Here is a 57485-nt window from a genome sequence, read left to right as displayed (position 1 = left end):
TGTCGTGCGCTTTCGCCGCGTGAGCCGGGCCGAGTACGACGCCATCACAGCCCAGGTCGATGCCGGTACGCTCGATTGGGCGACGCTGGAGGTGCGGCCATGACCGCGCATCTCCTGATCGAGCGGGCGGGGTTGTTCGACACCTTGCAGGATCGCGGCCGGATCGGCTTCCAGGCCTTGGGCATGCCGGTGGCCGGCGCCATGGATCGCATCGCGCTGCGCCTGGCCAATGCATTGGTCGGCAACAAGGACGATCTGGGCGCGGTCGAGATCGGCGTCATGGGACCGACCGTGCGGGTCGAGGCCGACAGCGTACGGCTGGCGGTCGTCGGGCCGGTGACGCTCGATCTGGTGGTTGCACCCGATGCGCCGTCCAAACCGCTGGAAGCCAATCGTTCGCACCTGCTGCTGCGCGGGCAGCGCCTGCGCATCGGCATGATCGACGGCGTCAGCACCGCCTATCTCGCGGTCGAGGGTGGCCTGGCGCTGGCGCCGTTCATGGGCAGCCTGTCGACGTATACCCGCGCCGGCATCGGTGGCCTGGATGGCCGCAAGCTGCGGGACGGTGACGTGCTGCCCCTGGCGCTGGCAGAAGCCCGTCCGCGGAGCGAGCGCAAGCTGGCGGCGGCGTTCGATTACGGCAGCGGCCCGATTCGCGTCGTGACCGGTCCGCAGGCCGACCACTTCACGGAGGCGGGACACGCGACGTTCCTGGGCAGCGAGTATGTGGTGTCCAAGGAAGCCGATCGCATGGGCATTCGCTTCGAAGGACCCGTGATTGCGCATTCCGACAAGGGACCGGACATCGCATCGGATGGGATTGCGCCGGGCGCCATCCAGGTGCCTGGTGCCGGATTGCCTATCGTGCTGCTGGCCGACCGGCAGACGGTGGGCGGCTATTCCAAGATAGCGACCATGATCTCAGCCGATCTGCCAAGGCTGGGTCGCATGCTGCCGGGCCAGAAAGTCACGTTCGCCGCCGTGACAGTCGAGGAAGCGGAGACATTGCGGCGCGACCAGGAGAAGCGCCTGGCGCAGGCGGTGGCGGGGCTGCAAGAGGCGTTGCCGGAGGGGGGTATCGACCTGACGGCGCTGTACGAGCGCAACCTGATCGACGGGGTGGTGTGGGCCTGACGCAGGGGTGTGCAAGAGGTTTTGATGGCGTCAGCTTGACGTCAGAAAAAGCATGAGATATCGAGTGCGATATTGAGTCACTTTGGTTTTAACTAACTCAACTTTAACGAATGTTACATCCTCCAGTTATACAAGCTGCTGTCGAAGCGGCTCAGTTGAGTTCCACGCCCATCAATCCGGACTGGATCATCGACGGCTCGCCGGCGGCGCGCACGGCATCGTTGTCGCGCAGCGCCGATGGCAGTGTATGGACGGACCTCTGGGAATGCACCGCCGGTTCCTTCCATTGGCACTATTCCATCAATGAGACCATCCACATCGTGGACGGCGCTGCCGTCATCACCGACCGCGATGGTACCGTCTGGCATGTGAAGGCCGGCGATGTGATCCAGTTCCTCGTCGGAACCAAGGCGCACTGGCACATTCCGCAATACGTGCGCAAAGTCGCCTTCTGCAGCAAGCCGTTGTACGGGCCCGCGGCAACGTTGCTGCGCGTTCAGGAGCGCATCGGCAACGTCGCGGGGCGGGTCATACGCCGTATCCGTGCTGAGCACATGACGGCGCTGTCTCTCGTGCTCATTCCGCTGTAGTCGACGCGCTCGCTTCCCGCTCCGTTCTTCCTTCCCACTCGGCGGCCTGAAGCGATCGCCAATCGATCTTGTTGCTGCCCGACCGCGGCAGGCGATCGACGAAAGCAACGATCCGCGGCACCTTGTATGCGGCCATGGCGCTGCGCGCCCAGGCGATCAGCCCATCCCCGGTGAGATCGGCACCGGCGCGCTTGACGATGAAGACCTTCACCGTCTCGCCGCGATAGGAATCCGGCGACGACACCACGCAGCACTCCTGGATGGCCGGATGCTGATACAGCGTCGCTTCGCACTCCGAGGGCCACACCTTGAAGCCGGAGACGTTGATCATGCGCTTGAGTCGGTCGACGATGTGGAAATAGCCGTCCTCGTCGATCCATCCAAGGTCCCCGGTGCGCAGGAAGCGCACGCCGTCGCGCTCGAAGAAGACCGTGGCATCGGCTTCCGGTCGCCGCCAGTAACCGCGCATCACCTGCGGTCCGGCAACAGCGATTTCGCCAGTTTCGCCGCGGGGCACTTCCGCCAGCGTCTGCGGATCGATCACGCATGAGACGGTTCCCTGGATCGGGATTCCAAGGCACTGCGGCTTGGGATGGTCCACCGGATTGAGGTGTGTGGGCGACATGGTTTCGGTAAGCCCGTAGCCTTCGATGAAGCGAAGCCCCCAACGGCGGTCCAGTTCCGCCGCAATGGCGCTGGGCATGGCAGCGCCACCGCCTGTCACGATCCGCAATCTGTCGAAGGCGCGGGCGTCGAAGTCCGGCGCCGACAGGACATCCACCACCATGGTGGGTGCGGCACTCCAAACCGTCACGCCATAGCGCTTGAAGAGAGGCGCTACGAGGTCGCGGTCCCAGCGCGTCATGATGACGACGGTGATGCCCATCGCGATGCCGCCGTTCAGTGACATCTGCATGCCCGCAGCATGGAACAGCGGCATGAACCCGGTCAGAACGGTCTGGTCATCAAGGCCATACCAGCGCGCCTGGGCGAGGGCCGTGTGGAGCACGCTGCTATGTGTGTGCAGGCAGGCCTTGGGCTTGCCTGTGGTACCCGAGGTGTAGGGCAACACGCAGAGATCGTCAGGGCCCGCTGCATCGGGCAAGGGTGCCCGCGTTTCGGACAGCGCCGTCTGCCAGGAAACCGCGCCGCGAGGCAACGTGGCTGGCATCGCGCTCTCGCGCATCACCGGTGGCAGGCGGAAGGGCGACGGTCGCGGTATCTCGTCGGCGTACTGCGCGACGATCACATGGTGCAGTGGCGCCGGCATCAGTTCGGCGAAACGGTCGAGCAGCTCGACGCCGATCAAAGCCACGCGCGCTTCACTGTCGCCACAGAGGAACGCCAACTCGCTTGCCGTGTTCATCGGATTCACCGGCACGACCACGGCGCCGGCGCGTACGATGGCATGATAGGCGATGACGAAATGCGGCGAGTTCTGCATGTCCAGCAGCACGCGGTCGCCGATCTGCACGCGGCAGCCGTTCTGGAGGAACGCGGCCAGCCTCTCGATGCGATCCAACAGCGTGCTGAAACTGATCTCCAGCCCGTAGAAGATGATGGCCGTGGCATCGCCGCGTCGGTGGGCGGCGTCCTGAAGTGCCTGCCCGAGGCTTCGCGGCAGCGGCCCCAGGTCACGCGCGACGCCGGCCGGCCATACCACGCTCATGCCGTAACGCCTCTCACCCTGGGCAGGTTATGCCGCCGTTTTGTCGTACGCCCAGGCTTTGCAGACGATCTTCCAGCCGTCAGCGAACTTCACGAGCAGCAGTTCATCGACGAAACGATTGGGTAGGAGGGCATCGCGCACGCGCACATGGGCGGTGGACGGGCTGGCAATGGTTACGCTGACGATTTCATCGTGCCGCGGATCGTTGCGCGACGCGGGCGCTGCCCGATTGGCGACCCTGTTCATGTAGCTGTCGAGATCGAGCGCATCGCTATTGCCGCCCTCGGCGGAGAAGAGCTGTGCCTGCGGATGGAACACTTTGCGGAATGTTTCGACGCTTCCCTCGTAGAGGGCGTCGAAGTAGCCCTGCACGGTGGCGCGAATCTGCTGCTGGTCGTCCATCAGTGAACCCCTTCCATCATCGAATTGTGCTCCCGGTCGGCGAGCTCCAGGCTGTGATCAAGAATGTCGAGCAGTCGTTCCGACTCGTCATCCGAGATGATCAGCGGCGGCGCCAGGAAGAGCGAGGTTTGCTCGCCGCTGGTGCCGATCACGGCACCTGCGTCGAGTGCCTTGCCGGCGACGCGCGAGGCGATCGGTGCGTCAGGCGTATCGGCCAGCCATTGACGCCAGTCGGGTCCGTGCAGCTCGATGGTCCAGTGCAGGCCCTGGCCCGCGACCCGCGAGACGCTGGGGTGGCGCCGGGCGATCTCGATCAGCCGGCGGGCGTACAGGCCCTCCAATGCGCTGACGCGCTGCAGCAGGCCGTCGTCCCGCACGATGCGCAGATAGGCGCTCACGGCGGCCATGCTGACGGGATGCCCGCGCAGCGTTCCGTAGTTCTGCCAACTCTTGCCCTTCAGTTCATGGGCCAGGTCCTTGGACAGGATGATCGCCGCGACGGGCGTCATGCCACCGCCCAGCCCCTTGCCAAGAGTGACGAGATCCGGCCGAGACGTGCCGCCCTGGAAAGCGAAGGCACGGCCGGCACGGCCGATGGCGGTCACCACTTCGTCGGCGATCCAGAAGGCGCCCTCCTGCCGTGCGATCGCCGCGACAGCGTCTTGATAGGCCCCGTCGTGGTAGAAGCCGCCTTGCGTGTAGTCGAGGATGACGGCTGCCGATTGCCGCAGCATGTCGGCCGCGCCGGACAGTCGCTGTTCCAGTGGCGCGATCGGGCGGGCCGCCGTCTCCACGCGGCTGCGATAGACGGCCCCCTCCGGTGCCGGCAGGACGTGGACCGGTGCACAGGCGGGCGGTCGCCGGGTGCCGCCGTCCGGTGCCGCCAGGCCGCCGTGCCAATGCGGCTGCACGGTCACGTCCCGGCTGAGGCCGACCAGGCCGTGATAGGCCCGTTCACGGGTCGCGATGGCGTGCCGTCCCGTAAGCGCCTGCGACAGCGACAAGGCGATGTCGTTGGCTTCGCTTCCGCTGAGGCAGAAGCGCACGGCGCCGGCCCACCTGTCCTCGCCGGCGAGCGCGATGTCGAACACGTCTTCGGCAGCCTGGTCACGGCCTTCCCAGTTCCATCCTTCGCTGACCATGGGGAGATCGGCCGCCTTGCGCAGCGCCTCGGTCATGCCGGGATGTCCGTGACCCAGCGGACCGCCGGTATTGCTGCCGTCCAGCACGCGCCGGCCATCACTCAGGTGGAAGTACACACCTTTGCCACCCACCACGCGTGGCGCCTCCGTGCCCGCGTTCAAGCCCGTCCGCAATAGTCTGCCCATCGCCCGTTCCCTGAATCTGTCTGCGGGCGGGACAGTAGGTGGCACCACTGGTTTCTGACAGCGCCAGTTGTGGCCGGGTTTCGTGAGCCAGATGGTGATGGCGAGAGTCACGCTTCATTGAAGCGGGCCCACTGTCAGCGCTATCGGTACTGATGATCACCATTGCCGGCACTCATTGAGCGATCTACCGCAAGGTCCTTCGCTGCGCTCAGATTCTATGTGGCGACGAGAGGTCGGGAGGTAGGTTTGGAGTGTGAAAAGCCGAACCTACGGAGGAAGAGATGAAGTCTTCGCAACATACCGACACCCCCGTCGCCGTGGAAGAGTGTGGCACGCTGTACGTAGCGTTTGAACTGGGCAAAGCGAGTTGGCAGGTGGGTATTGTGCTGTCCGGCAGCCGCAAGCTGAGCCGGTATGTGGTGGATGGCGGCGATATCGAGGCGGCCTGGAAAGTGATCCGCAAGGCGCAGGAGAAAGCGCAGAAGCGCCTGGGTTTGCCGGTGCGGATCGTGAGCTGCTACGAGGCCGGTTACGACGGGTTCTGGCTGCACCGCGAACTGCTGGCTCGCGGCGTCGAGAGCTTGGTGCTGGATGCGGCCAGCATCCAAGTGAATCGTCGGTCGCGGCGGGCCAAGACCGACCGTCTGGACCTGGAGCATCTGATCCGAGTGCTGATGCGCCATGATGGCGGCGAGCCCCGGGTGTGCAGCGTTGTGCGGGCGCCGTCGGTGGAGCAGGAGGATGCGCGCCGCCCGTGGCGTGAGCGCGATCGGCTGGTCGAGGAGCGCAACGCACACGTCAACCGCATCAAGGGCCTCTTGCATGGCCAAGGGGTGCGCGATGTGCAGCCACGGGCCAAGGGGTTCCTGGAGCAGCTGAAGACGGCGCGCACCGGCGACGGCCGTGCCGTGCCGGCAAACCTGGTGGTCGAGATCCGTGACGAACATGAGCGTCTGGCGCTGGTCGACAAGCAGATCACCCGGATCGAGGCCGAAGCCAAGGCGGCGCGCACCGAGGCCAAAGCAGGCAGCATGGCGGCCAGGATCAATCAGCTGATCGAGTTGAAAGGCCTGGGCCCGGTCAGTGCCCAGCTGCTGGTCGGCGAGGTGTTCTGGCGCGACTTCCAGAACCGGCGCCAGGTTGGCGCCTACTTCGGGCTGACCGGCACGCCCTACGACAGCGGCCAATCGGCCCGCGAGCAAGGGATCAGCAAGGCCGGCAATGGCCGGGCCCGCGAGATGGCCGTCGAACTGGCCTGGCTGTGGCGACGCAACCAGCCAGGCAGCGCCTTGAGCCGCTGGTTCAATGAGCGCGTCGGCACCCAGAAGGGGCGCATCCGGCGCATCACCATCGTCGCCGTGGCGCGCAAGCTCATGGTCGCCCTGTGGCGCTTTCTGGAGCATGGCGTTGTGCCTGAGGGCGCCGTCCTGCGCGCCGCCCCGCAGCGTTGAGCCCGCGGCAACAGAGCGTCTTCGAACGGGGGCGGATGATGACCGTAGTCGTCCATGGACTGGGCTTATCCAGCGCCGACGTCTCAGAGGGGTCTCATCGTCTCCTGGGCCATGCCGGCCGCGGCCACTGCCGCGTGCATGCGGAATTAGGGTACCAGTGCTGCGACACTGGACCGGATATAAGGTGATGCCGTCCGTGCGACGCGCAATCTGCCAATGCCCAGCGTCCCATATCGTTACGCTCGACAACGTTGCCGCATCACGCTCACTCATCTTCGCCAACCGCCATCAGCTTCGGCGAAGGAAGATCTATCCGATCCAACTAAGGGACCATCCTTGGCGCTTACCTCTTGACTCTCTAACGCCCATATAAGGACGACGGCTGGCAGATTCCATCAACCTATGAACCGCTCTATGAATTCCCTGCCGCACATCTTCGACGCAAAGAGACGATCGTTCTCATGAATGCTCGCGCAACAGCGCCGCGATCGTGGCCAGGCGCGGGTACGCTTCCTCCGCCGGCAGTCGTCCATAGCCGACCAGCAGTCCCTGTCGCTCAGGCTCGCCGAGGTAGCATTGCGACAGGGGTTGTATGAAGTTGCCGGTCGCGCGACTGCGGCGCGAGATATCGCGGTCGCTGACGCGCGCGGCCAGTCGTGGCGTGAACAGCGCGGTGAGATGCAGTCCGGCCGGTGTCGGCGGTACTTCCAGATCATCCTGCATCAGCGTCGTGAGGGCGTCGAGGACGGCCCGCTGGCGATCGGCATAGACTTTGCGCATGCGTCGCAGATAGCGCAGCAGGTGCCCTTGGCGCAGAAATTCGACCAGCGCCGGTTGGGCGGTTCCCGCGGTGTGGACGTCGATGCGGCCGCGGCCGCGGCCGAAGGCCTCGACGAAGCGCGGGCTGGCGACGAGATAGCCGATTCTCAGGCTCGGCAGCATGACCTTGGAGAAGGTGCCGAGGTAGATGACGCGACCGGAGCGATCAAGCGACTTCAGTGAGGCCGGCATGTTGTCGCGATGGCGGAATTCGGAGTTGTAATCGTCCTCGATGATCCAGCTGCCTTGGCGGTTGGCCCATTCCAGCAATTCCTGGCGCCGTTCGAGTCGCATCGCGACGCCGAGCGGGAACTGGTGCGAGGGCGTGACCACGGCGAGCTTAGCATTGGGCGCCCGGCGAATGCCTTCGGCAACGCACAGACCCTTGTCGTCGACCGGCACGGGCACCAGCCTGGCACCGGCGGCTTTCAACGCCCAGCGCGCTTCGATGAAGCCCGGTTCCTCGACCCAGACTTCATCGCCGGGGTCGAGCAGCATGCGGCAGCAGAGGTCGAGCGCGCCCGAGCTTGCGGCGGTAATCGCCACTTCCTCGGAACGGCAGAGCAGGCCGCGCACGGCGCCCAGGAACTCCGCCGTAGCCTCGCGCAGCGGCGGCCAGCCCAGCGGCGACATGTTGATGCAGGTCGACCGCGTCGGGTTGTGCCAGGTCTGTCGCAGCAGCCGCGACCAGACGTCGAACGGGAAATCGGCGATATCAGGCGTACCGGTGCTGAATGGCGATCCGAGGTCGAACTCGTATCGGGTATCCAGCACCGATCGCCAGCGCTCGGACAGCCATGAATCAACCGATCCTGCATCGGGCGGCGGTGCGATCGTGCCGGAGGGCCGGGCGACCGACGCGACCACCACGCCGCCGCGCGGCACCGACTGCAGATAGCCTTCGGAGTAGAGCAGGTCGAACGCGGTCAGCACGATGGCGCGCGAACAGTCGAGTTCGGCGGCGAGCGTGCGCGATCCCAGAAGCCGCGCCCCGGCCGGCAGACGGCCATCGAGGATCTGGTTGCGCAAATGCGCCGCGACCTGCTGGTAGAGCGGCATGTCCGACTGACGGTCCAGATGCATGCCGGCCATCGACATGCGCCGCCGCGCGCGGTCTGGTCGTGCAGTGAGCGGTTCCGTCGCGGTCACCCTGACGCCCGGGATTTCTGCCGCAACGCAACGGTCATGCGCCGGGGGCGCGCCACTCCGAGGCGCGTCATGCGCTGACCCGGAAGAAGACGCGCGACAGAGTCACGCGTCCCCAGCGTCCGTTCGGAGCGCTGTGCGCCGTGTCTTCTACCGCGCCCGTTCATCCGGCTGTCCATAACCGCCGCCGCCGCAGCTTTCCAACGTCACAACGTCATCCTGCTTCAGGAGCAGGTTCGCTTTGCCGGAGAGTTGTTCCGTTGTGCCATTGCGTTGCAGGGTGATGACATAAGGTTTTCCCGCTTCGCCGCCTTTCAGCCCGAAGGGCGAGATCCGCGTTCGTTCCACGCAGGTGGTAAGCCACATGCTGGGGGCCAGCACACGGTAACTGCGGATCACGCCGTCGCCGCCTTTGAACTGACCGCCCCCGCCGGCGCCGCGGCGGATCGCCTGCCGCTCGATGCGTATCGCATAGTTGGCTTCGATGACCTCGGCCGGCGTATTGGACGTGTTGGTGAGATGCACGCGTGTCGCCGGCACGCCATCGCGGTCATGACGGGCGCCTTCACCGCCGCCGTGCACTTCGTAGAGCATGCGCCAGGACTGGTCCGGGCGTGGTTCGGCGAAGGCCAGCAGCCCGGAGGTTGCCGGGCCGCCTGCCGACAGGCGTTCGGGGATGACGTGTTCCATGGCGCGGAAGACGGCGTCGACCACGCGCATCGATGTCTCGTGGTTGCCGGCGGCCACGGCGGCATTCCAACCGGGCTCGAGGATCGAGCCCGGCCGGGTGATGATGGTGAGTGGCCGCAGTGCCCCGGCATTCTGCTGCATGTCCCGTCCGCTCATGATGCGGGCTGCGTAAGCGACCGCGGAACGGGCGATGAAAGGTGTGGTGTTGCAGAAGTTGGGCACACGATCGCTGCTGCCCGACAGATCGAAGGTGGCTTCGTCGCCCTGGATCTCGATGCGCACGTGGATGCGCGCGGGCGCGCCGTCCGGTCCGCCGTCATCAAGGAAATCTTCACCTTCGTAGACGCCGTCCGGCAGCTCCTGGATGGCGGCCCGCATCTCGGCTTCGGAGAGATCATGCAGCCGCGCCAGCGTGTCGACGAAAATCTGCGTTCCGTGTTGCGCACAGAGCTCGTGAATGCGCCGTTCGGCCGCTCGCGTCGCGGCGAGCTGCGCCATGAGATCGCCTTCGCAAGCCACCGGATCGCGCACATTGGCGAGGATGAAGTCGAGCACCGGCCGGTTCACGCCCTTGGCGCTGGCGATCGGCACCGGCGGAATGCGCATCGCCTCCTGGAATGTGTCCACGGCCTGAGCCAGGTAGCTGCCGGGCCACGTGCCGCCGATGTCCGGCCAGTGGGCCAGGCTCAGCGCGAAGGCAATGAGCCGGCCATCGACATAGACGGGGCGCACCACCTTCGCGTCATTGAGGTGGTTTCCGCCGAGCGCGCCGACATTGTAGATGATCGCATCGCCCTCGCGCATGTCGGCAGCCGAGCAAGCTTTCAGCAGTTCGCGCACTGTGAAAGCCATGGCGCCGAGATGGATCGGGATGTCACGGCCCTGGCCGACCAGGCCGCCGTCTGCATCGGTGATCGCCGATGACAGGTCGCCACCCTCGCGCAGCAGCGGCGACCGTGCCGAGCGGGTCATGACCAGGCTCATTTCCTCCGCGGCAGCCGACAGGCCGTGGCGGATAACCTCAACGACGAAGGGGTCAAGCGAACTCATGCCGCGCTCCTGGTGAGGTAAAGGTTGCCCGTGGCATCCGACCGCGCCTGCCATCCCGGGGACACGACGACAGTGGACCAGGCATCCTCGATGATGGCCGGGCCTTCAACGACTCCCGATAGCGTTTCACGCGGCAGGATCGCGGTCGGTACCGCCGTTGCCCCTACGAAGATGCAATCGCGGCTGCGGGCCTTGACGGGTGGGCGGCCGACATCGGGCCGCGAAAACGGCGTGGACGAGGCCTTCACAGCCTGAATCCGCAGCGATTCGATGACGCAGGGCTCGGCCGTCGCATAGCCGAACAGGTCCTGGTGCCGGCTATGGAAATCGGCCTTCAGCACATGAATGTCGAGCGGCATGGCAAACGGCACGGGCAGGCTGTCGCTTTGAGCGGCATAGCGCATCAGTGCGACATACTCGACGGCGATATCCTTGGCCGCGACGCCGTTGGCGATGAGCGGTGTCGTCGCCTCCCGCACCAGGTCGGCGATACGCTCCGAGAAGGCGCTGGCCGGAAAGTCGTCGAGCGGCATGCGCACGGTGCGTTGCTGCAGGAAGCTGAAGTCGGCCGTGAGGCAGCCCAACGCGGAGAAGGCGCTCGACGCTGCCGGAACGATGATCTCGTTCAGTCCGTATATCTCGGCCAGTCCGGTCGCATGCATCGGCCCGCCGCCGCCGAAGGCCAGCAGCGTGCAGTCGCGCCCATCGACGCCGCGCTCGACCGTCACGCGTCGCAGCGCACGGGCCATGGCGGCGTTGGCGACCCGGAGGATCCCCAATGCGGTCTCGGCGATGCCCAGGTCGAGTGCCTGGGCGATCGGTGCGATGGCGCGGCGTGCCGCCGCGACATCGAGCTGGATCGAGTCGCCCAGCCGCGCCTCGGGGTCGAGATAGCCCAGCACGGCGTTGGCATCGGTGATGGTGGGCTGCGCGCCGCCACGGCCGTAGCAGGCCGGTCCGGGTACGGAGCCGGCGCTTTGCGGACCGACCGTAAGCCCACCGGGGCCCAGCCGCACGATCGAGCCGCCGCCCGCGCCGATCGAATGCACGGCCAGCATCGGTTGGCGCAGCGGCCGACCGCCGATCATGCGCGTATCGGTCATTTCGGCAGCGCCATCGACGATCAGGCAGACATCGGTGGTCGTACCGCCCATGTCGAAGGTCAGCACGCGGGCGCGATTGAGGTCACGCGCGATGCGGGCGGAGGCCGAAACGCCGGCAGCCGGACCCGACATGGCCATGACCAGTGGTCGACGCTTCACGACCGGCACGGGCACCATGGCGCCGGCCGAATGAAATACCTGGAGGCTGGGCCCCAGCGGCAGCTTCTCTTCCAGCTCCGTCAGATATTCGACCGCGATGGGCATGGCTGCCGCGTTGAAGACGGTCGACGACGCGCGCTCGTACTCGCGCGCCTCGGGGTTGATCTCGTGCGATGTGCAGACATGCGGCACGATGCCGGCCAGCCGTTCGGCCAGCATCTTTTCGTGAACCGGGTTGGCGTACGAATGCAGCAGGCTGATCGCGACGCTCTGGATCTCGTTCGCGCGCAGCCAGCCGAGGAGGCGCCGGATCTCGTCCTCGCCCAGCGGCTCGAGCACGACACCCGTGTGATCCAGCCGTTCCTTCAGGCCGAAGCAATAGGCCGGCGGCACCAGCGGCGGCATCTTGGGTGGAACGTCGAGCCGGTAGAGTTCCTGGCGGCGGTAGCGGCCGATCTCCAGGACATCCTCGAAGCCAGCCGTGGCGACCAGCGCCACCTTAGGCAGCCGTTCCTCGACGAGCGCGTTGGTGACCCGCGTGGTGCCGTGCACGAAGCGGCGCACGTCATTGGCGGACAGTCCGACCGCGGCCAAGGCTTCCAGCATGGCGCGCACCGGCGCATCGGGGCGGGACGGCACCTTGGCGATGCGGGTCTCGTTGGTGCCGGTGCGAACGGCGATGATATCGGTGAACGTGCCGCCGATGTCGGTGCCGATGTCCCAGATCCTCTGTTGCAACTGCGTCATCTCCTCGATGTGTGCTCGTCCGTCAGGCTTCGGCTGCCAGGACAGGTTCGGGCTCGAAGTGTGGAATGGCCGCCAGCAGATCGCGCGTGTACGCGGCTTTGGGGGCGGCGAAAAGGCCCTTGCTGGCGCCACTCTCGACGATCTGGCCCTGGCGCATGACGATGATGTGCTCGCACATCATGCGCACCACGTTCAGGTCGTGGCTGACGAACAGAAAGGCCAGCCCTTCATCCCGGCGCAGATCGTCCAGCAGCTTGAGGACGATCGCCTGGACGGAAACGTCGAGTGCGGCGGTCGGCTCGTCGAGCACGAGCAGGCGCGGCTCCACGGCGATCGCACGCGCGATACCGATGCGTGCCTTTTGCCCGCCGGAGAGCTGATGCGGGAAACGCGGCAGGAGGTCAGGCGACAGTCCGCAGCGCTCGGCGCTTTCCGCAACGCGTCGCTGGAGCGCGGTGCCCGTCAGCTTCAGCAGGCGCCGGACGGGATGCGCAATGCAGTCGAAGGCGCTGAACCGCGGGTTGAGGCTGTCGTGCGGATCCTGAAAGACGATCTGGATGTCGCGTCGCAGCGGCGATGCGTGAAAGTCGCGGGCTGGTATGGTCCCAATATCGCTGCCGTTGAACACGATCCGCCCGCCGTCCTGGTCGATCAGCCGGCAGACCATGCGCGAGATCGTGCTCTTGCCGGAGCCGGATTCGCCCACAACGCCCAGGCTCTCGCCCCGCTTCAGGCTGAAGGAGACGTCGCCGACGGCCGTTGCGTTGGCGTAACGTTTGATCAGATTGTGCGCTTCCAGCAGCGGCGCCGTGCTGCCTTCCCGGCGCTCCACGCTTCGTTCAGGCCGGCAACCAGGCCTGTCGGTGGCCGGCATGGCACTCACCAGATCCGCCACGGTGGAGTTGAACGTCGGCGAGGCGGCCACCAGTTTCCGGGTGTATTCATGCTGCGGGTTACGGAACAGCGCTGCCGCCGGCGCCTGTTCCACCATCTTGCCCTGCTGCATCACGGCCACGTCGGCGCAGTATTGCGCGGCAAGGCCAAGATCGTGGGTGATGAGGATCAGCGACATGTTGCGCTCGACGATCAAGCGTGCGAGCAGGTCCATCACCGCTTTCTGCGTCGTGACGTCCAGGCCAGTGGTCGGCTCGTCGGCAATCAGCAGCGCGGGGCTACCGGCGATCGCCATGGCGATCAGAACGCGTTGGCACATGCCGCCGGAGAGCTCACCGGGATAAGCATCGAAGCGATCTTCCGGGATACGCACCGCCTGGAGCAACTCGAGCGCGCGTGCCCGTTGCGCCGCTTTGGGCAGGGCGTGGTGCGCGCCCACTGCGTCCATGATCTGCCGGCCGATGCTTCGGATCGGATTGAGCGCCGAGCGTGGACTTTGGAACACCATCGATACGGCGGCGCCACGCAGGGCCTGCATCTGCGCGGCGTCGGCGCGGGTGATGTCTTGGCCGCGGAACCGGATCTGTCCGCGCGCAATGCGGGCCGATGTGTCGAGCAGCTGCGTTACGGCATAGGCCGTTACCGATTTGCCCGATCCGCTTTCGCCCACGATAGCCAGGGTCTTGCCCGGCGCGACGCTGAACGAAATACCGCGCACGGCCTCAACGATGCCGCCGCGCGTGCTGAACGACACATGCAGATCCTCGACCTGGAGCAGGGGGCCGCTCACGTGCGCATCCTCGGATCGAGGATGTCACGCAGGCCATCGCCCAGCAGATTGAAGCAGAGAACCGCCAGCATCAGCGCCAGACCGGGGAAAGTGACCAGCCACCACTGGCCGGTGCTGATGAAGCGCGCACCCTCGGCCACCATGATGCCCCATTCGGGAGTCGGCGCCTGTACGCCAAGGCCGAGGAAGGAGAGACCTGCTGCATTGAGGATCGCCCAGCCCAGGTTGAGCGAGATCTGCACAGCCATCGTCGGCAGGATATTCGGCAGCAGGAAGTGCAGCACGATCGACATGTGACTGTCGCCGCCGGCGCGCGCCGCCTCGACCCAGCCGGCATTGCGGCGCACATTCACCTCGGCACGCGCGAAGCGGATATAGAAGGGCAGGTTGATGATCGCGGTCGCGATGATGATGTTCTCGACCCGATTGCCCAAGGCCGCGACGAGCGCCATGGCCAGCACGAACAGCGGGAAGGCCATGAGCACGTCGACGATCCGGCCGACCGCGCGATCGAGTCGTCCGCCGCGATAGCCGCAGAAGCTGCCGATCACCGCACCGACCGCAAACGACAGTCCGACGGCGGATGCCGCGATGGCGAGATCAAGCTTTGCCGCGGCAATGAGCCGGCTGAAGATATCGCGCCCCAACTGGTCGGTCCCGGCCCAGTGGGTCAGCGACGGCGGCTGCAGGGCATTGGGCACGTTCGATGCGACTGGATCGAAGGGCGCGATCCAGGGCGACAGGATGGCGACAATCACCATCGCCAGGGCGCCGCCGGCGGCGAAGGTCGTGACCGGGTTGCTGCGCAGCACCCAGCCGGTATGGCGGAGGGTGGCGTTCATTCGATCGATACGCGTGGGTCGGCAATGCCGTAGAGAATGTCGATGGTGAGGTTCACGATCACGAAGAGCACGGCGATCAGCAGCACGAAGCCCTGCACGGGCGCATAGTCGGAGGCGACCAGCGCATCGAGCGCGTAAGATCCGATGCCCGGCCAGGAGAACACTTTCTCGACCAGCACGTTGGCGCCCAGCATGGTCGAGAAGACGATGCCCACGATGGTCAGTACCGGCAGCAGCGCGTTGCGCAGCGCGTAGACCATGATCACGCGCCAGGGCGTCATGCCGATCGACCGCGCGGTGCGGATGAAGTCGCTGCCCAGCACCGTCATGAGGGACGCGCGTGTCATGCGGGCGAGCGGCGCCAGGACGAACAGGGCCATGGTGATCGCCGGCAACAGCAGCTGCGCGGCCGCGGCGCGCAAGCCGGCCAGGTCGCCCACCAGCACGAAATCGATCATCAGGAATCCGGTGATGTCTGGCGGCGCTGCCGCGAAGATGTCCAGGCGGCCGGTCGGATCCGGTGCGATGCCCAGCAGGACGTAGAAGGCATAGATCAGCAGCAGGCCGGACACGAACGTGGGCACGCAGACGCCCAGCGTACAGAGGAAGCGCACGCCATGGTCGATCGGCGAGCCCGGTCTCAGTGCTGCGATGATCCCCAGCGGAAGCGCCAAAGCCAACGCCAGCACCAGGCCACAGAGGCTGAGCTCGAGCGATGCCGGCAGCCGCTCCGCGAGATCGCGCACCACGGGTTGGCCGGTGGTGATCGAGCGTCCGAGATGGCCGGTTGCGATGTCGTAGAGATAGCGAACGAGCTGTTCCGGGATGGGGCGGTCGAGGCCGAGCTGGCGTCGCAGTTCGTCGATCTCCTCCTGCCCGGCGTTGGGGCCCGACGCGAAAAACGCGGCCGGATCGCCCGGCAGTACGCGCATCAGCAGGAACGTGAAGACGACCACGCCCAGCAACGCGGGCAGGGAGGCCACGAACCGCCTCCCGACCCGCCGGCCGATGCTCCGGAACACAGCCATGCTCACGCTCGCCGCAGATCTCGATAATCCACTTGGCGGTGGAACCAATAGGTGAAGCCCTCCATGTTCGGCGCCATCACCGCGTCCTGATTGGGCTGCCACAGCATCAGGGTCGGCTTTTCCTGGGCCACGATCGTGATCATCCGCCTGCAGGCGGCATCGTACTTGGCGGCGTCGGTCTCGAACCGTGCCGCCTGGACCAGCGAGTCGAGCTCGGCATTCTTGTAGCCGCTGAAGTTCCAGCGCTGATCGCCGCTGAAATAGGTGCGAATGAAGTAATCCGGCGCCGGCAGCCAGGCCGTACCCGACTCGATGAAGAACGCCAGGCGCCGCTCGACCGCCATGGTTGTCATCTGCGCATCCGGCATCTTCTGGATCGAGACGTCGATTCCGATCTTGGCAAGCGCTTCCTTGATCAGTGCTGCTGCTGGTTCCGCGGTGGCGGCAGCGCCCGCCGCGAAGGCGAAGGTGGTGGAAAAGCCGCTGGCCATGTCGGCTTCCGCCAGCAGCGCTTTGGCCTGGGCGAGGTCCGTGCGCAGCGGCAGCTTCTGCGGGAATGCAGAACTCGGCGCTTCGCTCCAGTCGGCGCCGAACAATGTCCGGCCGCGACCGAACAATGCCGCCTTGTACATGTCGTCGTAAGGCAGGGCTGCGGCGATGGCCTGGCGTACCTTGACGTTGTCGAACGGTGCCACGCGCGTGTTGAACACGATGCCGGTAAAGCCGTTGGTCTGCGGTATGGCAACCAGCTTCACCTTGCCGCGTGCCTGCAGGGCAGAAATGTCGCTCGCCTGCAAGTCGATCGACAGATCGGCATCGCCACGCTCCAGCAGGTTGGCGCGTGTCGCGGCTTCCGGCACCGTCTGGACGATGATGCGCCGGAAGAACGATGGTTTGCCGTCGGCGCCGCCTTTCCAGGCGTCGTGGCGCCGCAAGATCGTTTGCTGGCCCGGCCGATGGCTTTCGACCATGTAGGCGCCGCCCGCCGCCGTGTTCTCCTTCAGCCAGGCTTGCGCCCACGGATCGTCGGCCGTCGCATGCTTCTTGGCCAGCGTGCTGTTGATCATGGGCGAGAGCGCCGTGCACAGATTGGCCAGGGCGAGGCGGTCCGGTTTGTCCAGCATGACCTCGACCGCGTGGTCCCCCGCGATGCGGAACTGGTCGGGCTTGGTGAGCGAGCCGGTCGCGACCTGCGCGGCGGAGAGCGACTTTGCCGATACGGCGCGATCAAGCGACCATTTGACGTCGGCCGCCGTGACAGGCGTGCCGTCATGCCAGGTCGCGCCCTGGCGAAGGTGGAATGTGAACGCGCGGCCATCCGCCGAGCGGTCGATCTTGTCCGCCAGTTCGCCGCGGATGTTGTCGAAGTCGAAAGTCCAGACCCCGTCAGCCTGTTTGCGCCCGAACGAGGCCAGCCGGTCGTAAATGGCCATGCCGGCGCCGAAGGCCTCGCGGGTCGCGCCCGGTGTGGTCGCATCCAGCGTGTTGATGGTGCCGCCCATGACCTGGCGCAGGGTTTCGGCGCGCGACTGCGCACCGGCGGTGCCCGGCAGCGCCGTGTTGATGACACCGCCAAAGGCAGTTCCCAGGGCGGCTTTCAGGCCGCCGCGACGCGTCAATCCCATGTTTCAGCACCCCCGCGCATGCATATCGTTCTGGCTCATCGGACAGCACAAAGTAAGGGCTATGAAAGGTCCAGATTCGAAGTAAAGGACTGAGCCAGAAGGCGCGAGTGGGGCAAATCAAGCAGAAGACATGCCGGGAAATGCGGTGGAGCGTGCCACGGCAGCCCTGCGACATTCTGCGTCAGCGCTGCTGGCAACAGGAGAAAGGCCCGGAAAGCAGGTGGATCTCGGGCATTGATGGAACAATCGGATCATTTAGTCACTTGATGAAACATATGTTGCAACACTGGCTCGGTGGCGCTACCGTCATTGTCATGCCCGCGGCGCCCCTGCAGGACCGATTGCTGGATACGCTCGACACGTTGCCACCGCAGCTGCGCTCGGCGGCGCGATGGATGCTCGACCACCCTGACGACGTGGCGCTGCTCAGCATGCGGAGCCAGGCCGAGCGCGCCGGCGTGCCGCCCGTCACCATGACGCGGCTGGCCCAGCGCCTGGGTTTCGAGGGCTATGAAAGCGTTCGCGATCTCTACGCCCAAGCCGTGCGACGTCGCGCCATCGGGTTCGCCGACAAGGGCGGTGCGCTGGTGGCGCGCGGCAAGGCCAGCGAGAGCCGGCTGGTGGCCGACATGCTGGCGGCGGCCGCCGGCAACGTGCAGCGCCTGGCCGATGCCGATGTCCTGGCGCAGGTGCATGCGGCCGCCGGTGTGCTGGGCGGCGCGCGCCGCATCTTCGCTCTGGGGCTGCGGTCGAGCTTCAGCGTGGCCTTCCACTTTCAATACGTGGCGTCGTTCGCCGGCGCCGACTGCCATCTGATCGAAGGCGCCGGCGGCACCGGCGCCGATGCCTTGCGCGGCGCCGCCAACGGCGATGCGCTGTTCGCCGTCAGCGTGAAGCCCTATGTGCGTACCACACTCGACCTGGCGCGGCATGCCGCGGCGCGCGGCATGCGCGTCGTGGCGTTGACCGACAGCACGGCCTCGCCGCTGGCGCGGCAGGCGGATGCGGCGATCGTCGTACCCACCGAGTCGCCATCGTTCTTCCACACGATGGTGCCGGCCTTCGCGGTCGCGGAGCTGCTGGTCGCGCTGCTGGCGACGCGTCGCGGCGAGGGTGCGTTGGAGGCGATCGCTGCCACCGAGGCCGAGCTGGCCGCGCTCGATATCTATGCGCTCGGCAGCGAGCGCCGACGGAGCCCGACATGACCCACATCCTGCATCGCCAGATCCGGCAAGACTATCCGCGCGCCGCCACCGCGCGCGGCCTCTATATCCACGACAAGGACGGCAAGGCCTACCTCGACGCCAGCGGCGGCGCGGCCGTCTCGTGCCTGGGCCACGGCCATCCCGACGTGGTGGCGGCGATGCATGCGCAGATCGATACGCTGGCCTATGCCCACACCAGCTTCTTCACGACCGATGCCGCCGAGGAACTGGCCGACGATCTGATCGCGCACGCGCCGGCCGGCATGTCGCATGTCTATCTCGTATCGGGCGGCTCGGAGGCCATCGAAGCGTCGCTGAAGCTGGCGCGACAGTACTTCGTCGAGAAAGGCCAGCCGCAGCGGCGCCACTTCATCGCGCGCCGCCAGAGCTATCACGGCAACACGCTGGGCGCGCTGGCGGTCGGCGGCAACGAATGGCGGCGCAAGCAGTTCCAGCCGCTGCTGATCGAGACCCATCATGTCTCGCCCTGCTACGAATATCGCGGCAGGCGCGACGACGAGACGGCCGAGCAGTATGGCCAGCGCCTGGCCGACGAGCTCGATGCCCAGATCCGCACGCTCGGGCCCGACACGGTGATCGCTTTCGTCGCCGAAACCGTGGTTGGCGCCACATCGGGCGCGGTGCCGCCGGTGCCCGGCTATTTCCGCAAGGTGCGCGAGGTCTGCGACCGTCACGGCGTCCTCTTGATCCTCGATGAGGTGATGAGCGGCATGGGCCGCACCGGCACCCTGCATGCGTGCCAGCAGGAAGGTATTGCACCCGACCTGATGACCATCGCCAAGGGACTGGGCGGCGGCTATGCCGCCATCGGCGCCGTGCTGGTGGGCGGCAAGATCATGGACGCCATCAGCGCCGGCTCCGGGCTGTTCCAGCATGGCCACACCTATATCGGCCATCCCGTGTCATGCGCGGCGGCGCTGGCGGTGCAGCGCGTGATTCGCCGCGACAAGCTGCTGGACAATGTGGTGCGCCAGGGCGACCTGTTGCAGCGTCGCCTGCGCGAGCGTTTCGGCAATCACCACCATGTCGGCGACATCCGCGGCCGCGGCCTGTTCCAGGGGATCGAGCTGGTCGAGGATCGCGGCGAGAAGAAACCGTTCGATCCGGCCGTGAAGCTGAACGCCCGCATCAAGGCCGAAGCGATGGCACGCGGACTGCTGGTATATCCCATGGGCGGCACCATCGATGGCGCGCGGGGCGATCATGTGCTACTGGCGCCTCCCTTTATCGTGCAGCCGCAGGATATCGAGACCATCGTCGAGCGGCTGGGGGGCGCCATCGATGCCGCGATCGCCGGTGTCCGCGGGTAGATTGGGTAACGCAGCCGGCGACACATGCCGGTGCTGATTGCGGAGGAGGGGTGAAATGATCAGGGTATTGGGTGCAACGTCATTGATCGCTGGCCTTATTGCGGCCGGCATGATGATCCCGGGTGCGGCGCAGGCGCAGCAGAAGTTCGTGACCATCGGGACCGGCGGTGTCACCGGCGTCTACTACGCCGCCGGTGGCGCGATCTGCCGCCTGCTGAACAAGGATCGCAAGGCGCACGGCATCCGTTGCTCGGTCGAATCGACCGGCGGGTCGGCCTTCAACATCAACACCATCAAGGCCGGTGAACTCGACTTCGGCCTGGCTCAATCCGACGTGCACTTCAATGCGCTGAAGGGCGAGGGGCCGTTCAAGTCGGGTGGCGCCTATGGCGATCTGCGCTCGGTGTTCTCGGTGCATCCCGAGCCGTTCACGGTCGTGGCGCGCAAGGAAGCCAATATCGGCAAGTTCGAGGACTTCAAGGGCAAGCGCTTCAATGTCGGCAACCCGGGGTCGGGCACGCGCCAGTCGCTCGAGGAGCTGATCGGCGCCCTGGGCTGGAAGCTGTCGGATTTCTCGCTCGCCTCCGAGCTGAAAGCCGACGAGCACGGCCCGGCGTTGTGCGACAACAAGATCGACGGCTTCTTCTACGGGGTCGGCCATCCGTCGGCCAACATCCAGGATCCGACCACGAGCTGCGGCGCCAAGCTGGTGTCGCTGACCGGCCCGGCCGTCGACAAGCTGGTGAAGGACCACAGCTACTACGCCAAGGTGACGATCCCCGCCGGCATGTATGCCAACAATCCGAACCCGACGGAAACCTATGGCGTGCTCGCCACCATGGTGACGTCGGCCAAGACGCCAGACGACGTTGTCTACGCCCTGGTCAAGGCGGTGTTCGAGAACTTCGACGAGTTCAAGAAACTGCACCCTGCGTTCGCCAACCTCGACCCCAAGAACATGGTCAAGGATGGCCTGTCGGCGCCGATGCATCCCGGCGCGGCCAAATACTACAAGGAACGCGGCTGGCTGTAGTCCTGCAAAGCCCTTCTCCCCGCGCTTGCGGGGAGAAGGGAAAATCAACAAGAGAGCGGGGGAAGGTCCATGGTCGCGGAGACGAAAAACGGCACGGGCAATGTGCCGACCGGCGTCGACGTGCACGCGCTCGTCGTCGAGGCCGACATGGGCGGCCGCAAGCCGGGCATCGCCGTTACACGGCTGATCTCGGCGGTCGCCATCGTCTGGTCGCTGTTCCAGCTCTGGTATGCATCGCCCATACCGTTTGAACTGGGCTTCGGCATCTTCAACGATACCGAAGCGCGCTGCTTCCATCTCTCCTTCGCGCTGTTTCTTGCGTTCGCAGCCTATCCCGCCTTCAAGTCCTCGCCGCGCGATCGCGTACCGGTGATCGACTGGATCCTGGCAGCACTGGCCATCGCGGCTGTTCTTTACCTCGTCGTCTTCTACAACGACCTCGCCAGCCGCCCAGGCCTGATCAAGCCGCTGGATATCGTTGCAGCCACAGTGGGAATCGTGTTGCTGCTCGAGGCGTCACGCCGCGCAGAGGGTCCGTGGATGCCGATCGTGTGCATCCTGATGCTGCTCTACGTTTTCGCGGGGCCGTTGCTGCCCGAACTGCTGTCGCACAAGGGCGCGTCCATTGGCCGTGCGGCGTCGCAATTCTGGCTGACGTCGGAGGGCGTGTACGGCGTGGCGCTGGGCGTGTCGACCAGCTTTATCTTCCTGTTCGTGCTCTTTGGTGCCCTGCTCGACAAGGCCGGTGCTGGCAACTACTTCATCCAGCTCGCCTTCTCGCTGCTGGGCCACTACCGCGGCGGTCCGGCCAAGGCTGGCGTCGTATCGTCGGGCATGACCGGCATGATCTCAGGCTCGTCGGTCGCCAACGTGGTCACTACCGGCACCTTCACCATCCCGCTGATGAAGCGCGTCGGCTATAAGCCGACGCAGGCCGCCGCGATCGAGTGCGCTGCCGGCGTCAACGGCCAGATCATGCCGCCGGTCATGGGCGCGGCGGCCTTCATCATGGCCGAGTATGTCGGTATCACCTACGCCGACGTGGTGAAGCACGCCTTCCTGCCGGCGATCATGATCTACGGCGCGCTGTTCTACATCGTCGATATCGAGGCGGTGAAAGCCGGCATGCGCGGCATCCCGCGCACGCACCGCCAGGCCTGGGTGCAGGGCGGCCTGAAAGCGCTGCTGACCTTGGCCGGGTTCGTCATCCTGGCGAGCGTGATCTATTACGGCTTCGGCTGGACCAAACAGGCCTTCGGTGATGCGTCTGGCTGGATCATGGGTGTTGTGTTGATCGCGGGTTACATCGGGCTAGTGGCCTTGCGCGCCAAGAATCCCGACCTGCCAATCGATGATCCGACCAAGGAACTGGTCACTGTACCTGACTTCTATGAAACGGCACGCACGGGCCTGCATTATCTTATACCCGTCTCGGTGCTGATCTGGTGCCTGATGGTCGAGGAACTGTCTCCCGGCCTATCCGCCTTCTGGGGCACCGTCTTTATGGGCGGCCTGGTGCTGACGCAGCGACCCCTGACCGCCTTCTTCCGCAGCGAACGGGATCTGCTGGGACACTGGCGCCAGGGTGCCCGGGAATTCGTGCAGGGCCTCGACGCCGGCGGACGCAACATGGCCGCCGTAGGCATCGCGACGGCGGCGGCCGGCATCATCGTCGGCACCGTGACCCTGACCGGCATCGGCCTGGTGATGGCCGAAATCGTCGAGTTTCTCTCGGCCGGCAACTTCATCGCCATGCTGGTGCTGGTGGCGCTGATCTGCATCGTGCTGGGTACCGGCCTGCCGACGACGGCGAGCTACGTCGTCGTGGCGACGCTGATGGCGCCCGTCGTGGTCGAGGTCGCTTCGCTGAACGACCTCGTGGTGCCGCTGATCGCGGTGCACATGTTTGTCTTCTACTTCGGGCTGATGGCCGACGTATCGCCCCCCGTGGGATTGGCAGCCTATGCCGGTGGTGCCATCGCCGGCGCCGATCCCATGGCCGTGGGCTGGCAGGCGACGATCTATGAAGCGCGCACGGCGCTGCTGCCGTTCATCTTCATCTTCAACAACGAAGTGCTGATGATCGATATCCGCGGGCCGTTGCATTTCCTCATGGTGATCGGCTGCTCGGTGATCGCCATGGGGGCCTTCGTCGCCGCCACGCAACGATGGCTGCTGACCCGCAACCGCTGGTACGAGACGGTGCTGTTGCTGGTGGTGTGCTTCACCCTGTTCCGGCCGTCGTTCTGGCTCGACCGGTTCGTCGATCCCTACGTCACCAAGGGGCCTGAGACGATCCGCACCTTGGCCGACGCCACGCCGGCGGAAGGTGCCTTGCGCCTGCGCTTCGAGACCCAGGATCGCGCCGGTGACGATGTCGAGCGTGTCGTGCGGCTGACGCTGGGGCAGGGGGCGACCGGGCTCGATCGCATCCGGGCCACCGGCGTGACGTTGGCCGATCAGGGCGGCACGTGGGTCGCGCAGACGGTTCGGCTGGGCAGCCAGGCGGCACGGCTGGGCGTCAAGCAGGGCGACGAGGTGAAGGCGGTCATGGTACCGGCCGATCGCATGTCGCCCTACTGGTTCGCGGTGCCGGGGCTGCTCGTGTATGCGTTGATCGTGCTGAACCAGCGCCGCCGGCGACGAGTGGCGGTCGCGTAGGTCTATCCTGACGACGGCGGGGCGCCCGGCGTTCCGTCGCCCACCGCGAGGCGTGCTTCCAGCAGATGCGGATCGGCCAGCAGGGCGGCGCTGGATCCGTCATACACGGCAGTACCGCGGTTGAGTATGACGGCGCGGTCGGTCACGGCCAGCACTTGGCGTGCCTTCTGCTCGACCACGATGGCGGACAGGCCTTCCTCGCGCAGGATGCGGCGCAGGGCTTGCAGCACCTCCTCGACGATGATCGGCGCCAGTCCTTCCAGCGGTTCGTCGAGCAGCACCAGGCGCGGGTTGAGCACCAGGGCCCGCGCGATCGCCAGCATCTGCTGCTCGCCGCCCGAGAGCTGATCGCCGAGGTTGCGCCGCCGCTCGGCCAGCCGCGGAAAGAGGCCGAACACGCGCGTCACGTCCCACGGGCCCGGCCGCCGGATCGCCGTCAGGTTCTCCTCGACCGACAGCGAGCGGAAGATGCTGCGCTCCTGCGGCACCCAGCCGATGCCGGCGCGTGCGCGCCGTTCCGGCGACAGGCGCGTGATGTCGCGACCGGCCAGTCGGATCGTGCCGGCACGCCACCGGGTGAGTCCCAGCAGGCTGGTGATCAAGGTTGTCTTGCCGGCGCCGTTGCGGCCCAGCAGCGCCACCGCCTCGCCTTCGGCCAGCGACAGCGAAATGTCGTCGAGCACGACAGCCTCGGCGTAGCCGGTGCGCAGGCGATCGACGCTCAGCAGCTCAGCCATGCGCCGCCTCGCCGAGATAGACCTCGCGCACGCGTGGGTCGCGGGCCACGTCCTGCGGTGTGCCCTCGACGAACAGCGCGCCGTCGACCAGCACCGAGATGCGCCGCGCGAAACTGAACACCAGGTCCATGTCGTGCTCGATCAGCAGCACGGCGACATCCTCGGGCAGCGCCGCGACGATCGCCAGGATCTCGTGCCGCTCGTCCTCGGGCACGCCGGCAGCCGGCTCGTCGAGCAGCAGCACGCGCGGACCGCCGGCGATCGCGATGGCGATCTCCAGCAGGCGCTGCTTGCCGTAGGGCAGGGTGCCGGCGCGGGTGCGCAGGGAGTCGCCCAGGCCGAAGCGCTGCAGCAGGGCCGTCGCCTCGTCGAGAACGTCGGTGTGCGCGGCGAGCGGGTGCCACCAGCGCCGGCCCAGGCCGCGGCGCTCCGATACCGCCAGCGCCACGGTTTCCAGCGGTGTCATATCGGCAAACAGCTGATTGATCTGGAAGGTGCGCGTGATGCCGCGACGGGCGCGGCCCTGCGGCGGCAGGCCGGTGACGTCGGCGCCGTCGAGAAGGACACGCCCGCCATCCGGCCGCAGCACGCCCGTCAGCAGATTGATCAGCGTGGTCTTGCCGGCGCCGTTGGGACCGATCAGGGCGTGCCGAGCGCCAGCCTCGACACGCAGCGACACGTCGCGCGTGGCCGCCAGCGCACCGAAGCTCTTGCGCAGGCCGACCGTCTCCAGCGCCGCGGTCATGACGGCTGCTCGCCGGCATGTTGGCGCGCGAGCCGGGCCCAGATGCGTCGGGCGCCGGCCGACAGCCGTTCGCGGCCGATCATGACGATGAGCACCAGCACCAGGCCAATCCAGAACTGCCAGTACTGCGGCGTCCACGCCGCCAGTCCATCCTGCATCAGCTTGAAGATCGCGGCCCCGATCAGGCCGCCGTAGAGATAGCCGGAGCCGCCCAGCACCAGGACCAGCAGCACATCGGCCGAGCGATGGAAGTCGAGTACGTCGAGCGACACGAACTGCGTCGTCTGGGCGAGCAGCGCCCCGGCGGCACCGGCGTAAGCGGCGGCGATGGTGTAGACGGTGACCAGCCGCGCGTCGGCGGGGACGCCGACCGCCGTGGCACGCAGCCGGTTGCCCTTGATGGCGCGCAGCGACAGGCCGAACGGCGATCGCACGATGCGGCGCGCGACCAGGAACAGCACCAGCAGTGTCGTGAGGCTGTAGGCGCAGGCGGTGCGGCCGTAGAGGTCGAAGCGGAACAGGCCCAGGAGCGGGCCCATGGTGACGCCCTGCAGGCCGTCGGCGCCGCCGGTGATGGTGTCGAAGCGATTGGCGACCTCCAGCAGCATCAGCGCCACGCCCATGGTCACCATCAGGCGCGTGAGGTCCGAGCCGCGCAGCACCAGGAAGCTGCTGAGAAAGCCGATGACGGCAGCGGCGGCAGAGGCCAGCAGCAGGCCGCTCACCGGCTCGGTCAGGCCATGCTTGGCCAGCAGGCCGGCGGCGTAGGCGCCGACACCGAAAAACGCGGCATGGCCCAGCGACACGATGCCGGCATAGCCCAGCAGCAGATCGAGCGAGAGGGCGAACAGCGCCAGGATCGCGATCTCGTTGATCAGCAGCAGCTTGCTGGGGAACAGCAGTGGTATGGCGATCGCCGCGATCCAGAATACCCACTCCCAGTGACGGCTCGTCATCGCGGCCTCAGCGTGCGCCGCGGCGGGTGAAGAGGCCGTGCGGGCGCCACAGCAGCACGCCGACCATCAGGGCGTAGATCACGAAGGCCCCGAGCTTGGGCATGTAGTACTTGCCGGCGACATCGGCGACGCCGAGCAGGATCGAGGCGAGGAACGGACCGGTGATGCTGGTGGTGCCGCCGACGGTGACCACGATCAGGAAGTAGATCATGAACTTCAACGGGAAGGTCGGATCCAGGCCGAGGATCTCGGCGCCCAGCGCACCGCCCAGTCCCGCCAGCCCTGAGCCGACGGCGAAGGTGAGCGCGAAGATGGCGTTGACGTCGATGCCCAGGCCACGCGCCACCCGCGCATCGTCGACGGCGGCGCGCAGTCGGCTGCCGAAGCGGGTGAAGGCGAGGATCGACTGCAGGATCACCACCAGTGCGCCGCAGACGCCGATGACGAACAGACGGTAGATGCCGACGCTGATGCCGAACACCTCGATGCGCCCCTGCAGGGCCTGCGGCAAGCGGATGATCTGCTGCTGCGCGCCCAGGAAATAGTCGATGGCGGCCACCGCCATGAACACCAGCCCGATGGTGAACAGCACGTGGTCCAGATGCGGGCGGCTGTAGAGATGGACATAGAGCGTTCGCTCGAGCACGGCGCCAACCAGGGCCGTGGCGATGAACGCGATCGGCAGGCACCACAGGAACGGCACGCCCAGCCGGCCCATCAGCAGCACGGTGATGTAGCCGCCGGCCATGGCGAAAGCGCCGTGCGCCAGGTTGACGAAGTTCATCAACCCCAAGGTCACCGCCAGCCCGCACGCCAGCACGAACAGGATCATCCCGTAGGCGAGGCCGTCGAAAAGAATGGTGAGCATGGGGAGTTCCCTTCCCCGCTTGCGCGGAAGGTGGCCGTTTCGGTGCTTCGACGCTTTGCGTCGAAGCACCTGAGCCGGATGGGGAGCCGACGAGGTCTTTGTTGCCAAGACCACGTGGAGGTCCCCTCCGGCCTTCCGGGCCACCTCCCCACTGCGTGGGGAGGATTTCGCTACTTCGCCGCCTTGGCCGGATCCTTCACGGCCTCGAAGGTGGCGAACTCGACGTTGAACAGCTGGCCGTCGACCCTCTCGACTTTGCGCACATAGACGTTCTGCACGATTTCGCGCGTGGCGGGGTCGATCGAGATCGGTCCGCGCGGGCTGGTCCAGGCCATGCCTTTCATCGCCGCCACCAGGGCCTCGCCGTCGGTCTTGCCGGCGGTCTTGGTGAGCGCCTGGTAGATCAGGTGCATGCCGTCCCAGCCGCCCACCGCCATGAAGTTGGGCCGCATGCCGCCCGCGGCCTTGCGGAAGGCCTCGACGAAGGCCTTGTTCTCCGGCGAATTGTGCGCCGTCGAGTAGTGATGGCTGGTGATGGCGCCCAACGCCACGTCACCCATGTCGTTGAGGATGTCGTCATCGGTGACGTCGCCGGTGCCGATCAGCTTGATGCCGGCCTTGTCCAGGCCGCGCTCGGCGAACTGCTTCATCACTGCCGAGCCGGCACCGGACGGCACGAACACGAACAGGGCGTCGGGCTTGGCGTCGGCGGCGCGCTGCAGGAAGGGCGCGAAGTCGGGGTTGCGCAGCGGCACGCGCAGCTTCTCCGGCACGGTGCCGCCGGCTTTGGTGAACAGCTCTTCGAACGTCTTCTCGGCGTCCAGGCCCGGGCCGAAATCGGTGACCAGGGTCACGACTTTCTTGAGTCCGTTCTTGGCGGCCCAGTCGGCGATCGGCAGCGTGTTCTGCGGCAGGGTGAAGCTGGTGCGCACGATGAAGGGCGAGCGCTCGGTGATGATCGACGTGCCGGCCGCCATGATGATCTGCGGCACCTTGGCCTCGGTGGCGATCGGCGCTGTCGCCAGCGCCAGCGGCGTCAGCCCGAAGCCGGCCAGGAAGGCGACCTTGTCGTTGACCACCAGTTCTTGCGCCAGCCGCTTGGTGACGTCGGCGACACCGGTATCGTCCTTGACGATCAGCTCGATCTTCTTGCCCGCCACCGTGGTGCCGTGCTGCGCCATGTAGAGCTTGACCGCGGCTTCGATCTGCCGGCCGGTCGACGCGAACGGACCGGTCATCGGCAGGATGAGGCCGACCTTCACCGTGTCCTGGGCGAAGGCGCCACCGGAGGCCAGTGCCAGTGCGACACTGCCGATGGCACCAAGGACGGCGCGCCTGCGCATGGGTATCCCCCTCACTGATTTGAGTCGTCGGACGCAGCGTAGTCTGAGGCGTGTCGCGAGGGAAGACCGGCACGCAACCATCGCACGGCAGCACTGCACCTGGCGGTGCGCCGGCCGCGTACCAGGCGGGCTAGGCTGGCGGCGCATGTCATCGGGACGTGCGGAGGATAGGCAGACACAATGAAAAGACGGGGTTTGATGAAGACGGCCGGCGCCGGATCGGCAGCGGTCGCCGCGCATGCCGTCGCCGCGCCGGCGATCGCGCAGGAACACCCGGAGGTGCGCTGGCGGCTGACGTCCAGCTTCCCCAAGAACCTGGATATTCCGACCACGGTCATGGACGAGCTCGCGAAGCGGGTCGGCGAACTGACCGGCGGTAAGTTCCAGATCAAGTGGTTCGCGCCGGGCGAGGTCGTCCCCGCCCTGCAGGTGATCGACGCCGTCCAGAACGGCACCGTCGAGGGCGGCTACACCGCCGGTTACTATTATGTCGGCAAGGATCCGGCGTTCTCCTTCGCGACGACGTTGCCGTTCGGCATGAATACCCGCCAGCACAATGCCTGGATCATCGCCGGCGGTGGGCTGGATCTGATCAACGACTTCCTGAAGGACTACAACTGCGTCTATGTGCCGATTGCCCACACCGGCGCGCAGATGGGCGGCTGGTTCCGCCGCGAAATCAAATCGCTGGAAGACCTCAAGGGTCTGAAGTTCCGGATCGCCGGCTTTGCCGGCCAGGTCCTGAGCCGGCTGGGCGTGGTGCCGCAGCAGATCGCCGGCGGCGACATCTATCCGGCGCTGGAAAAGGGCACCATCGACGCCGCCGAGTGGGTCGGCCCCTATGACGACGAGAAGCTCGGCTTCGCCAAGGTCGCCAAGTACTACTACTACCCCGGCTGGTGGGAGGGTTGCACCCAGACCGGCCTGTATCTCAGCCTGAAGGAATGGGAGAAGCTGCCGTCGAGCTATCGAACCGCCATTCAGGCGGTGGCCAGCGAGCAGATGAACTGGGTGTTGGCCAAGTATGATTCCGGCAGCCCGGGCGCGCTGCGCCGCCTGGTTGCGTCCGGCGCCGAATTGCGGCCCTTCCCGCGCGAGGTGATGTCGGCCGCCTACGACATTGCGTTCGATCTCTACGACGAGATCGGGGCCAAGAATCCCAAGTTCAAGAAGATCTTCGAGTCGTGGAAGCCGTTCCGCGACGAGCAGTACCTGTGGTTCCGCGTCGCCGAGAACACGTTCGACAACTTCGTGTTCTCCCAGCAGGCCAGCAAGAAGCGCTGACGGGCGATGGACTATTCACCTCTCCCCGCTCTCGCGGGGAGAGGTGCCAGAGTGCATGACAGACCTGGGAGAGAAGCAGCGATGCAGGCGGATTACGTGATCATCGGTGCCGGCTCGGCCGGATGCGTGCTGGCCAACCGGCTGAGCGAGGATGGCGCCCGCGTCGTGCTGCTGGAGGCCGGCCCGCGCGACCGGAACCCCTGGATCCACGTGCCGGCCGGCGTGCTGAAGCTGCTGCGCAATCCCGCCGTGAACTGGAACTACGGCACCGAACCCGAGGCCGGCACCGCCGACCGCTCGATCCACTGGCCACGCGGGCGCGTGCTGGGCGGCAGCAGCTCGATCAACGGCATGCTCTACATCCGCGGCAATGCAGCGGACTATGACAGTTGGGCGCAGCGCGGTTGCCGTGGGTGGGGCTGGGACGATGTGCTGCCTTATTTCATGAAGTCGGAGAACTATGTGTCGGGCGACGGTCCCAACCGCGCCAAGGGCGGCCCGCTGCAGGTCGAGGATTACCGCACCACCCTGCCGTTGACGCATCGCTTTGTCGAAGCCGCCCAGCAGGCCGGCTTTGCACTCACGCCCGACCTCAACGGGCCGCAGCAGGAGGGCGTCGGCTACTCCCAGATGTCGCGCAACGGCCGCTTCCGCGGCTCGACGGCCACGACGTTCCTGCGGGCAGCGCGGGGGCGGACCAACCTGCACGTCGAGACCAATGCCGTTGCGACGCGGTTGCTGTTCGATGGCAAGCGGTGCACCGGCGTCGCCATTCGCCAGGACGGTGCCGAGCGCCAGATTCACGCGGCGCGCGAGGTGATCCTCTCGGGTGGCACGGTGAACTCGCCGCACCTGCTGCAGATATCGGGCGTCGGACCGGGATCACACCTGCAATCGATCGGCGTTGCCGTCGCGCACGACGTGCCCGGTGTCGGCGCCAATCTCTCCGATCACTACTGCGCGCGGGTTTCGCAGCGCGTCAAAGGTGCCGTGTCGATCAACGAGCTGTCGCGCGGCTTGCGGCTGGCCGGCGAGGTGGCGCGCTGGCTGACCGTGGGGCGCGGCGCGCTCACCTTCGGCGTCAGCAGTGCCATGGTCCTGTGCCGCAGCCGCGAGGGACTGGCCAGTCCCGACATCCAGCTCCTGTTCTCGCCGGCCAGCTACGATCAGCAGCGCTTCGGTGATCTGGAACGCACGCCCGGCATGACCATCGCCTGCTCGATCGCGCGGCCGGAAAGCCGCGGTACGATCATGGCTGCCTCGGCCGACCCGCTGGCGCGCCCCGTCATCCGGCCGAACTACCTCTCGGTGCCGGCCGATATGCAGGTGCTGATCGCCGGCATCCGCCATGCGCGGCGTATCTTCGCCGCACCGGCGTTCGCACCGCACCGCGTCGAGGAAACGGTGCCCGGACGGCAGGTCGAGTCGGATGACGCCCTGGCCGACTTCGCGCGCCGCACGGGCAACACCGTCTATCATCCGGTCGGCACCTGTCGCATGGGCGAGGATCCCATGGCGGTCGTCGATTCCCGCCTGCGGGTTCGCGGCATCGAGCGACTGCGTGTGATCGATGCGTCGATCATGCCCAGCGTCACGACCACCAACACCAACGCGCCCACCATCATGATCGCCGAGAAGGGGGCCGCCATGATCCGCGAGGATGCCAAGGCGGCGTAGTGCGTCCTGGGAGCACGGTCGCCCCGCCGGCATTTTTTCAGGCGAGAGCGTCGCGTTCGTCGCTGCGCGTGGTGCGCTGGCATGAGCAGGCCAGAGGCCCGCGCTTTCAGGCCTTCGATCTGGTGGGTCACTCAAGCTGCGGTTCGGATGAGACCCGGCGTCGACATGTGGCCGATGTCGTAGGCCTGCAGGCCGTCGCGGGCCGCGACCGCGCGGACCTCGCCCCACAGCCGCAGGCGCACGCGGGTCCAGGTCGCGGGCTCGAAAGCGGTCACCGATCCCAGGACGCCATCGCGCTCGACATCGGCGACGGCGTCATCGCTCTCACGCCGGCGCAGGTCGGCGAGCGCGGCATGGGGCGCGATGGGGGCGACCTCGCGTGTGGCGAACACAGCGCGATGGATCTCGGGCGACAGTTGTGCCTGCCACACCGACCACGTTCTGACCACGGGCCAGCCGAAGGACTGCGTCACGCCGACGAAGCCGGGACCGCACAGAAACGCGTTCATTCCGGCGGTGCTGTTCCACACGTAGAAGGGCGCGTAGAGATTCTCGACGCTCTGCAGTTGCCCCTTGCGGCGGCTGGCGAACAGATAGGCCTTGAACCGCAGATCGGGAAAGTCATCCAGCAGGTGACCTTTCTCGGCCACCCGTCGTTCGATGATCGACATATCGTAGTCGGCGGGGAGCACGAAGCTGTACTGCATCGCGATCATGATCGGCTCCGTTCGTAACAAGCATCTCGGGGCAAACCTGGTGATTGCCGATATATTTGAAAAATTTATATTTCAAAACAAACATATTTCTAATATTAATCTATTTCGCAGCCCGCGAATCGGTAGGGGCCCGTGAACACCGCTGCCAGATCCATCGAGGCGACACGTGTGAATCTCGACATGGCGCTGTTGCGCACGTTCGTCGCCGTCGTCGACCTGGGCGGCGTGGCGCGCGCGGCGCAGCGCGTGGGACGCTCGCAGCCCGCCGTGAGCCTGCAGCTCAGGCGGCTCGAGGAGGTCACCGGCGCGCCGCTGTTCCAGAAGAACGGCCGCGGCCTGGCCCTGACCGAGGGCGGCGACGTGCTGCTGGCCTATGCGCGCCGCTTGCTGGAGCTGAACGACGAAACGGTGGCGGCGGTCACGACGTTGCGGCTGGCCGGTTCCGTGCGCCTGGGAATTTCGCAGGACTTCGCCGATGGTTGGCTGACGAAAATCCTTGCCCGCTTCGCGCGCGCCCATCCGTCGATCGTCATCGAAGTGAAAGCCGACCGCAACGCGGTTCTCCTCGACGCGCTGGCGCGCCAGCAGCTCGATTTCGCCCTGACGTTCGGCGACAAGAACGCACGCGGCGCCATCGCTCTCGGCCGCGTTCCCATGGTCTGGATCGGTTCGAGCGACCGGTCCTGGCAGGGCGCCGATCACATCCCGCTGGTGCTGTTCGAGCCCCCGTGCGAGTTCCGGCGCGTGGCGGTGCAGACTCTTGAAGCGAAAAGGCTGCCGTGGCGTCTCGCCTTTTCGAGCCCCAGTCTTTCCAGCCAATGGTCGGCGGTCGAAGCGGGGTTGGGCGTTTCGGTGCGTACGCCGATCGGGTTGCGATCGCCGCTGATCATCCTGGGAGACCAGGACGGCCTGCCGCCGCTGTCGTCCGGCAGTCTCCGCCTGCTGCTGCACCACGCCGAGGGAAAGCAGAGTACGGCAGCGCGCAAGCTGCAGGACATTCTGATCACCACGATCCGCGAAAAACTCGAAGCTGACATCGGCCGTGCTTGAAATAGTCGTTGTCGTTCAGTCGCATCATCGACTCGCTCGATGATGCGCACGACACTGGACATGGAAATGACACGGCTATCCACGGCCGCCATGACTAAGGTCCGCACACCCAACGCCGGTCCGCAGCGTGGAGTGTGGTGTGCGAGATCTTCCCAAGCGGTGGCGCCACTGGTACCACCCGCATCGTCTGATCGGCCGGTTCCCGGTCATGCGGCGCGCCTACAGCTGGCTTGCAGCGCACGCGGCCAAGCCACAGCTGCTGCCCGGGGTAGGTGAGTCGGACACCCTCTTTCCCGCTCTCGCGTCCCGTGTGTCCGCCGCCGCGTTGCGCCAGCGCGGCCTGTACGCGGGACTGCGTCTGCCGGCCGACATGGTGGCGGCGATCGTCGGCTTTGCCGAGCAGGCGTCCTGTACGCGCCCCGGCATCGATGAGCAATTTCGTTATGTCGACATCCGCCATGGCAGGCTGGCCGACGGCCAGCCCGTGCCGGTAGCGGATATGCGGCAGCCGACGGATTGCACCGCCGTGACGATCATCCGCGGTGATCCGGGATTGCGCGAGGCCGCGTCGGCGTTTCTGGGATATCAGCCGCCGCCACCGCGCGTACGCCTGTTCTGGAGTTTCGCCGGTGCGCTTTCCGATGATGCGCGCCGTGCCTTGGGCCAGACGATCGACTTCCACTACGATGTGCCGTGGTTCAACGGGCTCTATGCCTATTTCTATCTGACACCCAGTGATCGGCACTCCGGTGCGCACGTCATGGTTCCCGGCTCCGCCCGTGACAAACCGCTCCGGTTCGTGCTCGCCTCCGCCTTTCGCGATGAGGCCGCGTTGGCGGCGTACTATGGCGCGGATCGCCAGATCGTCGTCGAAGGTCCCGCCGGCTTCGGTTTCCTCGAGGATCCCTTCGGTTTTCACAAGGCGTTGCCGCCGGAACGGCACGATCGGTTGGTGCTGCAGCTGCGCTATGGCTGATATCGGAATAGTCATTCACGGGATGTGGCAATACGGAAGCTGTTTCCCTCCGCATGCCAGCCGCTATAGTCCGCGACCTTTTTCCATAGATGTTTCGCGGAGCGAGCCATGGCGGCGTTTGGTAAGGCGCAGTACATCAGTCGTGTTGAGGACCAGCGTTTGCTGACGGGCAAGGGTGGTTTCGCCGACAACCTGTCGCGGCCCGAGCAAGTCGAGATGGTGCTGGTGCGCTCGCCGCATGCGCACGCGACGATCACGTCGATCGACACGTCGGCGGCGAAGGCCGCGCCCGGCGTCGTGGCGGTCTATACCTGGGCCGACATGGCAGCCGAGGGCGTCGGCACGTTCGCCTTTCCGGCCATGTTTCCGCGGGCCGACGGCCAGAAGCCGGAAATGACGCCGCGCCGCTCGCTGGCGCACGAGGTGGTACGCCACGTCGGTGAGCCGGTGGTGGCGGTGATCGCCCAGACGCGGGCGCAGGCGCAGGACGCCGCCGACCTGGTCGCGATCGACTACGACATGCAGCCGTCGGTGACCGACACCAAGGCGGCGCTGGCCGACGGTGCGCCGCTGGTGTGGCATGACGCACCGGGCAACATCATCGGGGTCAACCGGTTCGGTGACCAGGCCAAGACGGATGCGGCCTTCAAGGCCGCCGCTCACGTCGTCTCGCTGGAGATCGAGCACCAGCGGCTGATCGTCAACGCCATGGAGCCGCGCGCCATCCTGGCGGAGTGGGACGAGGATCGTATCGTCGTTCATATCGGCAGCCAGAACCCGTCGGTGACCCGCGACACGCTGTGCGAGACGATCCTGAAGATGCCGAAGGACAAGGTCCGCGTGCTGGTGCGCGACATCGGCGGCGGCTTCGGCATGAAGGTCGGCATCCAGCCCGACGAGTCGGTGGCGGTGTGGGCCTGCAAGGTGCTGAAGCGGCCGGTGAAGTGGCGGGCCGAGCGCGGCGAGGAGTTCGCCGGCACCACGGCCGGTCGCGACCAGCTGCACAAGGCCTCGCTGGCACTGGACAAGGACGGCCGCATCCTGGGGCTGCGCCTGGAGGCGTGGGCCAATATCGGCGCCTACCCGGCGCGCGCCGGCGTGGTGATCCCGCTGTTCGTCGGCCCCAAGGTGGTGACCGGCACCTACGACATCCCGACGCTCGACCTGCGGCTGGCCTGCGTGCTGACCAACACGGCGACCATCGGGGCCTACCGCGGCGCCGGACGTCCGGAATGCATCCTCGACCTCGAACGGCTGATGGACACGGCGGCGCGCCAGACCGGCATCGATCCGGCCGAACTGCGCCGGCGCAATTTCGTCCAGCCGTCGCAGATGCCGTACACGACGGCGATGGGCGAGAAGTACGATTCGGGCGACTTCGACCTGTTCCTCACCAAGGTGCTGACCGCGGCGGACTGGGACGGCTTCGCCGCGCGCAAGGCGGCGGCCGAGACCCGGGGCAAGCTCTACGGGCGTGGTCTCGCGACGTACGTCGAATGGACGTCGGCCAACGTCCTGAATGAAATGGCCCATTACGAGGTGCTGGGCGACGGCAAGTTGCGCATCTGGATGGGCACGCAGGGCATGGGGCAGGGGCTGCAGACCAGCTTCACCCAGCTTGCCGCCGAACTGCTGGGCATCGATGCCGGCAAGATCGAGATCGCCATGGGCGATTCCGACCGGGTCGGCGGCGTCGGCTCCATGGGCTCGCGCTCGGCCTATATCGGCGGCTCCGCCGTGGCGTCGGGGACCCAGAAACTGCTCGACCAGGGCAAGGAGCTGGCCGCCGACGCGCTGGAGGCCGCCGCCGGCGACATCCAGTACGACGCCGGCACCTTCCGCATCGTCGGCACCGACCGGTCGATCGACCTCTTCGCGCTGGCCGCCCGCCAGCCGGACCAGCGGATCTTCATCGAGAACGTCAACACCGTCGACGGGATTGCCTGGCCCAATGGCGCCCATGTGGCCGAGGTCGAGATCGATCCCGATACCGGCAAGGTCCAGATCGCCCGCTATACGACGGTCGACGATGTCGGCCGGCCGCTGCACCGGCCGATCGTGTTCGGCCAGATCCACGGGGGTGCTGCCCAGGGGATCGGCCAGGCGCTGCTCGAGGGCGCGGTCTACGATGCCGACAGCGGCCAGCTGCTGACCGGCTCGTTCATGGACTACGCCATGCCGCGGGCCGACGATCTGCCGACGTTCAACAACACGCTCGACGACTCGGTGCCGGCCAAGAGCAACCCGCTGGGCGTCAAGGGTGTCGGCGAATCGGGCACGGTCGGCTCCACGCCCACGACCCTCAACGCGATCATGGACGCACTCTGGCCGCTGGGCGTACGCAACATCCAGATGCCGGCCACACCGCATCGCGTATGGGAAGCAATCCGGTCGGTGAAGGGGTAGCGTTCGGTCCCCTCTCCCGCGAGCGGGAGAGGAAGGAGCCCATGGCGCGTAGCGCCATGGGAGGGTGAGGGATTGAAAACGAGATGTCGTGCGTGAAGCCCTCACCCGACGAGCGCTTCGCACCCGTCGACCGCTCCCGCTCACGGGAGCGGTAAAGACGACTTACTGTCCCTTGCCCTTCGTGCGCTGACGGATGCGCCAGTCCCACGGCATCTCGAACTCGCTCGACCAGATGCCGCGCTTGGCGTCCTTGGCTTCGGCTTCTTCCTTGGCGTAGGCGTCGGTCTGGCGTGGATTCATGACTGCCCAGCCGTTGCGTATCATCCAGCGCGACAGGCTTTCGCCGCCCAGGGTGCAGTCGCCGACAATCAAGCGCCGCAGCTTGTCCTCGACGATCACCAGGCAGCGCACCGTCTTGCCGGTGACCAGTTGGCTGAGCGCACGGGCGGCGTCGCGGCCGCACGTCCACGTCTTGCCGCCGCGCTTGCAGGTTTGATCGACGCTGGGTGCATCGATACCCCACAGCCGCACACGCTGGCCCTGCAAAGCGATGGAGTCTTCATCGAGACCGGCGGACGTGCCGGACATGATCGTTTCGGCGCGCACGTTGCCGCTCAACGCGACGCAGCACGCAACAACGGCGACAAGGAGACGGATGTTCATTCGGTGCGCGTAAGGGAACACGATGTTGACGACGACGCAAGCGCGTCCGCTTGTTACGAACGTCGTCGCTCGAGGTTTCATGTCGAGGAGCGGACAAACGCCCGTCGCCTCACGCGTACGCTTTTGGGGACAAGAGAAATTCTGCGAAGGCGCGGCGTATGCACCCCGTACGGCGCGCGGCCTGCTCCGAACGGCCCAGACGTCCGTACGTTGGCCGCTCTTGAATGCCGGCCGCCACCGCCGGGCTCGTAACGAGGTAGTGCGCTTCACCTGGACAGGCATTACGCAGACAATCGTTCATTAAATCGATATTCCTATTTTGTTCTGAAATTAACGTATATTTGCATTTTTGCGCAAAATTCCCGTTATTTTCCGAACATCGTGTCAATGGAACGTGAACAACAGGCTCTCACTGCAAATTGCTAAGGAACATATGAGAAACAAAACTTAGAAATCACGTTCGCTTTTAACGACCAGAAGACGAGACTCTTCACCACGATAAACGTGCTGAGGGATTCGCTAAATCCCCGTGACCCGCCCGCGCGCGGACGACACCGGCGGTCGCTGGGCAGGGAAGAGCCTTTGGTGACGGTGGGGTTGGAAAACTGGTGCTGCCGGACAGGATTGAACTGTCGACCTCTCCCTTACCAAGGGAGTGCTCTACCACTGAGCTACGGCAGCCCCGACGCGGCGGCGTTTGCGGCCTGCGAGACGGCGGCGGGTATGCCATAGGGGGCAGGGGCCTTCAACCCCTCGTGGCGTCTTGATGCACTGCTGGTTGCCAAGGTCGGGCCCGTGGGCTTTATGACACCCACCCATAGCCGCCGGAGAGCCGCGTGACCTACACCACCTTCGATTTCAGCGTCACCGACCATGTCGCGCACGTGCGATTCAACCGGCCCGACAAGCGCAACGCGATGAATCGTGCCTTCTGGGATGAGATCCGCCGGGTTTTTGCCGTCGAGATCGGCGAGCAGCGGGCTGACGTGCGCGCGGTGGTGATTTCGTCGACCGGCCCGCATTTCACCGCCGGCATGGATCTGTCGGCGTTCGCCGATATCACCGCGGACGCGGGCGATCCGGCCCGCCGGCGCGAGCGCTTTCGTCGCGGACTGCTGGCCTATCAGGATTCTTTCACGGTGATCGAGAAATGCCGGGTACCGGTGCTGGCGGCGATCCAGGGCGGCTGCATCGGTGGCGGCGTCGACATGGTATCGGCCTGCGACATGCGCTACTGCACCCGCGATGCGTTCTTCGTCATCAAGGAGATCGACCTCGGCATGACCGCCGACGTCGGCACCCTGCAGCGCTTGCCGCATCTGATCCCGCAGGGCCTGGTGCGTGAACTGGCGTATACCGGCCGCAATCTGTCGGCGGACGAGGCGCAGCGCTGCGGCCTGGTGAACCGCCTCTACGACACCCAGGCGGCGATGCTCGACGATGTCATGGGGATTGCGCGGGATATTGCGGCGAAATCGCCGCTCGCCATCCACGGCAGCAAGGAAATGATCAACTATACGCGTGACCACACCGTCGACGAGGCGCTGAACTACATGAGCGTGTGGAACGCCGCCTTCATCCACGGCGAGGACATGCCGGAAGCCTTCCGCGCCATGCAGGAAAAGCGGCCACCGCGCTTCCAGGATCTGGCGGCGAGCGGCAAGCTCTGACGCACCACCAACAATATTCATGAGCGCTTCCTCATTATAGAGTCGGCGCGCGCGTTCAATCCGTGCTACGGATTGTATTCTGCGGACATTTCAACGATCAGCAACATGGTGAAGCCATGGCGACCCTGTATAGCGGCGGCAAGATTTTCGACGGCGAGAAGGCGATCGAAGGGCATGCGGTGCTCGAGGAAGACGGTCGCATCAAGCGGTTGGCACCGGCCGGCGAGTTCGTCAGCTATGCGGGGCCGCGCATCGATACGTCAGGCGGCACCCTGCTGCCCGGTCTGATCGACTGCCACATCCATTCGCTGTCGGGCGCCGAGGGTAACCCTGGCGTCGTGCAGGACCGCATGAGCGCGGCGCAGATCGCCGTGCGCGGCCTGGAGTTCATGCGCGCCACCCTGGACGGCGGCATCACCGCCGTGCGCGATTGCGGCGGCAAGGACTACATCGAGTTCGCCATTCGCGATGCCGTCAATACCGGCCGCTTCCTCGGTCCGACCATGCGCTGCGCCGGCCGCATGATCTGCATGACCGGCGGTCACGGCAACCGCACCGGCCGCGTTGCCGATGGCATCGATGAGGTGGTCAAGGCGGTGCGCGAGCAGGTCCATGCCGGCTCCGACCTGGTCAAGATCATGGCCACCGGCGGCGTGATGACCCCGGGCGTCAATCCCGAGGACGCCCACTACTCGGCCGCCGAGATCGCCGCCGGCATTGCCGAGGCGACGCGTTTCCACAAGACCACGGCCAGCCATGCGCAGGGCTCGGAAGGCATCCTCAACGCCGTGCGCGGTGGCGTCACGTCGATCGAGCACGGCATCTTCATGACCGACGAGTGCGTGCTGGAAATGCAGTCGCGCGGCACCTGGCTGGTGCCGACGCTGGCCGCCGTAAAGAACATCCTGCGCGGCGTCGAGGCGGGCGACCGCTCGATCCCCGAGTACGTGGTCGAAAAGGCGCAGCGGGTCTTCGGCCGTCACATCGATTCGGTGAAGATGTACTATGCGGCCGGCTGCAAGATCGCCATGGGTACCGATGCCGGTACGCCGTACAACCGGCATGGCGATAATGCCATGGAGCTCGAGTACATGTGCGAGATCGGCATCACGCCGCGCGACTCGCTGTTCTTCTCCACGGCCAGCGCCGCCGACCTGATGCGCCTGGCCGATCACGGCCGTATCCGCGAGGGCAATGTCGCCGACTTCCTGGTCGTCAACGGTGATCCGCTGGCCGACATCACCCGCGCCGCGCGCAAGGACTACCATCGCCTGGTGGTCAAGCGCGGCGTCCTGGCGCGCGACAACCGCGCCGCCGCCAGCGATGCGCTGCGGATTGCCGCGCAGTAAGGACGAGAGCCCGCGAGGCGCGTGGCGATGACGGCGTTTGTGTATAATGCGTGACAGTAAGCCCGGCGAACCCGTGAAGGCGCTCACAATGAGCGGGGCTTGGGGACAATCCTGATGGACGAGTGGGTCCTGCTGGGACTGCTGGTCGGTGCTGCCGTGTTGGTGGTCCCGATCCTGGCGGTTGCCGGGTTCGTGCGTGCCGGCGCGGCGCAGCGGCGCCTCGATGCCCTGGAACACCAGGTGCGTTATCTGCAGGCGCAACTGGCGGGTGCTGCGCCAGCGGCACCGGTGCCGGATGTGCCGCCTGGCGTCGCGGTACCACCACCGCCCATCGCGCCTTACGCTGGGCCAGCGCCCGGTCAGGCCTGGGTTCCAGTACCACAGCCGATCCCGGCACCTGGCTACGCACCGCCACCGCCGCCACCACCACCGCTACCGCCGACGGTCGAACCCGTGGCGGTGCCGCCGCTGGCGGCGTCGACCGCGGATTCTGGCGGCTGGTCGCGCGCGACGCTCGAGCAGAAGCTGGGCGGCAATCTGTTCATCTGGCTCGGCGCCATCGCGGTGGCCCTGGCCGGGTTGTTCCTGTTCCGCTACGCCATTGACCAGGGCTATCTGCCGCCGACCGTGCGGGTGATCCTGGGCACGGCGGGTGGTTTCATCCTGGTCGGGATCGCCGAGTGGCTGCGCAGCCGCGACGCGCGGATAGCGCAGGCGGTGGCGGCTGCTGGCGTGGCTGTCCTGTTTGCCGCGCTGCTGGCATCGGCTGCCCTTTATGAATTGATACCCAAGTCTCTGGCCGGCGTGCTCGCCATTGCGCTGACGGCATTCGCCATCGGGCTTGCCCTGCGTCATGGCCCGTTCGTGGCGGCCCTGGGGTTTGTCGGCGGCGTGCTGTCGCCGATCTTCCTGGGTACCGACAGCTCCAATGTGCCGCTGCTGTTCGGCTACCTGCTGGCGATCTCGGTCGGCACGCTCGCGGTGATCCGTCATCGCGGCTGGTGGTGGCTGGGCTGGGGCGTGCTGGCCGGCGACGTGCTGTGGACGGTGTTCTGGCTGGTCGCGCGCCTGTTCGACCCGGCAAAACACGACGGTGAGTTGATCTGGGTTGCGCTGTTCCAGGTCGCTGTTGCCGGGCTCTTCACGTGGGCGACCTGGCAGCGGGTGCGCGAGGACGGCGGTGCGCCGGCACATGTCGTGGCCAAGCTGTGGGTGGCCACGCTGGTGACCGGACTGCTGCTGGTGTTGGGCATTGCCGGCGCGGAGTTGCAGTGGGCCGGCTGGCTGTGCCTGGCGCTGCATGCCGCCGGGATCTTCGCGCTGGCGCGCTACGTGCCGCGCTACCAGTGGCTCGCCGTTGCACCGGTGGCATTCTCGCTGCTGGCTTTCATGATCTGGCGCGGCGATCGCTGGTTCGACACGGCATTCCAGCAGGTCGAACCCTTCGCCTGGACCATCGGCATCATGGGCGGCCTGCTGGCGGCCGGCGCCTACGCCCTGATGTGGAACGCCGGGCGGCCCGGTTTCTGGGCTGCCGTGTCGGTGTCCGCGGCCGCCCTGCACCTGCTGTTGGCCTATGGCGCGTTGCGGCAGAGTTTGCCCGACACGACATGGGGCCTGATCAGCCTGGGACTGGCGGTGCCCTATCTCATCGGCGCCGAGCGGCTGGCGCGCTGGCGACTGCAGATGCCGGGTGCCACGGAGGCCCTGGGATTCGTGGCGGTCGGTGTCGCGTTCTTTGTCGCGGCCGCCATTCCGCTGGAACTGCAGCGGCAGTGGATCACCATGGCCTATGCGCTCACGTTGCCGGCCGTGGCGTGGATCGCCTGGAAGCTCGACCTGCCGGTGCTGCGCTGGCTGTGCTGGTTGATCGTCGGCGTCGTCACCGTGCGTCTGGTGATCAACCCATCGGTCCTCGACTACCCGCTGGGCCAATGGCCGGTGGTCAACTGGATCCTCTACACCTATGGCCTCGCAGCCGTGGCGTTCTGGGTGGCCAACTGGTTCCTGAAGCTGTGGGCCGACGACGAGCTGACGGTGATCGTCGACGCCGCGGCGGCCCTGTTCCTGTTCCTGCTGGTGACGCTCGAGATCCGCAGCCTGTTCCATCCCGAGGGCCTGGCGCGCGAGCGCCTGGATTTCATGGAGCGGGCGACCTATGTCGCGGCGTGGGGCGTCTTCGCGCTGCTGGCGCTGATACGCGACAGCCGGTCGCCGTCCAGCGGAGGACGCTGGGCCTGGCGCGCCGTCGGCGGCCTGGCGGTCGTCGCGGCGGTTGTCATCCAGTCGCTGCTGCTCAATCCGGTGTTCGTCGGCGGCGATGTCGGCACCACGCCGATCGTCAACGGATTGCTGCTGGGCTATGCGGTGCCGGCGCTGCTGGCTGCCGCCGCGGCGTGGTGGTTATCGTATTCGACCGATACCGCCGCGCGCGCCATCGCCGGCGCCAGCGCGGTCATTCTGCTCTTCGTCTTCCTGTCGGTGGAAGTGCGCCATGTCTTCCATCCGACCTTCGGCGGCGATCCGTTCGATGCCGAGGGCGCCGAACTCTATCTCTATTCGGTGGTCTGGCTCGCCTTCGGCGTGGCGCTGCTGGCGCTGGGCATGTGGCGGCGAGTGCCGGCGGCGCGCCATGCCGGCATGGCCGTTGTCTGCCTGACGATCTGCAAGGTCTTCCTGGTCGATATGTCGGGGCTGGGCGAGTTGCTGCGCGTCTTCTCCTTCCTCGGGCTGGGCGCGGTGCTGCTGGCGCTGGCCTTCTTCTATCGCCGGTTCGTCTTTACCGATGAACCCAAGGCACCGGTCACGGACGCCAGATGATGTAGGTCGGAGTCGTCCCTGCTGCAGGGTGGAGAGCGCATGTCCGAACCGTTTCCGGAACTGTCGTTGTCGCTGGATGCCCTGCGCACGGTACAGCTCGAGCGCCTGCGCACCAGCGTGCGCCACGCCTGGACGCATCAGGCCCCGTATCGAGCCAAGTGCGATGCCGCCGGGGTTCATCCCGACGACCTGCGGACCCTGGACGATCTGTCGGCCTTTCCGTTCACGCTGAAATCGGACCTGCGCGATCACTATCCCTACGGCATGTTCGCTGTGCCGCGCGAACGCTGCGTGCGCGTGCATGCCTCCAGCGGCACGACGGGCCGACCGACGGTCGTGGGTTACACGCAAGGTGATATCGACCGCTGGGCCGATCTGATGGCGCGTTCGATCTGGGCTGGCGGCGGCCGGCCGGGCGACATCGTGCATGTCGCCTACGGTTATGGCTTGTTCACCGGCGGCCTGGGCGCGCACTACGGCGCCGAGCGGTTGGGATGTACGGTCGTGCCGATGTCGGGCGGCTTCAGCGAGCGCCAGGTGCAGCTCATCCGCGAGTTCGGCGCGCGGGTCATCATGGTGACGCCGTCCTACATGCTGGCGCTGGCCGACGAGTTCGACCGCCAGGGCATCGACGTGCGCGAGACGGCGCTGCGCATCGGCATCCACGGCGCCGAGCCCTGGACCGAGGCCATGCGCAGCGAGATCGAACGCCGTACGGGCATCGATGCCGTCGACATCTTCGGTCTCTCGGAGGTGATGGGGCCGGGCGTGGCGCAGGAGTTCGTCGAGAGCAAGGACGGGCTCACGATGTGGGAAGATCACTTCCTGCCCGAAATCGTCGATCCCGAGACCGGCCGTCCGGTACCCGACGGTGAACTGGGTGAACTGGTGATCACGTCGCTGACCAAGGAAGCGCTGCCCGTCATCCGCTACCGCACGCGCGACCTGACGCGGCTGCTGCCCGGCAGCGTGACGGCGATGCGGCGCATGGCGCGCATCACCGGCCGCAGCGACGACATGCTGATCGTGCGCGGCGTGAACCTGTTTCCCAGCCAGGTCGAGGAACAGATCCTGAAGATCGACGGCCTGTCGCCGCACTATGTGCTGGAGTTGAGCCGCGAGGGTGCGCTGGATGCGCTGGCGATCGTCGTCGAGGCACGGGACGACATCGATGCGGCGCAGCGGTCGGTACTGGAAGCGACGCTGGCCGAGCGGGTCAAGGGCATGTGCGGTGTCACCGCCACGGTACAGGTTGCCGCCACGGGCGCCGTCGAGCGGTCGATCGGCAAGGCCCGGCGCGTGATCGACAAGAGACCGAAAGGATAGGTCATGACCCGGCGCGCGCTGTTGCGGTGGGTGGTCATCTCCATCCTGGTCTACGTAGCCTATGGCGCGCTGCTGACCTGGTTCAAGTTCGTCGACCGCTTCGATGAGCTCTACGTGCTCTTGAAGGACGGTGCGATCTTCGTATCGGCCGTGCCTGCGGCATGGCTGACGGCCTGCTTCCAGCGCCGCACCAGCTTCCTCGAGCAGCTGCGCGATCTGTGGTCGCAGCTGGTCGATGCCGTGCAGGAGGCGGTCCAGTACACCCATCTGGAGGCGCCAACTCAGGCGCAGTACGCGACGGTGATGAAGAAGCTGAGCGTGGTGATCGACGAGTTCCGCTCGGTGTTCCGCAATCTCGACGAAGCGCGTGATGCGCCGGACAGCGGTTACTTTCCCTTCGAGTCGATCCGCGCGATCTATCACCTGATCGGTGACCTCGGTTACGGGGCGACCTTCAAGGCGGACCGGGCGGCAGCGACTCGCCAGGACGTGATCCAGTTGTGGCGGCGGCTGCGCCAGCCGCTGCTGCGTGAGTTCGATCGTCAGAAGCCATCGCGAACCGATATCGTTACCGCATAGAACGACGCAGGGAGAGAAAGCGCATGCATCGCAGGAAGACGTTTCTCGTTCTGCCGGCGCTGGTGGCGCCGGCGCTGCCGCGTTCGGCACGCGCGGCGGGCAAGACACATCGCCTGGCGCTGCAGGTCAGCGACAACGACCCGGACAAGATGAACGCAGCGCTGAACGTCGCCGCCAATGTCAGCCGGCACTATTCCGACCAGGGCGACGAGGTCGAGATCGTCATCGTCACCTTCAACGCCGGCCTGCACATGCTGCGCGCCGACACGTCGCCGGTGAAGACGCGGCTGGAGTCGTTCGCGCAGGGCATGCCGAATGTCGGTTTTGCCGCCTGCGACAACACCATCCAGTCCATGAAGAAGCGCGAGGGCAAGGACATCCCGATCGTGTCCCAGGCCAAGATCGTACCGGCCGGCGTGGTGACTCTGATCGAACTGGCCGAACAGGGCTGGGTGCTGGTGCGGCCGTAGCCCTGGGAGCGCGTGCCTCTGGCCCATAGGCGCTAACTTACGCGGAAACCTCACCCTGAGGAGCGGCCCGCAGGGCCGCGTCTCGAAGGGTGGCAACAGCGCAGGCGTTGCAACATGTCCTTTCTACGACTCCGTCTGTAGCTCATCCTTCGAGACGGCCGCTGCGCGGCCTCCTCAGGATGAGGTTGGCGGCTCGATTATCGTCAAAGTTAGCGCCTATGGGCGAGACACCCGTGCCCCCAGGCTACGCTCGTGCGATGCGCAGGATGTTGGTGGCGCCCGGTGTGCCGAACGGCACGCCGGCGGTGACCACCAGGCGATCGCCTTCCTTGGCCATCCCCTCGCGCAAGGCCACCTGCTGGGCCCGCTTCACCATCTCGGCAAAGTTGTGGGCATCGGGGCTTTGCACTGCATGCACGCCCCACACCAGCGGCATGCGCCGCGCCGTCGCCAGTCGCGGCGTCAGGCTGAGGATCGGCACGTCGGGCCGCTCGCGCGCGGCGCGCAAGGTCGTCGAGCCTGACGACGTGTAGGTGACGATCGCTGCCGCCGACAAGGTGTGTGCCACCTGGCGCGCCGCGGCGCTGATGGCATCGGCGGCCGTCGGCTCGGGATCGTGGCGGCTGGCGTCCATGATCTGCCGATAGGTCGGATCCTTTTCGACCCGCGCCAGGATGCGGTCCATGATCGACACGGCTTCCAGCGGATAGTCGCCTGACGCGGTCTCGGCCGACAGCATCACGGCATCGGCGCCGTCATAGACGGCGGTTGCCACGTCCGATACCTCGGCGCGGGTCGGCGTCGGTGCGTGCACCATCGAATCCAGCATCTGGGTCGCGACGATCGCCGGTTTGCCGGCATGGCGAGCGGCGCGCAGCATCATCTTCTGGATCGGCGGCACATCCTCGGGCGGCAATTCGACGCCGAGATCGCCGCGCGCCACCATCAGCGCATCGGTCAAGGCCAGGATCTCGTCGAGGTTCTCGACCGCGGCCGGCTTTTCCATCTTGGCGATGATGGCGGCGCGGTCGCCGACCAGCTTGCGCAGATCGGCGATGTCGCCGGCGCGCTGCACGAAGCTCAGCGCCACCCAGTCGACGCCCAGTTCGAGGCCGGCCTCGAGGTCCTTCTGGTCTTTTTCGGTGAGCGGCGACAGCGGCAGCAGCACGTCGGGCACGTTGACGCCCTTGCGGTTCGACACCTCGCCGCCGATGACGACCTCGGTGTCGATCGCATCGTCGGTGTGCTTCTTCACGCGCAGCCGCACCTTGCCGTCGTCGATCAGGATCGTGCTGCCGACCTGCACGGCCTTGAAGATGGGCGGATGCGGCAGGGGTGCGCGCTTGACGTCGCCCGGTTCCTTGTCGAGCGTCAGTCGGAACGCAGCGCCGCTTTTCAGCGTCACCTTGTCGCCGATGAAGGTGCCGAGCCGGATCTTGGGGCCCTGCAGATCCATCAGGATCGCGATCGGCCGGCCCAGCTTCTGCTCCAGCTGGCGCAGGATCGTCACGCGGGCGTGGTGGTCCTCGATGGTGCCGTGGCTGAAGTTGAGCCGGAACACATCGGCGCCGGCCAGAAAGAGGGCGCGAATGCGCTCGGGCGTGGCGGTGGCCGGTCCCAGGGTTGCAACGATCTTGGTACAGCGATTTCGGCGCATGGCGATCCGATGATTCCGAGCGTGGCGACGTGTCAGTTTGACGGGGGCAGTGTAACGGCGCCAATGTTACGGGCGATAGGGGCGCGTGTCAGGATCTCTTGCCGGCGCGTTCGGCGATATCGAACTCGCCCATCTGTTCGTAAATCTTCACGACGGCTGAGTCGTCTATGCGGCCCCAGCCGGCGGCCGACGCCATGAGGAAGAGCTGGTGAGCGGCTGCGGCCAGCGGCAGCGCTTGTTTCACCGCACGGCCGGTGTCGAGCACCAGGCCGAGGTCCTTGACGAAGATATCGACAGCACTGAGCGGAGTGTAGTCGCCGTCGAGCATGTGCGGCACGCGGTTGGTGAACATCCACGAGTTGCCGGCGCTGTTGCTGATCACGTCGTAGAGCGCGCGCGGATCGGCACCAGCCTTGGTGCCGAGCGCCATCGCCTCGGCCGCGGCGGCAATGTGCACGCCGGCCAGCAATTGGTTCACGGTCTTGACCAGCGAGCCGATGCCGGGTGTATCGCCCAGGCGGTAGACCTTGGCGGCAACGGCGTCGAGGATGGGCTGGGCCTGGTCGTACGCCGCGGCCTCACCGGATGACATGATCGTCAACTCACCCGTATCGGCACGCGCACGACCGCCGGACAGCGGCGCATCGAGCAGCGGATGGCCCGCGGCAGCCAGCCGCTCACCCAGCGATTTGCTGAAGCCGGGCGGTACGGTGGCACATTGCATCACGACTCGACCCTGCGGCAGCGCACCGATGGCACCGTCGGCACCGAACAACACCGTCTCGACCTGATCGGCGTTCACGACCACCATGACCAGCGCGTCGGCCTGTGCGGCGGCGTCCTTCGGCGACGGCGCAGTCTGTCCCCCGGCGGCGCGCAGGGCCGCGCCGGCGTCCGCGTTCATGTCGACGCCGATGACGGTGTGGCCCTTGGCGAGCAGGTTCTTCGCCATGCCCATGCCCATCGAGCCCAAGCCGACGAACGCGATGCGCAAGGTGTTGGTGGTCATGGCGTGCCTGCCGTTCAGAAATTGCTGTCATCCCGAGCGTAGCGAGGGATCTCGGCGCCATTCTGGATCCTTCGCTGCGCTCGGGATGACAAGCGCCTCTCGTGATTCCAAGTGGTCTTACACCATCACGCCGTGATCCCATACTTGCGTGCCCAGCCCAGGCCGGCGGCGGTCGTCGTTTTGGGGCGATATTCCAATCCGACATCGCCATTCCAACCCAGCCGGTCCAGTGCATCGAGCACATGGAGGTGATTGGCCTCGCCGATATCCGGTTCGTTGCGGTCCGGGTTGCCGGCGATCTGGACATGACCGACCAGCGGCAGCAGCGTCTCGGCGCGCCGCACCAGATCACCTTCGGTGACCTGGCAGTGATAGAGATCGAACTGGATCTTGATGTGCGGCGCGCCGACCGCGGCGATAACGGCGGCGGCTTCGGTCGTGGTGTTCAGGAAATAGCCTGGGATGTCGCGCCGGTTGATCGGTTCCAGGCACAGCGTGACGCCCGCTTTGGCCGTGCGGTCCGCCGCGCGCTTGAGGTTGTCGACATAGGTGCGGCGCATCAACGACAGATCGGCCCCGGTGCTGATCAGACCCGACATCACGTGGATACGCGGGCAGTCGAGCGTCGCAGCGTATTGCAAGGCCGTCTCGATGGCCGCAGCGAACTCCGCCTCGCGTCCGGGCTGCGCCGCCAGCCCGCGTTCGCCCTTGTTCCAGTCGCCCGGCGGCGTGTTGAACAACGCCTGTGTCAAGCCGTGCTTCTTCAGCTCGGCCGCGATGTCGCTGGCGGCAAACTCGTAGGGGAACAGGAACTCGACGGCCTTGAAGCCGTGTCCGGCCGCGGCCGCGAAGCGCGCCATGAACGGGATGTCCTGGTACAGCCAGGAAAGATTAGCAGCCAGTCTCAGCATGGGATGATCCGTTGGTCGGTTGCCGTCACGACAGAACGCCGAACGCCTTGGTGAAGAAATCGACGGCGCCGAAGTTGCCCGACTTCAGCGCCAGGGCCACGGTGCGATCGCCGTCGATCGTGGCTGCCGTCCACGGCACGCCCGGATCGATCTCCGGTCCGATGCGCAGGGCGCGCGCGCCGAGCGCGCTCACCACGGCACCCGATGTCTCGCCGCCGGCAACCACCAGCCGGCCGACACCGGCGTCGATCAACCCGCGCGCCAGGCGTGCCATCGCAGCCTCGATGCGCTGGCTCGACGCCTCGACGCCGAACCGCGCCTGCAGCACCTTCACAGCGTCGGGCGTGCCGCTGGATGACACCAGCACCGGTCCCGTCGCCCAACCGGGCCTGCGCCCACGCGAGCGCCGCGGGCACCCCATCGTGTCCTTCGCACAGCGCCACGGTATCGAGGCGCAAGGCGGCGCCACGCTTCTCGAAGTCGGCAATCTGCCCCAAGGTCGCGAGCGAGCAGGAGCCTGCCAGGATGGCGGCATGCCCGCGGGCCGGCGGCAAGGCGGCGGCGTCATCGCGGGCCGGCAGCATGCCGGCGCGGCGGAAATTGTCCGGCAGTCCCATCGCCACGCCCGAGCCGCCGGTCACCAGCGGCAACGCAGCGCAGGCACTGCCGATGGTCATCAGGTCGCGATCGGCCACGGCATCGACGATGGCGTGCGTGATGCCGCCGGCGCGCAGTCGTGCGATCTCGGCGCGCGTGGCCTCGACGCCGGCCTGCACGATGCCGAGCGGAATCAGCCCGACCTTGCGCCGGGTCTGGCGCTGCAGGACGCGCACCAGGCTGGGATCGGTCATCGGCGTCAGGGGATGATGACGCATGCCCGATTCGGAGAGCAGCACCGGACCGACAAACAGGTAGCCGTTGAAGATCGTGCGGCCGTTGGCGGGAAAGGCCGGGCAGAAGATCGTGACATCGCTGGCGAGCGCGTCCAGCAGCGCATCGGCCACGGGGCCGATGTTGCCGGCGTCCGTCGAGTCGAACGTCGAGCAGTACTTGAAAAAGAACTGCCGGCAGCCGCGGTTCTGCAGCGCCTTGAGCGCCTGCAGCGACTGGGCCACGGCGTCGGCCGCCGGGATCGTGCGGCTCTTGAGTGCCACGACAATGGCATCGACCTCGTCGAGCGCGACGGCAGCATCAGGAACGCCGATCGTCTGCACCGTGCGCATGCCGGCCTTTACCAGCATGCCGGCGATGTCGGTCGCACCGGTGAAGTCGTCAGCGATCACGCCCAGCAGCGCCATGTCTGTCTCTCACTGTCACTGTCGTCGTTGCAGCTTGTCAGGCAAGCCAACCAGCGCGCAAGCCCGCATGTCATCCTGAAGGTAGCCTGGGAGCGCGGGCGTCTCGCCCGCTCATGCGTATCTCAGCGCTACGCGCTGATGCGGGCGGGACGCCCGCGCTCCCAGCGCTACGCTGCGCGATGCAGGATATCTAGCCGAAGAAATCGGATATCGCGCCGGCGGCCAGGTCGGGGGCTTCGTAGTGCACGAAATGGCCGGCGAATTCGGCGAACGCCAGTCGGTAGTCGGTGAAGAAGGCGGGCAACTGGTCGGTCCAGACCGCGCGCAGCACGGGATCGCGGCGGCCCCACAGGAAGCGTGACCTGACGCTGATCGGCGATGGAACCGGCGCCGTGCCGGCCATCATGGCGAGGCGGGCGCGATTGACGCTGCGATACCAGTTGAAACCGCCCTGCAGGTTGCCCGGTTTCATGAAGTTGTCGATCCACAGCTCCATGTCGGCATCGAAAGCGTGTTCATCGCCTGCCCAGTGGCGCAGGAAGTGGCCGATATAGAGGCGGCACGCGTCGCGCGATGACCCGACGAGTTCCGCTGCCCACGGCTGCTGGTTGAAGGTCTGGTACCAGATCTCTGGGATGCTCTGCGCATCGGTCCAGCGCCGCCCGATGCCGGGGTAGGGACAGTTGAAGAAGAAGAGCCCGTCGAGTGCCTGCGGCCAGCGGCGCGCGAACGCCTGGGCGGCGTAGGCGCCGACGTCGTGCGAGACCAGGCCGACGCGGTCGAGCTTGAGCGCGTCAAGCAGCGCGTGCAGGTCCTCGGCCAGGATGTCGGGTGTGCAATCCTCCGCCGGCGACATCGAGGTCTTTTCGCTGTCGCCGAAGCCACGCCACTCCAGTGCATAGAGCGTGAAGCGGCCGGCCAACCGCTCCATCAGCGGCCGCCACACGCGCCAGAATTCCGGCCAGCCGTGCAACAGCACCAGCGGCTTGCCGCGGCCGCACGACACGACATGGTGGCGTACACCGTTGGCGGTGACGAAGTCGTCGCGGAAGTCGGTCATGGGCAGCCTCCAAACCTCCTCTGTGTCACCTCTGCACGACTGACCTCAAGAACCGAGGCACGCTGAGGCAATTCTCTCCCTCACGCAATGGGGAGGGAGGAGCGCGTGCTACGGCACGATCAGGCTGACGCGAAAATCGTTGACGTTGGTGCGGGTCGGTCCGGTGATGATCGCATCACCAAGCGCCTCAAAGAAACCGTGGCCGTCATTGTCCGCCAGCCGCGCCGCGGCGTCGATGCCCGTGGCCCGGGCGCGCGCCAGGGTGTCGGGGCCGATCATGGCGCCGGCGATCTCCTCAATGCCGTCGACGCCGTCGGTGTCGGCGGCCAGCGACCAGACGCCAGGCAGGCCCTGAAGATCGAGCGCCAGCGCCAGCAGGTATTCGACGTTGCGTCCGCCGCGTCCCGTGCCCTTGACCTCGACCGTCGTTTCGCCACCCGAGATGATCGCCACGCGACGGCCGTCGGCGACACGCTGCCGGATCAGGGCCGCATGCTCGGCCGCCAGCGCGCGCGACAGGCCCTCGAGCCGATCGCCGAGAATGACGGGATCGAAACCCTCTTGCCGCGCCCTGGCGGCGGCGGCTTCCAGCGCCTTCTGCGGCGTCACGGTCATGACGGTGATGCCGCCAGCCAGGCGCGGGTCACCGGGCTTCGGCGTTTCCTTGATGCGACCGGCCACGCCGTCGTCAAGATGGCGGCGGATCGACTCGGGCGGCGTGATGTCGTGCTTGCGCAGTACCGCCATCGCGTCGGCGAATGTCGAGGCGTCGGCCACGGTGGGGCCCGACGCGATGACGCTGGGATCATCGCCCGGCACGTCGGAGATCAGGTAGGTCGCCACGCGCGCCGGCTGTGCCGCCAGCGCCAGGTGGCCGCCCTTGATCGCCGAGATGTGCTTGCGCACCGTGTTGATCTCGCCGATCGGCACGCTCTTGCGCAGCAGGTCGCGGGTCAGCGCCTGCTTGTCGGCCATGGTGATGCCGTCGGCCGGCCAGGTGAGCAGCGCCGATCCGCCGCCCGAGATCAGGCAGATCACCAGGTCATCGGCACCCAGGCCCTTGACCCGTTCCAGGATGCGGCCAGCAGCGGCGCGGCCGCGCTCGTCCGGCACCGGATGGCGGGCTTCGATGCACTCGATGCGCGACAGCGGCAGCCCATGGCGCTCGCGCGTAACCACCAGTCCGTCCAACGGACCGGACCATTGATCCTCGACCGTCTTCGCCATCGCCGCCGCTGCCTTGCCGGCGCCGACCACCAAGGTACGGCCCTTGGGCGGTGCCAGAGCGACCAGATGCGGCGCCAGGCACTGGCCGGGACTGGCGGCGCCGACGGCGGTGTCGAACAGCGCGCGCAGCAGAGAGAAGGCAGCGTTGCGGTCCATGGGGATCGACAAGGATGGGAGCAGCGACGAACAATGGCATACGGCATCCCGCTCCCGCTGTCATCCCACGGGCGGTGCGGATGACCGCTGGAGGAGCGCAGTGCGATGAAGATGAGAGCCGCCATCCTGACGACCTGTTCGGCGCCGCAGCCGTTTGCCAAGAGCAAACCCCTGCAGATCGCCGAGGTCGACCTCGATCCGCCAGGCGAGGGCGAGGTGCTGGTGAAGGTGGGCGGCGCCGGCCTGTGCCACTCCGATCTCTCAGTGATCAACGGCGACCGGCCGCGTCCGGTGCCGATGGTGCCGGGCCACGAAGGCGCCGGCGAGATCGTCGAGGTCGGCGCCGGCGTGCACGATGTGAAGGTCGGCGACCATATCTGCTTCACCTTCAACGTCAGCTGCGGCCGCTGCCGGCATTGCCTGGAGGGCAGGCCCTACATCTGCGAACGCTCCGTATCGCCACGCGCGGCCGGCACCCTGCTGTCGGGACATCATCGCCTGCATCACGACGGGCAGCCGGTCGGTCACCACTCGGGCGTTTCCTGCTTCGCCGAGTACGCGGTGGTCGACCGCGGCTCGGTCGTTGTCATCGACAGGAGTCTGCCGCTCGATGTTGCGGCCTTGTTCGGCTGCGCCGTGGTGACCGGCGTCGGGGCCGTGGTGAACACCGCGCGCATTCAGCCGGGCAGCACGGTGGCGATCGTCGGGCTGGGCGGTGTCGGCCTGAGCGGCCTGATGGGGGCCGTGCTGGGTGGTGCCGCGCGCATCGTCGCCATCGACCTGTCGGATGAGAAGCTGGGGTTGGCACGGCAGCTGGGCGCCACGGATACCGTCAACGCCCGCGACGCCGATCATGTCGCCCAGGTCCGCGACATGACGGGCGGTGGTGTCGACTACGCCTTCGACCTCGCGGGCACGATCAAAGCCATGGAGACGGCATACGCGGTCACGCGATGGGGCGGCACCACCGTGAGCGCCGGTCTGTCGCCGATCAGTGCTGACTTCACCTTCAAGCAGAGCGGGCTGGTGAGCGAGGAGAAGACCATCAAGGGCAGCTACATGGGGAGCTGCGTGCCGGTGCGCGACATCCCGCGCTTCATCGCGCTCTATCAGCAGGGCAAGCTGCCGGTCGACCGCATGGTGAGCCAGCGCGTGACGTTGGACCAACTCAACGAAGGCTTCGACCGCCTGCAGGCGGTGGCCACGGTCCGGCAGTTGCTGGTGCCGCACCTGCGCCACTGACCGGGACGCCTTCCCATGCATTCGCTGCTGTCGGTGGGCGATCCGCCGCCGTTCGCCACGGTCAATCCGGCCGGCCGGCTTCCGCTGCTGCTGTTGTGCGACCATGCCGGCAAGGCGGTGCCGTCCGCACTCGGGAGCCTGGGCATTCCCGAGACCGAACTGGCGCGGCATATCGGGTGGGACATCGGGGCGCTCGATGTCGCCACCGAACTGTCGGCCGTGCTGGATGCGCCGCTGGTTGCCTCGACCTATTCGCGCCTGGTGATCGACTGCAACCGCTGGCCGGGCGGCGAGGGCTCGATCCCCGAGACCAGCGACGGCACTCCGGTGCCGGGCAATACCGGCCTTAGCGAGAGCGGTATCCGGGCGCGCGCCGATGCCTGTTTCTGGCCCTACCATAACGAGGTCGAGCGCTTGATCGCCGACGTCGCCGCGCGCGGCGTGAAGCCGGCGCTGTTCGTCGTGCACAGCTTCACCCCGGTGATGGCGGGCGTGCGGCGCCCCTGGGAGCTCGGTGTGCTGTGGCGCACCGACGAACGCCTGCCGGTGCCGTTGCTGTCCGAACTGCGCAAGTTGGACGGCGTGCTGACGGGTGACAACGAGCCGTACTCGGCCCGCGCCAGCTACGAATATACGTTGACGGCGCACGCCGATCCGCACGGCCTGCCGCACTGCTCTTTGGAGATCCGGCAGGACCTGATCGGCACGCGCGACAGTGCCGTGGCGTGGGCGCGGCGCCTGGCCGCGCCGGTGCGTGCGGCAGTCGCGGCGGCGCTCGATAGCCGGACTAAGCCACCCTTAAGCCCGGCTAACGTTGAATTCCGACAGTGCGGCTGATATGAGTCGCGTCCTTATTCCCGTGAGGTCACAACAGCGTTCATCCTCTGGCAGCCTGGGCTGTGATGGCTTGCCGTCGGGTGACTGTTCTCGAAGCGTAACCTATGGAGGCTGCCAATGCCGCTCAGGATCAATGACGAAGCGCCCAACTTCACGGCCGAGACCACGCAGGGTACCATCACCTTCCACGACTGGATCGGCAACGGCTGGGCGATCCTGTTCTCGCATCCCAAGGATTTCACGCCGGTCTGCACCACCGAGCTCGGCTACATGGCGGGCCTGAAGGGCGAGTTCGACAAGCGCAATTGCAAGATCGTCGGCCTCAGCGTCGATCCCGTCGATGACCACGGCCGCTGGGCCAAGGACATCGAGGAGACGCAGGGTCATGCCGTGACCTACCCGATGATCGGCGACCCCGAGCTGAAGGTCGCCAAGCTCTATGACATGCTGCCGGCCGATGCGGGCGACACGTCCAAGGGTCGCACGGCGGCCACCAACGCCACGGTGCGCACGGTCTTCCTGGTCGGTCCCGACAAGAAGATCAAGATGTCGCTGACCTACCCGATGAGCACCGGCCGCAACTTCGACGAGGTGCTGCGCGTGCTCGACTCGGTGCAGCTCACCGCCAAGCACCAGGTGGCGACGCCGGTGAACTGGAAGCAGGGCGAGGACGTGATCATCGTTCCCGCCGTCTCCGACGAGGACGCCAAGAAGAAGTTCCCCGGCGGCTGGAAGGCGATCAAGCCCTACCTGCGCATCGTCCCGCAACCGCGCGACTGACGTTGTTGTCTTTCCTGGGAGCGCGGGCCTCCGGCCCGCTCATAGCTTGATGCGGGCGAGACGCCCGCGCTCCCAGGGATCCTAAACCCACCCTGCGTCCTTGATCGCCGTGACGTTGGCGCGGCTGACGGGGATCTTCAGACCGTTCTTCAACACCAGGACCAGGCGCCGGCCGTCCCGTTCGGTCCCGGCCACGGCGGCGCGCGCCACCCAGTAGGACCGGTGCACCTGCAGGCCCTCCAGCCCCGCCACGTCGGCCAGCGCATCGCTCATGCGATGCAGGATCAGGTCGTTGCCGCTGCTGGTGTGGACGCGCAGATAGTGGTCTTCCATCTGCAGCGCCCACAGATCGCCGCGCATCTCGGGCTTTACCCGCTTCAGCAGGGCGGTGCCATCAGGGCCGGCCGGTGCCGGCGGCGTCACGGGTGACGCCGGCGCCTTGAGCCGGGCCCGGAGCAGCACACCGGGAACCGTGACCGCCAGGGTCAGCACCAGCACCTTGGTGAAAATATCGACCAGGCTGCTGGCGGCATGGTCGTTGCTCCGCAGCACATACTCGAGCAGCGCGACCTCGGCGGTGGCCGGCACGCTGGCCAGCAGCGACGCGCCGGCGGCCAGCGCCGGCAGCGACCAACGGTCTTGGGTGAGCCGTGCCAGCAGCGCCAGTGCCCCCAGCACCTGCAGGCAATTCACCACGAAGATACTGACCCAGTAAGCCAGCCGGGGCAGCGGCGCCATGTCAGAGAACGTTCCGAACGGGCCGAGGAAGGCGCACAGCACCCCCAGGCCGGCGAAGCTCAGGACATACCAGGGCCACCCCGTCAGCGCGTCGCGAGCCGACAGCGTGCCGAATGACGCGTGCCATTGGCGCTTCGCGAATGGGATGGACACGGTTTGGCGAAACCCGCGCCACCATTGGCGAAGCCACCATTGGTCGCCGTGCGATCGATCCGTAAACCCGGCCATGGCCTCAACAAAGGGAAGCTTCATGTCATCTTACCGCAGGGTTGCAGTTGGTGTCGTCCTTGGCGTGCTGGCGGGTGGACCAGCCTGCGCGGCCGATCTTGACCTCAGCGTCACCGACCTGCGCGACGCCAACGGCCGGGTGATGATCGCGGTCTTCAATGCCGCGACAACGTTCCTGAAAGATGACCAACAGGTTGCGGCGGCCATCCTGCCGGCCAACGGCGCGGCGGTACGGGTTGTCTTCGACCTGCCGCCGGGGCGCTACGCGGTATCGGTGTTCCATGACGCCAACCGCAACGGCAAGCTCGACAGCAACCTGGTCGGCATGCCCACCGAAGGCTACGGCTTCTCGCGCGGCGCGCGCGGCACGATGGGGCCGCCGGCGTTCGACGCCGCCGCATTCGATCTCCCTGCTGGCGGTACCCGCCAGCCGATCAAGCTGGGGTACTGACATGACCCTGACCCGCCGCCAGGCGTTACTGGCCGGTTCCGCCACGCTGCTCGCCGGTTCCGCGCGCGCGGCGGCCCCTGACGACTGGTCGGCCGCTTTCCGGGCCGCCCTGAAAGAGCAGCCGTCGCTGCTGGGGTATGTCAGCGCGCCGCCGCAGTTGGACTGCGCCGAGCTCACCATCGAGGGGCGGTGGCCGGCCGAACTCGCCGGCACGTTCTACCGCAACGGTCCGGCGCGCCACGATGTCGGCGAACTGCGCTACCATCACTGGTTCGACGGTGACGGCATGATCCAGGCCTTCCGCATCGGCGATGGCCGCATCGCCCATCGTGGACGGATGGTGCAGACCGACAAGTACCGGCGCGAGATCGCGGCTGGGCGGGCGCTGGAGCACACGTTCGGCACGTCACTGCCCCAATTGGCGCCGCCGACCAGCGCCGCCGCGGTAAACGTCGCCAACATCAACGTCATCAGCCATGCCGGCAGGCTCATGGCGCTGTGGGAAGCGGCGGACGCCTACGGCATCGACCCGCAGACATTGGATACGCTGGGACCGGTC

At 66.6% G+C, this 57485-nt stretch carries 47 protein-coding genes, 1 tRNA gene and 1 pseudogene (2 of these 49 only partly in view); 24 read left to right on the top strand and 25 right to left on the bottom strand.

Translation table 11 applies throughout. From position 1 onward, the window contains the following. From pxpB to FQU96_RS26920, 3 genes are all read left to right on the top strand, one after another. Positions 1-103: the 3' end of a 5-oxoprolinase subunit PxpB gene (gene pxpB, locus FQU96_RS26930; RefSeq protein WP_218574878.1), read on the top strand. Its footprint begins 635 nt before the window's first position; only the last 103 of its 738 coding nucleotides appear in the window; its start codon lies off the left edge, out of view; the stop codon is at positions 101-103. Then, entirely contained in the window at positions 100-1134 is a 1035-nt protein-coding gene (locus tag FQU96_RS26925; protein WP_146544458.1) for a biotin-dependent carboxyltransferase family protein, read from the top strand. Before pxpB ends, FQU96_RS26925 begins: the two co-directional genes overlap by 4 nt. Before the next feature lie 155 nt (positions 1135-1289). Beyond that, a complete protein-coding gene (locus tag FQU96_RS26920) occupies positions 1290-1724 on the top strand; it encodes a cupin domain-containing protein (RefSeq protein ID WP_178130725.1) in 435 nt (144 codons plus the stop codon). Here the strand turns inward: FQU96_RS26920 and FQU96_RS26915 are convergent. Genes FQU96_RS26915 through FQU96_RS26905 form a run of 3 tightly spaced genes read right to left on the bottom strand, consistent with a single transcriptional unit; the run spans position 1711 to position 5123 of the window. Further along, the gene (locus FQU96_RS26915) at positions 1711-3393 is read right to left on the bottom strand and encodes a long-chain-fatty-acid--CoA ligase (protein ID WP_146544456.1); all 1683 of its coding nucleotides are present in this window, start codon (positions 3391-3393) and stop codon (positions 1711-1713) included. The genes FQU96_RS26920 and FQU96_RS26915 overlap by 14 nt on opposite strands. A gap of 27 nt (positions 3394-3420) precedes the next feature. After that, the gene (locus FQU96_RS26910; protein ID WP_146544455.1) at positions 3421-3795 is read right to left on the bottom strand and encodes a nuclear transport factor 2 family protein; all 375 of its coding nucleotides are present in this window, start codon (positions 3793-3795) and stop codon (positions 3421-3423) included. Continuing rightward, complete coding sequence (locus FQU96_RS26905; protein ID WP_146544454.1) at positions 3795-5123, bottom strand: aminotransferase class III-fold pyridoxal phosphate-dependent enzyme; 1329 nt, start codon at positions 5121-5123, stop codon at positions 3795-3797. The genes FQU96_RS26910 and FQU96_RS26905 overlap by 1 nt, the downstream gene beginning before the upstream one ends. A 281-nt stretch (positions 5124-5404) precedes the next feature. Between FQU96_RS26905 and FQU96_RS26900 the strand changes: the two genes are divergently transcribed. Beyond that, positions 5405-6574 carry an IS110 family transposase gene (locus tag FQU96_RS26900; RefSeq protein ID WP_146544453.1) on the top strand — a complete coding sequence of 390 codons (1170 nt, stop codon included), beginning with the start codon at positions 5405-5407 and terminating at the stop codon, positions 6572-6574. Positions 6575-7033: 459 nt separating this feature from the next. Here FQU96_RS26900 and FQU96_RS26895 read toward each other — a convergent pair whose 3' ends face one another. From FQU96_RS26895 to FQU96_RS26865, 7 genes are all read right to left on the bottom strand, one after another. Beyond that, positions 7034-8476: a PLP-dependent aminotransferase family protein gene (locus tag FQU96_RS26895; protein ID WP_255468580.1), complete on the bottom strand. Its 1443-nt coding sequence runs from the start codon at positions 8474-8476 to the stop codon at positions 7034-7036. 213 nt (positions 8477-8689) lie between these two features. Then, positions 8690-10279, bottom strand: coding sequence for a hydantoinase B/oxoprolinase family protein (locus FQU96_RS26890; RefSeq protein WP_146544451.1), 1590 nt, complete (start codon positions 10277-10279; stop codon positions 8690-8692). Continuing rightward, positions 10276-12288, bottom strand: coding sequence for a hydantoinase/oxoprolinase family protein (locus FQU96_RS26885; protein WP_146544450.1), 2013 nt, complete (start codon positions 12286-12288; stop codon positions 10276-10278). The genes FQU96_RS26890 and FQU96_RS26885 overlap by 4 nt, the downstream gene beginning before the upstream one ends. Positions 12289-12310: 22 nt before the next feature. Then, the gene (locus FQU96_RS26880) at positions 12311-13972 is read right to left on the bottom strand and encodes an ABC transporter ATP-binding protein (protein WP_146544449.1); all 1662 of its coding nucleotides are present in this window, start codon (positions 13970-13972) and stop codon (positions 12311-12313) included. Next, a complete protein-coding gene (locus tag FQU96_RS26875; protein ID WP_146544448.1) occupies positions 13969-14814 on the bottom strand; it encodes an ABC transporter permease in 846 nt (281 codons plus the stop codon). The genes FQU96_RS26880 and FQU96_RS26875 overlap by 4 nt, the downstream gene beginning before the upstream one ends. Further along, complete coding sequence (locus FQU96_RS26870; protein WP_146544447.1) at positions 14811-15842, bottom strand: ABC transporter permease; 1032 nt, start codon at positions 15840-15842, stop codon at positions 14811-14813. The genes FQU96_RS26875 and FQU96_RS26870 overlap by 4 nt, the downstream gene beginning before the upstream one ends. A 2-nt stretch (positions 15843-15844) precedes the next feature. Then, on the bottom strand, positions 15845-17467 hold the full coding sequence (locus FQU96_RS26865; RefSeq protein ID WP_146544446.1) for an ABC transporter substrate-binding protein: 1623 nt from the start codon (positions 17465-17467) through the stop codon (positions 15845-15847). A 266-nt stretch (positions 17468-17733) separates the two neighbouring features. On the opposite strand from FQU96_RS26865, the gene FQU96_RS26860 reads away from it, so the two are divergent. The 4 genes from FQU96_RS26860 (at position 17734) to FQU96_RS26845 (ending at position 23697) form a co-directional block, all read left to right on the top strand. Continuing rightward, positions 17734-18672, top strand: coding sequence for a MurR/RpiR family transcriptional regulator (locus FQU96_RS26860; RefSeq protein ID WP_255468577.1), 939 nt, complete (start codon positions 17734-17736; stop codon positions 18670-18672). Continuing rightward, positions 18669-20003 carry an aspartate aminotransferase family protein gene (locus FQU96_RS26855; protein ID WP_146544445.1) on the top strand — a complete coding sequence of 445 codons (1335 nt, stop codon included), beginning with the start codon at positions 18669-18671 and terminating at the stop codon, positions 20001-20003. The genes FQU96_RS26860 and FQU96_RS26855 overlap by 4 nt, the downstream gene beginning before the upstream one ends. Positions 20004-20058: 55 nt before the next feature. After that, positions 20059-21036 (top strand): TAXI family TRAP transporter solute-binding subunit, encoded by a 978-nt coding sequence (locus FQU96_RS26850; protein WP_146544444.1) that lies wholly within the window; start codon positions 20059-20061, stop codon positions 21034-21036. Between the two features lie 69 nt (positions 21037-21105). Continuing rightward, entirely contained in the window at positions 21106-23697 is a 2592-nt protein-coding gene (locus FQU96_RS26845; RefSeq protein ID WP_146544443.1) for a TRAP transporter permease, read from the top strand. 2 nt (positions 23698-23699) lie between these two features. Here FQU96_RS26845 and FQU96_RS26840 read toward each other — a convergent pair whose 3' ends face one another. The 5 genes from FQU96_RS26840 to FQU96_RS26820 form a co-directional block, all read right to left on the bottom strand. Continuing rightward, on the bottom strand, positions 23700-24434 hold the full coding sequence (locus FQU96_RS26840) for an ABC transporter ATP-binding protein (protein WP_146544442.1): 735 nt from the start codon (positions 24432-24434) through the stop codon (positions 23700-23702). After that, positions 24427-25179: an ABC transporter ATP-binding protein gene (locus tag FQU96_RS26835; protein WP_146544441.1), complete on the bottom strand. Its 753-nt coding sequence runs from the start codon at positions 25177-25179 to the stop codon at positions 24427-24429. The genes FQU96_RS26840 and FQU96_RS26835 overlap by 8 nt, the downstream gene beginning before the upstream one ends. Then, positions 25176-26135 (bottom strand): branched-chain amino acid ABC transporter permease, encoded by a 960-nt coding sequence (locus tag FQU96_RS26830; protein ID WP_146544440.1) that lies wholly within the window; start codon positions 26133-26135, stop codon positions 25176-25178. Before FQU96_RS26830 ends, FQU96_RS26835 begins: the two co-directional genes overlap by 4 nt. Before the next feature lie 7 nt (positions 26136-26142). Then, entirely contained in the window at positions 26143-27003 is an 861-nt protein-coding gene (locus FQU96_RS26825; RefSeq protein ID WP_146544439.1) for a branched-chain amino acid ABC transporter permease, read from the bottom strand. A 170-nt stretch (positions 27004-27173) separates the two neighbouring features. Next, positions 27174-28346, bottom strand: a complete 1173-nt coding sequence (locus FQU96_RS26820) for an ABC transporter substrate-binding protein (RefSeq protein WP_146544438.1) — start codon at positions 28344-28346, stop codon at positions 27174-27176. Positions 28347-28526: 180 nt separating this feature from the next. Here FQU96_RS26820 and FQU96_RS26815 point away from each other — a divergent pair, with 180 nt between their 5' ends. Together FQU96_RS26815 and FQU96_RS26810 are read left to right on the top strand one after the other, a co-directional pair. Further along, entirely contained in the window at positions 28527-29630 is a 1104-nt protein-coding gene (locus FQU96_RS26815; RefSeq protein ID WP_146544437.1) for a TRAP transporter substrate-binding protein, read from the top strand. A gap of 81 nt (positions 29631-29711) precedes the next feature. After that, positions 29712-31307, top strand: a complete 1596-nt coding sequence (locus FQU96_RS26810; protein ID WP_146544436.1) for a GMC family oxidoreductase — start codon at positions 29712-29714, stop codon at positions 31305-31307. Positions 31308-31438: 131 nt separating this feature from the next. Here FQU96_RS26810 and FQU96_RS26805 read toward each other — a convergent pair whose 3' ends face one another. Further along, a complete protein-coding gene (locus FQU96_RS26805; RefSeq protein ID WP_146544435.1) occupies positions 31439-32023 on the bottom strand; it encodes a DUF4865 family protein in 585 nt (194 codons plus the stop codon). A gap of 132 nt (positions 32024-32155) precedes the next feature. Between FQU96_RS26805 and FQU96_RS26800 the strand changes: the two genes are divergently transcribed. The 3 genes from FQU96_RS26800 (at position 32156) to FQU96_RS26790 (ending at position 36455) form a co-directional block, all read left to right on the top strand. Next, the gene (locus tag FQU96_RS26800; protein ID WP_255468576.1) at positions 32156-33073 is read left to right on the top strand and encodes a LysR substrate-binding domain-containing protein; all 918 of its coding nucleotides are present in this window, start codon (positions 32156-32158) and stop codon (positions 33071-33073) included. Between the two features lie 139 nt (positions 33074-33212). Beyond that, positions 33213-34049 carry a hypothetical protein gene (locus tag FQU96_RS26795; protein WP_146544434.1) on the top strand — a complete coding sequence of 279 codons (837 nt, stop codon included), beginning with the start codon at positions 33213-33215 and terminating at the stop codon, positions 34047-34049. Between the two features lie 108 nt (positions 34050-34157). Further along, positions 34158-36455, top strand: coding sequence for a xanthine dehydrogenase family protein molybdopterin-binding subunit (locus FQU96_RS26790; protein WP_146544433.1), 2298 nt, complete (start codon positions 34158-34160; stop codon positions 36453-36455). A gap of 162 nt (positions 36456-36617) precedes the next feature. On the opposite strand, the gene FQU96_RS42280 is transcribed toward FQU96_RS26790, so the two are convergent. Next, positions 36618-37118 carry a thermonuclease family protein gene (locus tag FQU96_RS42280; RefSeq protein ID WP_178130724.1) on the bottom strand — a complete coding sequence of 167 codons (501 nt, stop codon included), beginning with the start codon at positions 37116-37118 and terminating at the stop codon, positions 36618-36620. Positions 37119-37724: 606 nt separating this feature from the next. Next, positions 37725-37799, bottom strand: a tRNA-Thr gene (locus FQU96_RS26780). 155 nt (positions 37800-37954) lie between these two features. Here FQU96_RS26780 and FQU96_RS26775 point away from each other — a divergent pair. The 6 genes from FQU96_RS26775 to FQU96_RS26750 all read left to right on the top strand — a co-directional run bounded on the left by FQU96_RS26775 (position 37955) and on the right by FQU96_RS26750 (position 45332). Continuing rightward, a complete protein-coding gene (locus FQU96_RS26775; protein WP_146544431.1) occupies positions 37955-38788 on the top strand; it encodes a crotonase/enoyl-CoA hydratase family protein in 834 nt (277 codons plus the stop codon). Positions 38789-38904: 116 nt separating this feature from the next. Then, on the top strand, positions 38905-40137 hold the full coding sequence (locus tag FQU96_RS26770) for an amidohydrolase family protein (RefSeq protein ID WP_146544430.1): 1233 nt from the start codon (positions 38905-38907) through the stop codon (positions 40135-40137). A 114-nt stretch (positions 40138-40251) separates the two neighbouring features. Continuing rightward, complete coding sequence (locus FQU96_RS26765; RefSeq protein WP_146544429.1) at positions 40252-42957, top strand: DUF2339 domain-containing protein; 2706 nt, start codon at positions 40252-40254, stop codon at positions 42955-42957. Between the two features lie 39 nt (positions 42958-42996). After that, positions 42997-44283 (top strand): phenylacetate--CoA ligase PaaK, encoded by a 1287-nt coding sequence (paaK, locus tag FQU96_RS26760; protein ID WP_146544428.1) that lies wholly within the window; start codon positions 42997-42999, stop codon positions 44281-44283. A 3-nt stretch (positions 44284-44286) separates the two neighbouring features. After that, positions 44287-44862 carry a hypothetical protein gene (locus FQU96_RS26755; RefSeq protein WP_146544427.1) on the top strand — a complete coding sequence of 192 codons (576 nt, stop codon included), beginning with the start codon at positions 44287-44289 and terminating at the stop codon, positions 44860-44862. 23 nt (positions 44863-44885) lie between these two features. Next, positions 44886-45332 (top strand): hypothetical protein, encoded by a 447-nt coding sequence (locus FQU96_RS26750; protein ID WP_255468574.1) that lies wholly within the window; start codon positions 44886-44888, stop codon positions 45330-45332. 244 nt (positions 45333-45576) lie between these two features. Here FQU96_RS26750 and pyk read toward each other — a convergent pair whose 3' ends face one another. The 6 genes and pseudogenes from pyk to FQU96_RS26720 all read right to left on the bottom strand — a co-directional run bounded on the left by pyk (position 45577) and on the right by FQU96_RS26720 (position 52650). After that, positions 45577-46989 carry a pyruvate kinase gene (pyk, locus tag FQU96_RS26745; protein WP_146544426.1) on the bottom strand — a complete coding sequence of 471 codons (1413 nt, stop codon included), beginning with the start codon at positions 46987-46989 and terminating at the stop codon, positions 45577-45579. Positions 46990-47077: 88 nt separating this feature from the next. Continuing rightward, positions 47078-47998, bottom strand: coding sequence for an L-threonate dehydrogenase (ltnD, locus tag FQU96_RS26740; RefSeq protein ID WP_146544425.1), 921 nt, complete (start codon positions 47996-47998; stop codon positions 47078-47080). Between the two features lie 125 nt (positions 47999-48123). Continuing rightward, the gene (gene otnI, locus FQU96_RS26735) at positions 48124-48909 is read right to left on the bottom strand and encodes a 2-oxo-tetronate isomerase (protein WP_146544424.1); all 786 of its coding nucleotides are present in this window, start codon (positions 48907-48909) and stop codon (positions 48124-48126) included. Between the two features lie 25 nt (positions 48910-48934). Next, positions 48935-50207, bottom strand: a pseudogene (otnK, locus tag FQU96_RS26730) (3-oxo-tetronate kinase). A gap of 190 nt (positions 50208-50397) precedes the next feature. Continuing rightward, positions 50398-51267, bottom strand: a complete 870-nt coding sequence (locus tag FQU96_RS26725) for an alpha/beta fold hydrolase (protein WP_146544423.1) — start codon at positions 51265-51267, stop codon at positions 50398-50400. Positions 51268-51375: 108 nt separating this feature from the next. Beyond that, positions 51376-52650, bottom strand: coding sequence for a glycerate kinase (locus tag FQU96_RS26720; RefSeq protein ID WP_146544422.1), 1275 nt, complete (start codon positions 52648-52650; stop codon positions 51376-51378). 105 nt (positions 52651-52755) lie between these two features. Here FQU96_RS26720 and FQU96_RS26715 point away from each other — a divergent pair, with 105 nt between their 5' ends. From FQU96_RS26715 to FQU96_RS26705, 3 genes are all read left to right on the top strand, one after another. Further along, positions 52756-53892: a zinc-binding dehydrogenase gene (locus tag FQU96_RS26715; RefSeq protein ID WP_146544421.1), complete on the top strand. Its 1137-nt coding sequence runs from the start codon at positions 52756-52758 to the stop codon at positions 53890-53892. A gap of 15 nt (positions 53893-53907) precedes the next feature. Then, on the top strand, positions 53908-54729 hold the full coding sequence (locus FQU96_RS26710) for an N-formylglutamate amidohydrolase (RefSeq protein WP_146544420.1): 822 nt from the start codon (positions 53908-53910) through the stop codon (positions 54727-54729). 117 nt (positions 54730-54846) lie between these two features. After that, positions 54847-55509 (top strand): peroxiredoxin, encoded by a 663-nt coding sequence (locus FQU96_RS26705; protein ID WP_146544419.1) that lies wholly within the window; start codon positions 54847-54849, stop codon positions 55507-55509. A gap of 81 nt (positions 55510-55590) precedes the next feature. On the opposite strand, the gene FQU96_RS26700 is transcribed toward FQU96_RS26705, so the two are convergent. Next, positions 55591-56400 (bottom strand): LytTR family DNA-binding domain-containing protein, encoded by an 810-nt coding sequence (locus tag FQU96_RS26700; RefSeq protein WP_178130723.1) that lies wholly within the window; start codon positions 56398-56400, stop codon positions 55591-55593. A gap of 97 nt (positions 56401-56497) precedes the next feature. Between FQU96_RS26700 and FQU96_RS26695 the strand changes: the two genes are divergently transcribed. After that, the gene (locus tag FQU96_RS26695) at positions 56498-56926 is read left to right on the top strand and encodes a DUF2141 domain-containing protein (protein ID WP_146544417.1); all 429 of its coding nucleotides are present in this window, start codon (positions 56498-56500) and stop codon (positions 56924-56926) included. 1 nt (position 56927) lies between these two features. Next, on the top strand, positions 56928-57485 hold the beginning of the coding sequence (locus tag FQU96_RS26690; RefSeq protein WP_146544416.1) for a carotenoid oxygenase family protein. It continues 936 nt past the right edge of the window; 558 of the gene's 1494 nt are visible here — the first part of the coding sequence; it begins with the start codon at positions 56928-56930; its stop codon lies beyond the right edge, outside the window.

The sequence above is a fragment of the Reyranella sp. CPCC 100927 genome (assembly GCF_007859315.1).
GTDB lineage: Bacteria > Pseudomonadota > Alphaproteobacteria > Reyranellales > Reyranellaceae > Vineibacter.
Note: the sequence above shows the minus strand (reverse complement) of the source record. Positions and strands in the feature narration are given on the sequence as shown.

Excerpts from the sequence above, each read along its gene's own strand:
- FQU96_RS26875 (WP_146544448.1), bottom strand. The coding sequence starts at position 14,814 with ATGAACGCCACCCTCCGCCATACCGGCTGGGTGCTGCGCAGCAACCCG.
- FQU96_RS26835 (WP_146544441.1), bottom strand. The coding sequence starts at position 25,179 with ATGACCGCGGCGCTGGAGACGGTCGGCCTGCGCAAGAGCTTCGGTGCG.
- FQU96_RS26755 (WP_146544427.1), top strand. The coding sequence starts at position 44,287 with ATGACCCGGCGCGCGCTGTTGCGGTGGGTGGTCATCTCCATCCTGGTC.
- FQU96_RS42280 (WP_178130724.1), bottom strand. The coding sequence starts at position 37,118 with ATGAACATCCGTCTCCTTGTCGCCGTTGTTGCGTGCTGCGTCGCGTTG.
- FQU96_RS26860 (WP_255468577.1), top strand. The coding sequence starts at position 17,734 with ATGAAACATATGTTGCAACACTGGCTCGGTGGCGCTACCGTCATTGTC.
- FQU96_RS26765 (WP_146544429.1), top strand. The coding sequence starts at position 40,252 with ATGGACGAGTGGGTCCTGCTGGGACTGCTGGTCGGTGCTGCCGTGTTG.
- FQU96_RS26900 (WP_146544453.1), top strand. The coding sequence starts at position 5,405 with ATGAAGTCTTCGCAACATACCGACACCCCCGTCGCCGTGGAAGAGTGT.
- FQU96_RS26910 (WP_146544455.1), bottom strand. The coding sequence starts at position 3,795 with ATGGACGACCAGCAGCAGATTCGCGCCACCGTGCAGGGCTACTTCGAC.
- FQU96_RS26705 (WP_146544419.1), top strand. The coding sequence starts at position 54,847 with ATGCCGCTCAGGATCAATGACGAAGCGCCCAACTTCACGGCCGAGACC.
- FQU96_RS26840 (WP_146544442.1), bottom strand. The coding sequence starts at position 24,434 with ATGGCTGAGCTGCTGAGCGTCGATCGCCTGCGCACCGGCTACGCCGAG.
- FQU96_RS26725 (WP_146544423.1), bottom strand. The coding sequence starts at position 51,267 with ATGACCGACTTCCGCGACGACTTCGTCACCGCCAACGGTGTACGCCAC.
- FQU96_RS26805 (WP_146544435.1), bottom strand. The coding sequence starts at position 32,023 with ATGATCGCGATGCAGTACAGCTTCGTGCTCCCCGCCGACTACGATATG.
- FQU96_RS26810 (WP_146544436.1), top strand. The coding sequence starts at position 29,712 with ATGCAGGCGGATTACGTGATCATCGGTGCCGGCTCGGCCGGATGCGTG.
- FQU96_RS26855 (WP_146544445.1), top strand. The coding sequence starts at position 18,669 with ATGACCCACATCCTGCATCGCCAGATCCGGCAAGACTATCCGCGCGCC.
- paaK (WP_146544428.1), top strand. The coding sequence starts at position 42,997 with ATGTCCGAACCGTTTCCGGAACTGTCGTTGTCGCTGGATGCCCTGCGC.
- FQU96_RS26715 (WP_146544421.1), top strand. The coding sequence starts at position 52,756 with ATGAAGATGAGAGCCGCCATCCTGACGACCTGTTCGGCGCCGCAGCCG.
- FQU96_RS26750 (WP_255468574.1), top strand. The coding sequence starts at position 44,886 with ATGCATCGCAGGAAGACGTTTCTCGTTCTGCCGGCGCTGGTGGCGCCG.
- FQU96_RS26925 (WP_146544458.1), top strand. The coding sequence starts at position 100 with ATGACCGCGCATCTCCTGATCGAGCGGGCGGGGTTGTTCGACACCTTG.
- FQU96_RS26790 (WP_146544433.1), top strand. The coding sequence starts at position 34,158 with ATGGCGGCGTTTGGTAAGGCGCAGTACATCAGTCGTGTTGAGGACCAG.
- FQU96_RS26905 (WP_146544454.1), bottom strand. The coding sequence starts at position 5,123 with ATGGGCAGACTATTGCGGACGGGCTTGAACGCGGGCACGGAGGCGCCA.
- FQU96_RS26710 (WP_146544420.1), top strand. The coding sequence starts at position 53,908 with ATGCATTCGCTGCTGTCGGTGGGCGATCCGCCGCCGTTCGCCACGGTC.
- FQU96_RS26895 (WP_255468580.1), bottom strand. The coding sequence starts at position 8,476 with ATGCATCTGGACCGTCAGTCGGACATGCCGCTCTACCAGCAGGTCGCG.
- FQU96_RS26890 (WP_146544451.1), bottom strand. The coding sequence starts at position 10,279 with ATGAGTTCGCTTGACCCCTTCGTCGTTGAGGTTATCCGCCACGGCCTG.
- FQU96_RS26770 (WP_146544430.1), top strand. The coding sequence starts at position 38,905 with ATGGCGACCCTGTATAGCGGCGGCAAGATTTTCGACGGCGAGAAGGCG.
- FQU96_RS26815 (WP_146544437.1), top strand. The coding sequence starts at position 28,527 with ATGAAAAGACGGGGTTTGATGAAGACGGCCGGCGCCGGATCGGCAGCG.
- otnI (WP_146544424.1), bottom strand. The coding sequence starts at position 48,909 with ATGCTGAGACTGGCTGCTAATCTTTCCTGGCTGTACCAGGACATCCCG.
- FQU96_RS26885 (WP_146544450.1), bottom strand. The coding sequence starts at position 12,288 with ATGACGCAGTTGCAACAGAGGATCTGGGACATCGGCACCGACATCGGC.
- FQU96_RS26845 (WP_146544443.1), top strand. The coding sequence starts at position 21,106 with ATGGTCGCGGAGACGAAAAACGGCACGGGCAATGTGCCGACCGGCGTC.
- FQU96_RS26695 (WP_146544417.1), top strand. The coding sequence starts at position 56,498 with ATGTCATCTTACCGCAGGGTTGCAGTTGGTGTCGTCCTTGGCGTGCTG.
- ltnD (WP_146544425.1), bottom strand. The coding sequence starts at position 47,998 with ATGACCACCAACACCTTGCGCATCGCGTTCGTCGGCTTGGGCTCGATG.
- FQU96_RS26825 (WP_146544439.1), bottom strand. The coding sequence starts at position 27,003 with ATGCTCACCATTCTTTTCGACGGCCTCGCCTACGGGATGATCCTGTTC.
- FQU96_RS26870 (WP_146544447.1), bottom strand. The coding sequence starts at position 15,842 with ATGGCTGTGTTCCGGAGCATCGGCCGGCGGGTCGGGAGGCGGTTCGTG.
- FQU96_RS26915 (WP_146544456.1), bottom strand. The coding sequence starts at position 3,393 with ATGAGCGTGGTATGGCCGGCCGGCGTCGCGCGTGACCTGGGGCCGCTG.
- FQU96_RS26720 (WP_146544422.1), bottom strand. The coding sequence starts at position 52,650 with ATGGACCGCAACGCTGCCTTCTCTCTGCTGCGCGCGCTGTTCGACACC.
- FQU96_RS26820 (WP_146544438.1), bottom strand. The coding sequence starts at position 28,346 with ATGCGCAGGCGCGCCGTCCTTGGTGCCATCGGCAGTGTCGCACTGGCA.
- FQU96_RS26830 (WP_146544440.1), bottom strand. The coding sequence starts at position 26,135 with ATGACGAGCCGTCACTGGGAGTGGGTATTCTGGATCGCGGCGATCGCC.
- FQU96_RS26865 (WP_146544446.1), bottom strand. The coding sequence starts at position 17,467 with ATGGGATTGACGCGTCGCGGCGGCCTGAAAGCCGCCCTGGGAACTGCC.
- FQU96_RS26850 (WP_146544444.1), top strand. The coding sequence starts at position 20,059 with ATGATCAGGGTATTGGGTGCAACGTCATTGATCGCTGGCCTTATTGCG.
- pyk (WP_146544426.1), bottom strand. The coding sequence starts at position 46,989 with ATGCGCCGAAATCGCTGTACCAAGATCGTTGCAACCCTGGGACCGGCC.